The following is a 57671-nucleotide window of genomic DNA, read 5'->3' as shown; positions in this document are numbered from 1 at the left end:
GGTTTGCGAGGAAAATTGCTTGACGATTAACAAACAATTGCGATCGTCATTCGTGCGAGTATAGCTTAAATGAGAAGCAATTTTCTGTAAAATAACCAATCCCTGACCGTGTCCGGACAAGCGATCGTTCCGCAGGGCAACATTTTTCAGAAATCCGTCTAAATCGAAATAAGAACCGCGATCCCAGATGCGCATTTCTATACTTTGCTGACTCAGAACGATTTCCACCTCAATGGGAGTTTCAGGGGGAAGATTTTTGTGGGCGTGTCGAACAGCATTGGTAAACCCTTCCGCTAGTGCTAGTTGGCACTGCAACCAATCTTTTTTGGGAATCCAAGGTTGATAAAGTCGGTCAAAGTGTTGCAGAAGAAGGTCTAATGCTTGTAAGGCGCTCTCAACCTTGAAAGCACTTCTTATGGGAAGTCTCAACTGTTCAAAGCCTCTTAAATCGACTAAGGTTGAATCAATACGGCTAGGGTATAGTTTTTGTTGGCTATTCGTCCAGTCGAACTGGAGTATCATGCTACTTACTTTGATTACTGATTCACATCCGATCCAATTATCTCACTGTCTTAACGATGTCAACTTCGGATTCAAAAATTTGGTTAGAGAATTTAAAAGTTTCTCTCATCTAATCTTGCCTTCTTACGCTCTCTACACGCACGCAATCTCTTATGGTAAAAATACTGGTTATTGACGACGATAGCATCGTTCGGGTTTTGTTGGAGCGAACCCTCACTCAATGCGGCTATGAGGCAATCGTTGCTAGCAACGGCGAGGAAGGCTTAGAAAAAGCATTGCATGTTCGTCCGGCGTTAGTAATTTGCGATTGGTTAATGCCTGGCATGAATGGGTTGGAGGTTTGTCGTCAGATTAAGACAACTCCAGAACTTTCCACGACATTTTTTATCTTGCTTACTTCCTTGGGATCGATTGAAGATCGGGTTAAAGGGCTAGATGCGGGGGCAGATGATTTTCTGTGCAAACCCATTGAGATGAACGAGTTGAAGGCAAGGATCAGGGCGGGATTGAGATTGCATCAACTCAGTCGCGATCTGCAAATTCAAAAACAACTTTTAGAAGCCGAATTGGCAGAAGCAGCGGAATACGTTTGCTCTATTTTGCCCGAACCCTTGAACGATCCATCGATCGCCATTGACATGCGATTTATTCCTTCGCGACAACTGGGCGGAGATGGTTTTGATTATTATTGGTTAGATAGCGATCGCTTGGCTATCTATTTGCTCGATGTTTCCGGGCACGGTTTGCGAGCGGCTTTACCCTCGCTTTCGGTGATTAATTTATTGCGCTCTAGGGGGTTAAGTAAAGTTAATTACTATCGTCCTAGCGAAGTGTTGCGAGGGTTAAATAAAGTTTTTCAAATGACTCATCGCAACGATAAATATTTCACGATTTGGTATGGGGTTTACGATCGCAAAAAACTTCAGTTAACTTATTCGAGTGCCGGACATCCGCCTGCTATTTTGCTCTCTCCCAATGCCCAAGGAAAGACCATTGAGCAACCTCTAAAAACTCCCGGTTTTCCCGTCGGCATGTTTGCCGATGCTGAATATACCGATGCCGATTGTCAGATTATCCAGCCTTCTAGCCTCTACCTTTTCAGCGATGGCATCTACGAAATTGAAAGACCCGATGGCAAAATTTGGGGTTTAAAAGAATTTATTAAATTCCTAAGAATTTATCATTCAATGCCTCGTCATAACCTAGATTTACTTTTAGATTATATTCAAACTTGGAATACTAAAAAGCAATTTGATGACGATCTTTCCATTATGCAAATTAATTTTTATTAGCTGCTTTCATCGTTTGGAAGTTGTAGAGAACCGTTAAGGATTTTTTCTTCTAATTCTTCTCGACTTGGAAAAATATCAAAAACGCGATCGACATTTGTTAATTCAAACAACATTTTAATTTGCTCGTTGATCGCACAAAGAAAAAGTTTAGCTCCAGCCGAGAGGACGAGTTCGCGAGAGAGAACCAAAGCGCCCAATCCAGAACTGTCCATAAAAGTTACATCTTTAAAATCAATGACAACAACATCAGTCTTGTCTTCTACCAGTTTGCTAATCTCTTGTCGAAAGTGACTCGCTTTTGTGCTATCTAAAATACCGGAGGGTTGAAGAATTTTAATAACAGGATTCATAGACTGAAAGCTTGACTAGAAACTGTTGCTTAGCAAGTAGGAACTAGAAATTGGAAATCTGGAAATCATTTCCCGATTGTCTATACTTGATGCTCGTACAAAACTGAGCCGTTTGGATAAAAAGCGCCGGACTTTGCTAGTATAACTCTCATACTTCTCACAATCAAAGCATTAACATTCACCAATCCTTAAGTTACTACAATCGACTCTCTCAAGCCTAGATGGCCTCGCTCTGTATTATTTCTTTGCAACGGTTGGAAGCAAATTGAATGGAATCCTATGATGTTATTATTATTGGCGCTGGTCATAACGGGCTAGTTTGTGCTGCTTACTTGCTCAAAGCAGGCTACAGCGTCTTATTGCTCGAAAAGCGTCCAGTCCCAGGGGGAGCCGCAACAACAGAAGAAGCCATGCCAGAGGATGCCCCTGGATTTAAGTTTAATCTCTGCGCGATCGATCACGAATTTATTTTTCTCGGGCCCGTCATCGAGGAACTGGAACTCGATCGATACGGCTTAGAATATCTCTGGTGCGATCCGACAGTCTTTTGTCCCCATCCCGATGGCAAATATTTCCTGGCATATCAATCCCTGGAAAAAACCTGTGCTGAGATTGCTCGTTACAGCCAGCGGGATGCCCAAAAATATGCCGAGTTTATCCAATATTGGTCGCGCTTAATCGGCGCGATCGCGCCTTTATTTAACGTACCCCCCCAAGCGATCGTCGATATTGTCAGAAGCTACGATCTCGACAGCCTCAAAAACGTTTTAGCGATCGCTGGTTCCCGCAAAAAGGCGCTTGACTTCATCCGCACGATGATTAGCTCCCCTCAAGATTTGCTCGATGAATGGTTCGACACCGAAATCGTCAAAGCTCCTTTGGCGCGACTAGCGGCGGAAATTGGCGCACCTCCTTCCCAAAAAGGCATTGCCGTAGGCACGATGATGATGGCGATGCGCCACAATCCTGGAATGGCAAGACCGCGCGGCGGTACGGGAGCGCTGACTCAGGCATTGGTAAAGCTAGTTCAAAGCAAAGGCGGAGTCATTTTAACCGAACGAGCAGTCAAGCAAGTTCTTGTCGAAGATGGTCGTGCCGTTGGCGTGCGAGTTGCTGGCGGCAAAGACTATCTTGCCAACAAAGGAGTCATTTCTAATATCGACGCTCAACGCTTATTCCTGCAATTGATAGACAAAGCCGACACAGACGATGCCGATCCCGAATTGCGAGAGAGGCTAGAACGTAGAATTGTCAATAACAACGAAACAATTCTTAAAATTGATTGCGCCCTCTCAGAACCACCTCGCTTTGAAGCTTACGGTCACAAAGATGAATATTTAACTGGCACGATCTTGATTGCCGATTCGGTCAGACAGGTAGAAAAAGCACACGCTTTGACAATTATGGGAGAAATTCCCGACGAAAATCCTTCAATTTATTTGGATGTTCCAACGCTGTTAGATCCTTCAATGGCACCGGAAGGCAAGCATACTTTGTGGATCGAATTTTTTGCCCCCTATCAGATTGCTGGTGCTCAAGGAACGGGATTAAATGGTACCGGGTGGACGGACGAACTGAAAAATAAAGTAGCCGATCGCGTCATTGATAAACTAGCAGAATACGCGCCCAATATTAAAAAAGCAATTATTGCGCGTCGGGTAGAAAGTCCGGCAGAATTAGGCGAAAGATTGGGTTCCTATAAAGGCAACTACTATCACATCGACATGACCCTCGACCAAATGATTTTTCTGCGCCCCCTACCCGAAATTGCCAACTACAAAACCCCGATTAAAGGATTATATTTAACTGGTGCGGGAACCCATCCAGGCGGATCGATTTCAGGCATGCCAGGACGAAATTGCGCTCGTGTTTTTCTGCGATCGCAAGAACCAATTAAGACTTTTTTGCGATCGATTTTTAGGATTGGTTAATAGTTAGTTGTTAATCGTTGGTTAGAGATACTTTTTTGCGCCTTTGCGTGAGGTCAAACCAATACTTCTGCTCTTGTGTGCTTAATCTATTCCCCGATTAGCGCCCCATACTGCGCTTGATCCGTTCGAGTTCTTCATCGGTTTCCAAACGCTGAAATTGCGCTTCTAAAGGATCGGTTGCTCTACTATAACTGCTTCCCCGATCCCAACCGATCGTATCCCAGTTAGAAGTGCTTGTAGCTTTAGCTTGAGCCGCTTTAGCTTGGACTTCTTGCTTTCTCTGCTGAATTTGACGCAACAGTTCCTGAGACTGGAGAATGCGTTTTCTGGCTCCTTCCATTTGTCCCCAAAGCTGGTTGCCCTGACGCAACAATGCCGCTTCTCTTTCTTGCGCCGCTTGCGCTAGATCCAATCTTCCAGCCGCTTTTGCCTTATCGATTCTGAGATGCCAAGTTTTGATATCTTGAGCGACAGAGAGAATTTCAGTTTCCAAGCGCTGTTTTTCTCGCTCTAGATCGGTAATTAAGCGTATCGTGCCTTGCTCTTGTTCTCGCAGTTGCTCTAGAAGCGCTTGCAACTCCAGATGCGGATTATTGCGTAAAAATTCTTCGAGCCGAGTTTCGAGGAACCGACTGACTTCATCAAATAAACCCATTGTCGATCGCTGGTTGCTATTAGTTCTTCGTTAGTTATATCCCATCCTTGTGACTTTCGACTTCTAACTTCCGAGTGCTTTAAAACCCCTGTCCTACCTCAAGAGAGCGAGTCGCGCCGTTGGAGTGGACGATCGCCTGTTGATTCTGTATGCCTACCAGCGTCCAGCCGCTAGCCCCAAGAACTTCGCCCGGCTCGAACCGCCGCGTCGTCCCTTTGACATTGAATAACGCATAGGAGCGATCGCCAGATTCCAGCACGCCTACCAGGGCTATATCTGCCTTATCGGTTTTGGCGACGGGGGCGGCTTTTGGCGAAGGCGCTGCTGTAGAAGCCGGTTTGGGAGCTTCTTCTACTGAGGTTGGCGGGGCTTGCGGATAAACAGGAACGTAGATCTTTTCAATAATAGTCGGTGCGTTCTCAGGAGGCGGAGGCGGTTCGCTGGAGGTCATAGCTGGAGGAATGGCAACCGTTGGCGGAGCGGGTGCCGCAGCGGTGGCTTTTTCGGGTTCTGCTTTGATTCGTTCGAGCGATCGCTCTAGGTAAGCGATGAACCGAGCATCTGCGAGGGAAACTTGCTGGGTTTGAGTGACGGGTTGAGGTTGAGGCTTAGTCGCCCAAGGAAGCGCGAGTCGATCGTTGCTAACCAGCCAAAATAAGACCGTACCGAGATAGGTGCTGGCTGCCGCAAAAAGGAGCTTGTCGATATGCTTCATGTCAAGATACTAGAACGCAATCTTAATATTAAGCCTCTAACCGCCTAATATGCTAATTTTATCAGCAAGTATTCAAAGACAAACTCAAAAGTTTATGACGAGCAAGAAAACTGAGAAGACAAGGTTTTTAACTTCTTTCAAAAATCAACCAATTCAATAAACAATCGCTTATAATTGCTCAATTAATTTCTCAATCGCATTGGATAAGAGGGGTGAGGAGCGGAGCATGTACAATATTATTTCTCGAAAAACCATTCCTTGGCTGTTGCTAGGCAGCGATATTGTTGGTCTAATTGTATGTTTTAACGTTGCCTTTTTGTTGCGGATCGATCGTTTAATGAGCTGGGATTCCCTACTTTCTTATGGGATTATTTCACTGTGTTTGTTAGGACTATACATAGCAGATACCTATAGGCTGGATCGATACGCCATTCACATTGCGGGTCGCTTGACCCCAGCTCGCATCCTACTCAGTTTAGCAGTTACGTTTGGGATCGCCAGCTCTTTTATTTATGTGACTGGCTTGTGGGGAAGCCAACCGATTACAGGTCGGGGAATTTTGCTACTGGGCATAGTTTTTTTTGCGATCTGGGCAGTTATCTCGCGTTTCGCTGTGGTTAGATGGTTGCAGCAAAAGATAGAACAGAGCCGTTGGTTAGTGATTGGCACTAGAGAAGAGGCGGCACAACTAGAATGCGAATATCGAGCTTTCAGTCCTAAAACCGAGTTTGTTTTTTGGAGCGATCGCTCCGAAAAACCCGTTGCTAAGGGCAATCTTGCTTTATCTGTTAGAAGTACGGACAAACTTGCTATTTTGTGCCAACAGCAGTGGTCGGGGGTACTAATCGCTCAGGATAAGGAACCTTTATCCGATGCGACGGTAAGACAATTAATGGCAATGCGCTTGCGAGGCATATATGTTTATGAGCTATCGGCTTTTTACGAGCAATTTTGGGGAAGAATTCCTCCCGTATTAATTAAAGAAGATTGGTTTGCTTTTGCGGCTGGATTCAGCCTGCTACACAGTCGCATCAACGTCAAGCTCAAACGACTTTTAGATGTTGTCATTGCTGGAGTGTTGCTAATTGTAATGCTTCCAGCGATGTTGCTAGTTGCCCTAGCGATCGCCATCGACAGTCCCGGACCGATATTTTACAGTCAAGTACGGACGGGACTAAACAGACAAAAATTTAAAGTGCATAAGTTTCGCTCGATGTATCGCGACGCAGAAAAGATGGGAGTACAATGGGCTAGCACGAAAGATTCTCGAATTACCAGGGTGGGAGGTTGGTTGCGAGTCATGCGAATTGATGAATTACCCCAATTGTGGAATGTCCTCAAAGGAGAAATGAGTTTAATTGGTCCTCGCCCAGAACGTCCCGAATTCGATCGGCAATTAAGGCAAGAAATTCCTTATTACGATTTGCGCTACCTAGTCAAACCAGGAATTACAGGTTGGGCGCAAGTCAACTACCCCTATGGGGCTTCCGTAGAAGATGCTTACCAAAAAGTTGCCTATGACCTCTACTATCTCAAAAACTATTCTTTGTTGCTCGATGTCATGATTATCCTCAAAACCCTACGGGTTGTTTTTCTGGGGAAAGGTCGATGAGTACTCAGAAAATTTTGGTGACAGGAGGGGCTGGTTATATTGGTTCCCACGTAGTACGCCAACTAGGGGAAGCTGGCTATGAAGTCGTCGTTTATGATAACTGCTCTACTGGAGTGCCTTCGGCAGTGCTGTATGGGGAATTGGCAATTGGAGATCTAGCCGATATCGAGAGCTTATATCGAACCTTTGCCCAAAATCAGTTCGATACGGTTTTGCACTTTGCTGCTAGTACTTTAGTACCAGATTCGGTGGTTCGACCGCTAGATTACTACACCAATAACAGTCGCAATACGTTGAACTTGCTGCGTTGCTGTCAAGCTTTTGGCGTGAATCAGCTCGTTTTTTCCAGTACGGCAGCAGTGTATGGCAATCCGCAAGAAAATCCAGTGTCAGAATCAACAACTCCCTTACCGATCAATCCTTACGGACGCTCAAAACTGATGAGCGAGTGGATGATTCGAGACTATGGACTAGCATCGGGTTTTCGCTATGTCATTTTGCGATATTTTAATGTCGCTGGAGCCGATCCACAAATGCGAATCGGTCAGTACAATTCTAAGGCGACGCATTTAATTAAGGTGAGTTGCGAGGCAGCTTTGGGGCTGCGATCGTCGGTGAGTATTTTTGGGAGCGATTTCCCTACGCCCGACGGGACGGGAATTCGAGATTACATTCACGTGGAAGATTTAGCTGCCGCACATATAGATGCGCTGCGGTATTTACAAGCTGGCGGTAAGAGTGAGGTACTCAACTGCGGCTATGGACGGGGTTATAGCGTGCGGGAAGCGATCGCGATGGTAAAAGAGGTATCTGGAGTGGATTTTCCGGTTTTTGAAGGAGAAAGGCGAGTAGGAGATCCAGCTTGGGTTGTCGCAGCATCGGAACGAATTAGGAAAGTATTGGGATGGCACCCTCGGTACGATAATTTAAAAGCCATTGTGGAGACAGCTTTTGAGTGGGAAAAAAAGTTGTGTAAGCTGTAGCTTAATAGTCTGCCAGCGATGTTCTATCGCTGTCTCATAGGTGAAATCGTCTAAAGACGACTAAATAATCAATATTTTAGTCCATTTTAATGAACTGGAGATATAAGACGCTTAATTTATTTCCCGGCACCTGTTGCGACTTCGCTCACTTGGGAATCGCTATAATCTTTTCTCTTGACAGGATTTTAACTGGCTTATTAACACGATAATTTCGTCAATCGCAGCGCGTAAATCCGATGCAGGGCGATCCGATTGATTGACCATAATACTAAATACTAAACGTCGATATCCGGGGACGGTTAAATATCCAGAAAGGGCGGAATTTCCCGATAAAGTTCCCGTTTTTCCTTGCAAATTTTCTGCAACTAAAGTATTCTTGAATCGCTCTTGTAAAGTGCCACTAACTCCGGCAACGGCTAGGGAGTCTTGGTAAGTCTTTGCTTCTGGGGTTTGTGCCATGAATCTTAACGTTTGCGCGATCGCTTCTGGACTGACTAGATTGTGGCGAGATAATCCAGACCCGTCTACTAAAACATAGCTTTCGGGATTAACTCCTAGTTCGGTTAATTTTTCTTTGACGACTTCTAAACTCGTTTTATTTTGCGATTCGCTGCCTAAGATTTGCAGCAAGGCTTCAGCAAATAAATTATTACTTTCTCGATTAGTTTTTTGTAATAAAATTGATAGAGGATCCGATTCGACGAAGGCTAATTCTTTTCCCAAAGAATTCTTCTCAGATTCTTTTGCGATCGCTCCTTGCTTGACTTTAATTCCTTGGGCAATTAACGCCTCAAGAAAAGATTCTAAAAAATATTGACTTGGATCGACAATAGCTAACTCCCAAGGAGTTGGTTCGGAATCGATAGACATTTCTCCTTGAATTTCTAGAAACGATCTCCCGAAATTTCTTTGGATTTCTATACTTGAAGAGGTTTCTTCGGAAGCAGTTATCGTTTGATTTTCTATTTGCCATTGTCTAGCTGCAATTGGGTCAGACCAATCTACTTTTAAGGAGAAATCTGGTTGTCGGGGGGAAAGGGTTAATGTCACTGAATTTTCGTTTAAAATTAGACTATTAACAGAAGTCCCATAAGAGAAAAAAATATCTCCCCATTCCCAACTAGAATTAATTCCAGTTTGCTCGAAATAATTATCCTCAACAATAACGTTGGATATTCGACGAACACCTTGGCGTTTGAGTTGTTGGGCTAAATCTTTTAAGCGATCGCTACTAAAACTGGGATCGCCTCTGCCAACTAATCTTAATGTAGTAAGATTGGCAACATCTCCCGTTCCATAAACGGAGGTGCGAATGCGAAATTGCGATCCGAATTGCAGTAGTGCAGCAGCAGTCGTTAATAATTTGACGCTGGAAGCAGGAATAAAATATTTTTCAGCATCTAAGGAATAAAGCATCTCTCCAGAGTCGAGAGTTTGAATCAGAATTCCCCAACGCGATCGCTTAAACTCAGGACGATTAATAACTGTTTCAATTGCTGTTTTTAAATCGCTCGGACACAGAGATTCAGAAAACCCTCTAAATTCCTTACTAACTAACGATTCTTCAACTGTATTTGCTAAAATTCCTTGTCCGGGAACTTGAATGCCTAATAATGAAACGAAGAAGCAGACAGAGTATCCCCAGCTTACAATACGATTCTGCATTTTATAATAACAAGTTTTTCGCCCTGAAATCTTTAATCACTCTACAACTCAAGTCGAAGATCGAACAATAGGATGACGACGATCGCATAGGTCCAGAAGCGATCGCCGCACCCGCCAAAGTCGGTAAAAAGGTTTATTTGCGATCGAACGGGCGAAGGCGAGAAGAGAAATTCGGATAGATCCAGACAGCAATTCAATTAGAATTGCTAATGATGTATTATACTCAATTAAAATTTACTTAATAAATTAGCTCTTAAACTTTTTTCCTTTTACCTTTTTAGCTACTTAATATGTCTTTCGTCGGATTGCATACTCATAGCGACTATAGCCTCCTCGATGGTGCTTCTCAGATTCCCGATCTCGTCGATCGCGCAGTAGAATTAGGGATGCCTGCGATCGCGATTACCGATCACGGTGTTATGTACGGCGCGATCGAATTGCTTAAAGTTTGCCGAAACAAAGGTATTAAGCCGATTATCGGCAATGAAATGTATGTCATTAACGGCGACATTGAAGTTAACAAGCGCTGTAGGAAATATCATCAAGTTGTCCTTGCCAAAAATAACCAAGGCTATAAAAATTTAGTTAAATTAACGACAATATCTCACCTTAAAGGAATACAAGGAAAAGGCATTTTTGCTCGCCCTTGCGTCAACAAAGAATTGCTAGAAAAATATCGCGAAGGATTGATTGTCACTAGCGCGTGTTTGGGTGGCGAAGTTCCTCAATCAATTCTCGCAGGCGATTTCCAACGTGCCAGAGAAGTTGCTCAATGGTATAAAAAAGTTTTTGGAGACGATTATTATCTGGAAATTCAGGATCACGGCTATCCAGAAGATCGAGTAGTTAACGTTGAAATTGTCAAAATTGCTCGCGAACTAGGCATTAAAATTGTTGCTACTAACGATTCCCATTTCACTTCTTGCTACGATGTGGAAGCGCACGATGCACTACTGTGCATTCAGACAGGCAAGTTAATTCAGGAAGAAAAACGCTTACGCTATAGCGGAACAGAATATGTCAAATCACCCGAACAAATGCGACAATTGTTCCGCGATCACTTACCTGATGAGATTATTGAAGAAGCAATTAATAATACCTTAGAAGTTGCCAATAAAATCGAACCTTATAAAATTTTAGGCGAACCTCGAATTCCAGATTATCCCGTTCCTGCGGGTTATACGCCAGATAGTTATTTAGAAGAAATTGCTTGGCAGGGATTGATAGAACGCCTCAAATGTCGATCGCGTACCGAAATCGATCTAACTTATAAAGAACGACTGGAATATGAACTAAAAATGCTTCAAAAAATGGGTTTTTCAACCTATTTTCTCGTCGTTTGGGATTATATTAAATTTGCCAGAGATAATGGAATTCCAGTTGGACCAGGAAGAGGAAGTGCCGCAGGTTCTTTAGTTGCATATTCTCTCAAAATTACCAATATCGATCCCGTTCACCACGGATTATTATTTGAAAGATTTCTCAATCCAGAACGGAAATCAATGCCAGATATCGATACAGATTTCTGCATCGATCGCCGGGATGAAATGATTGATTACGTTACTGCAAAATATGGAGAGAGTAACGTCGCGCAAATTATTACCTTTAATCGCATGACATCAAAAGCGGTATTAAAAGATGTTGCCAGAACTTTAGGCGTTAGCTATGCAGATTCGGATCGCATGGCAAAATTCATCCCAGTAGCAAGAGGCAAACCTACCAAACTCAAAGTAATGATCTCCGATGAAACGCCAGAACCACAGTTCAAACAAGCTTACGAAAATGAAACTGTAAAAATCTACAACGATCGCAAAGAAGAAATCGGAGAAATTTCCGTTCGGCGTTGGGTAGATATGGCAATACGCATCGAAGGAACTAATAAAACCTTCGGCGTTCATGCAGCAGGAGTTGTTATTTCCTCGCAACCGTTAGATGAAATTGTTCCCCTCCAAAAAAATAATGATGGTGCAACGATTACCCAGTATTTCATGGAAGATTTAGAATCGCTGGGACTGCTAAAAATGGATTTTCTTGGATTAAAAAACCTAACTACCATCCAGAAAACCGCCGAGTTAATCAAACAAAATCGAGGTCATGAATTAGATGTAGACCAATTGCCCATTGATGAAAGAAAAGCACTACAAATTCTAGCAAAAGGAGAAATTAAAAAATTACCCCCTGATGTAGAAAAAACACATAAACTTTTAGAATCTGGAGATTTAGAAGGAATTTTTCAATTAGAATCTGATGGGATGCGCCAGATAGTAAAAGATTTAAAACCATCTGGAATCGAAGATGTTTCTTCTATTTTGGCACTCTATAGACCCGGACCTTTAGATGCAGGTTTAATTCCTAAATTTATTAACCGCAAACACGGTCGAGAACCGATTAAATACGAACATCCTCTACTCGAACCAATTCTAAAAGAAACTTATGCAGTTCTCGTTTATCAAGAGCAAATCATGAAAATGGCGCAAGATTTAGCCGGATATTCTCTAGGAGAAGCCGATTTATTGCGTCGTGCCATGGGTAAAAAGAAACCCGAAGAAATGAAGAAGCATCGCGAGATTTTTATTGATGGTGCAACTAGAAATGGAGTCGTTCGCGAAATTGCTGAAGAATTGTTCGATCAGATGATGCTTTTTGCTGAATATTGTCTCAGTTATGACACAAAAATTTTAACGGTTGAATATGGGGCAATGTCCATTGGTAAAATTGTCGAAGAACAAATAGATTGCACTGTTTACACAGTCAATCAAAATGGGTTTGTTTATACTCAACCTATCGCGCAGTGGCACGATCGCGGCAAACAAGAAATTTTTGAATATTGCTTAGAAGATGGTTCAATTATTCGCGCTACTAAAGACCATAAGTTTATGACAACTGATGGTCGAATGCTGCCGATTGATGAAATCTTTGAAAAAGGACTTGATTTAAAAACTATTAATTGCGATTGAACGATTAACTTATCCCCGTTCATTTATGACAGGAATAAGAGTATTATTTGGTAGGGATAGGGCTAACCAGCATCATCGACATTCGAGCCGCCAATGCCCAGAAGACGATTTTTTAAATCCTTCTGGAATTGGGCAGCAACCCTTTCCGGCACCGGGAACCAACAATCTAGAAGAAACACGAGTATCTAGCTTGCGGCTTTTCGAGGATCACTCTTGCGGCATAGCACTCATCTGTTCTAAATCGAGAACTTTTGCCAAGGCTTCTTCGCTCATCAGTCCTTTCTCAAGGACGATTTGTCGGAGAGACTTGCCCGTTTCCAGAGATTCTTTAGCAACCGCAGCAGCATTGAGATAGCCAATGTGAGGATTGAGAGCAGTAACTAAAGCGAGACTGCCTTCGGCATAAGCCAGACAGCGATCGCGTTTTGCCGTAATTCCCTCGATACACTTTTTACTCAAAGCATCGATAGCATTGCCGAGAATTTCGATACTGTGAATCAGATTGTAGGCGATCAGCGGCATCATCACATTCAATTCCAATTGTCCTGCTTGAGCTGCAAGCGCGATCGCCGTATCGTATCCCATCACCTGAAAACACACCATCGAAGTCATTTCTGCCATAACTGGATTGTATTTCCCCGGCATAATCGAAGAACCGGGTTGAACGGGCGGAAGTTGGATTTCTTTCAATCCCGTTTTTGGTCCCGAATCCATCAGTCGCAAATCGTGAGAAATTTTGATGCAATCTTGGGCTAGATTTCGCAATGCCCCAGAAACGCTGACAAAGGGAGCCATACTTTGCATAGCTGCCATGAGGTGAGGGGCAGGTTTTAGCGGTTTGTTAATTAATTGAGAGAGAATTTCGGCGGCACGATGGCGATATTGAGGATGGGTATTCAATCCCGTTCCTGCCGCACTTCCTCCCAAACCGAGCGAGTATAGATCTTCTTCCGCTCGTTCTATCCTGACTCTATGATCGCTTAAAATCCGTGCCCAAGCCCTAAATCCTTCTCCCAGTCGCACGGGAACGGCATCTTGCAAGTGGGTTCTGCCGGATTTGACGATATCTCGAAATTCTATCGCTTTGTTTTCTAAGGTAGCGATCGCGTCGAGTAAAGCTGGGTAGAGGGAATGTTCGAGGGCAAGTAAAGCACCGACGCGAATGGCAGTGGGAATGACATCATTAGTAGACTGACCGTAATTTACATGGTCGTTAGGGCTAACTCGTTTGTAATTTCCCTTCTCATCTCCTAAAATTTCTAAAGCACGATTTGCCAAGACTTCATTAACATTCATGTGATGGGACGTTCCCGCACCCGCTTGGTAAACATCTACTACAAATTGATCTCGATACTTGCCATTGAGAACTTCATCGGCAGCAACTGCGATCGCGTTGCTAATTTCTTGGGAAATGCAACCGAGTTCGCCATTGGCGATCGCAGTTGCTTTTTTAATCAGTATGCAAGCATCGACATAGGTTGCTAAGGGTTTAATGCCGCTGATGGGGAAATTTTCGATCGCTCGTAGCGTTTGAATCCCGTAATATACATTTTCTGGGATTTGTCTTTCTCCCATCGAATCTTTTTCGATGCGATAGTTGGAGCTTGTCAGTTCAGTCATAAGATTTAGGATGGTAAATTTTTTTTCTAATCTGAGGCGAAGGCAAAAGAATACAGGACTTACGCACCATAACGAAATTGTGTTATCGGTCGCGATCGCGAAGGGTCTCTCAGAGGACTGAGAGGCTTTACTATCGCTATTGCATGACAGTTGACTGTGTAAGTCTTAGAATGTATGGCGCTGCCTTAACTAATATAGAAGGGGAATGGATCGCCAAGCCCGATCTCTTAAGCAATTGTTATGGTTTCTCAACACCCGATCGATCTGGGAAACTTGGTAGCCTCGCCTATGTGCGAGCGGTTTATTTCAACTGAAAGCATCAACGCCTATAACTAAAGTTCTAGGCGTTAATGCCAACTCGATTAAAATCGACTGAAATTCCTATCGGGTCTTCTTTAGAAGACTTTTTCGCTCGCCCAGGAAATTAATTGAGAATGGTACAAGATCTTAGTTTCAACAAAGATATGTACGCGATCTGAAGCAATTTCTAAAGCTCGAATATTCTATTTTTTCTCTACAGACAATACTTAATTTCACCTTATGTTTCAAACCACTCGCCGCCGCTTAGCCCTTTGGTATACTGCCGTCACTGCTATACTGCTGTTGCTGTTTGCGACTGGCGTTTATTTCTACGTTCGCAGCACCTTAATCGAACGGGTAGACGACACGCTCAAACACGTCGTAGAAGTGGTCAGTCGCTCTGTGGTCATTCAATCGCTCCCCGCTGCCGAAGGGCGCTATCGTATTAACCTCGAAGCCAGCTTTCGCCACAATGCGGACGAGATGGAAGACGATCGCATCGATCTAGAATGGTTCGATCCCCAGGGAAAATTGCTCTGGTCTACGTTTTCCGAACCTTTAGATATTCCCTTACACCCGAATCGTAGCGGAGAAACCGTTCATTTCGATCGCGATCGCCTGCTGCGACAAGTAACCGAGAGAATTGAAATCAACCATCACGTCCTCGGTTATTTGCGGGTTAGCCATCCCTGGTTTGAAGTTACCAAGCCGATTCGTCAGTTAGCGGTAGATTTGACGATCGGTATCGGTACGACGATTCTTTGCGTTGCCGCGATCGGCTGGTTGCTCTCCGGCATTGCCATCAAACCCGTGCGAGATTCTTACCAAAGTCTGAAACAATTTACGGCTGATGCGTCCCACGAACTGAGAAATCCGATCGCAACCATCCAAACCAACGTGCAAATGGCACTGGCGTATCCCGATGCCGAACCGCAACTCCAGCAACGGCAATTGAGGGTTATAGAAAGACTCACGCAACGGTTGGGAAATTTGGTTAGCGATTTGTTGTTTTTGGCTCGTTCTGATAGCGGTATGGTAAAACTAGATTACCAAGCCGTACCGCTCGATGCTTTATTAATAGAAGTCATCGAAGAACAGAGAGTAATTGCCCAACAAAAAGGAATTTTTTTATCGCTGCATATTGTCGAACCCCCTTCTGAATTCGATCGCGCCGATGAAGAAATTTTTACGCTCAAAGGGGATTGGGATCAGTTAGCTCGATTGTTTACTAATTTAATCGGTAATTCATTAGAACATGGATTTGAGAAGCCAGGAGTCGTAGGGGCGAGTCTATCTCGAAATTCTCAGGACTTCCCGACGGTTAACAATTCTAAAGAAATTTCAGTTGAAGTAGAATTGCAGCGAATTAAGCGAGATCGCCATGCTTATTTGCAAGTCAAGGTAAAAGATACGGGAAAAGGCATTCCTGAAGCAGACTTACCTCATATCTTCGATCGCTTTTATCGAGTCGATCCGTCTCGCAGCCATCCGCAGCAAACATCAGCCTCAACGGGTTTGGGATTGGCGATCGCTCGTGCTATTGTCGAAAATCATCACGGACATATTACAGTAGAAAGCACTTGCGATCGCGGAACGACCTTTACAGTTACTTTACCCATCAATCCCCAACCTTGATATTGTTAGTCGCTATTTTTAAATATGGTTGAATAAACATAATAACCATAACCAGTAGTGCGAGCTTCTAGCTCGCGTTCGAGCAAGCATGAAAAGCGAGCAAGACGTATGCGCTTACGCGCACGCTACGATGAGCGCACTACCTGACGGGGTGACAAATCTTTGTCCCCTCATCCCTAAATCCCTTTTCCCACAGGGGCGAAGGGACTTCAGACCAAAGTCTTAAGTTGAAAGCCTCTCTCCCGTTCTGGGAGAGGGGTTGGGTTGAGGGCGATTTGAGTTTGGTCGGTCAACTAGGCGCACTGCACTACATATTACGATCGATTAAACGGATTTAATATAAAAAACTTAATCAAAGAATTTAGTTCAGAAGTCATTCTAGCTTCTTACTCGAAGCTTATACCAATTTTCATATTTTCACGATATACATTCTTCTCCCCTCTCCCTATTTGGGAGAGGGGTTGGGGGTGAGGGCAATCGACCATCTCCGTCATTAATGAATGAAAAATGATATTATGTCTCCTTTTCAAGAAAATTAATAATTTTTTTATGAATACCCTCTTTAGATTCTGTGCCATCAACTTTTAATAACAAGCTATGATAATTCTCAAAAACATATTGATAATTTTGTCTGACTTTTAATAATTTTTCTCTATGTTCATAAACTTCTTTAAAAGAGCGATCGCGAATTCTTTCCAAAGCTACTTCAATCGGAAGATCGAGATAAATCACTAGATCGGGATTAGGGAATCTTTGATTTAAACTCCTAACAAATTCAAAGTCTTGTTTGTTATTGCAATTATAGGCGAGAGAAGAAAAATAATATCTAGGCGTAATGACATGAGTATTCTCATTCCCAATTAATTTAAAAACACCGTCGATATCATTATACAGATGGTAATGGCGATCGGCAGCGAACAAATAAGCCATTTGCTCGTCGAACTTTTGGCTATTTTGAATCAAAATCATTTTATTTTGTAAAGCTTCTCTGATTAATTTTCCAATCGGACCATTAGAAGGTTCGGGACTAACTATTGCCCGATCTCCTCGATCGAGAAAATAATCTTTTAAAAGGGATGCTTGCGTAGATGTACCAGAGCCGTCAATTCCTTCAAAAACGATAAATAATGGCTTCATTTAGACTTCTTTAAATTTTTAAATTCTCAAGTTTATTTTAAGACGAGAAATTGCGCAGGCAAGTAAACAAGTTTTCAAGAAAATTCTGTAGAGTTTTATTAGTCTTGAAGCGCTGATTTTGCCACTCAAGGGCGAGTTTTTGCAGAATCTCGGAAAAAGTCAGCCAAGGAAAAGAAGTACTAGCAATCGAGCTGAGTTTAATTTTATTCTTCATCGCCAACGCGATCGCGCCGATTAATTCTCCTGCTTGAGTACCGACAACGTGCGCTCCCAAAATCTCTGCATTTCCTCGAATAACTAACTTACAAAACCCGGTTGTTTCTCCTAACAATTGAGCGCGATCGCTTGCCTTAAAATCTTGTTTGACTACCCAAACATCTTTACCATAGCGTCTTTTTGCCTGTGCTTCGGTCATCCCGACTCGTGCTAGCGGTGGATTGGTAAACATGACATAGGGAATTGCCCGATAATCTACTTTCAGTAGCGGTAGAAACAGGGCATTCTTGAGGGCAATACTGGCTTCGTAGCGAGCAACATGAGACAGTGAATAGCCGCCAGCAACGCTTCCACAAGCATAAATGCGAGGATTAGTCGTCTGTAACTTTTCGTTAAGCTGTATGCCCCTATCGTCAAATCGAACCCCAACTCCTTCTAAATTTAATCCATCAATATTGGCTTTACGCTTTCCGACTAAAATAATTTCATCGGCTTCGATGGCGCGATCGCCTGCCTGCAACCATTTTTTCCCATCTATGCGCAACACCTGCGTTACGGGACTCTCAAGTAAAATTTCTACTCCAAAAGCTTCTAACTGTGCCTGAATTAGCCTGGCTGCTTCGAGATCTTCTGTGCACAGAAGATCTCGATCGGCGACAATGAGAGTGACACTTCTCCCAGTTTGGCTAAAATTTTGCGCTAACTGGATGGCAACGGGACTCTCGCCAACGATCGCTAAGTTACCAGGAAGCGATTCTAACCTATCCCCTTGCCAAAGGTCATTAGGAGTGAGATAGCCAACTGCTTCTATTCCTTTAATGTCGGGGATAACAAAACGGGAATCCGTCGCAATCAAATATTTTCGCGATCGCAGCTTTTTATTCCCGACGACGAATGCTTGATGGGGAAGTCGGCAAAATTCTCCCGAACCTCGGATGAGATCGATTCCCAAGGATGCCAAAACAGCTGGAGCATGTCGTTCCGATAGAATGGCATTAACTTCTCGCGCCCAAGACGCGACTTGGGTTAATTGAATGTCTAAGTTGGGAGTTGGCTGGTATACGCCGATTTGCACAGCCATATCCAACCGTCTGGATAAATGGGCTATATGGCTGAAGGTTGAGTGATAAATCGTCTCACAGTCCCCCCGGTAGCCCTTGAAAGACTGTTCGACTAGGGCGACGCGAGCATTGAGAGAGGCAGCCGCGATAGCAGCAAAAACCCCTTCTGGACTGCCTCCGATTACAACGAGGTCATATTCTACTGACATGACAGTTGATTTTGGATTTTAGAGTTTGGATTGATTTTTTCCTTATTCTCCTTCTGAGCGAGCGCCTATTTTAGCTAAAGCTTCTAGGAGCTTTTGATTATCTTCTTGGGAACGAACGGCAATGCGAAAGTAGCGATCGCCCAATTCGGGAAAGCTAAGACAGTCGCGAATGAGTAAACGAGCTTTTTTTAAGAGTGCTTCTTGCAATTGCGAACTGGATTGTTCGGTACGAACTAATAGAAAATTGGCGGCTCCCTCTAGAGGATACAATCCTGGCAAAGAGGACAGTCCTCGATACAGTTTTTCTCTAGTAGGGAGTAACCAATCCCAGGTTTGCGCCTGAAAAGTTCGATCTCGAACGACTGCTGCTGCTGCCGCAGCAGCAAGCGTATTGACGGGCCAGGGATCGCGCCACCTTTGCCAGCGTCGGAGACGGTCGGGACGAGCAATTGCGTAACCCAAGCGCAGTCCGGGCAAGCTGTAAAATTTAGTCAGCGATCGCACGATCGCCAAATTGGGATAATCCTGCACCGCTGAGATTAGACTTTGTTGCTCCTGGGGAGGAAGAAAGTCCATAAATGCCTCATCCACAACCGTTAGAGCAAATCTGTCTAGGTAAGGCAGGAGTTTGTCCCGTAAAAACAACCTGCCCGTTGGATTGTGGGGATTGTTTAGCAGTAGACCTGCCGATTTAGTGTCGATAGAGGTAAGTTTTGCAGGAATTTCCTGCGCCTCACTCTCCAAATCTAGTAGGCAAGCTTGAATCCTCGCTCCAAAAGTTTTTAACGCCCGCCAGTAGTCGCCAAAAGCAGGCGTGACAATGTAAGTCACCTCTTGTTGGGACAATTCCCAGCTTGCCCAAGTGAGTAATTCTGCCGAGCCATTACCGGGCAAAATCCAGTCTGGCGGTAGCTGATGGTATTGTGCCAAAGCGGATCGAAGCTGGGTGTAGTCTGGGTCTGGATAGGCAGTAAGTGCTGCCAACCCTTCCTCAATTGCCGCGATCGCGCTAGGTGGCGGTCCCAACGGATTGATACTGGCAGAGAAATCAATAATGAGGGATGCCGGACAGCCTGCGATTTGAGCTGCCCAAGCTAAGTTGCCTCCATGAATGGGTCGGTTCAAGCTTGCTACTGTCGCTCGGAGTGGGAATTATTTTGTCGCTACTTTCTCTTTGAAAAGCTTACCTGCCGAAAAAGCCGGAACGATGGTTTCTGGAATCACCATCTTTTCGTTAGTTTTCGGGTTGCGACCTTCTCTGGCTTTGCGATGGCGTGCCTCGAAGGAACCAAACCCGACTAGGGTGACTTTATCCCCGGCAGAAACCGCTTCCATGATCGCCTCAATTGCAGCCGTCAGCACTGCATCAGCTTGTTTTTTGGTAACAGTTGCTTTCTGAGCGACTTTATCGACTAATTCGCCTTTATTCATTGACAAATCTCCTTTTTTGCTTGTTTTTTTGTTTTTAGGTTCGATTGCTTGAGATGAACCCAAGGGATTTTGTGAGATTCTTTGAATCTATCTGATTAAAATTGCGCGATCGATCTCTGAAATCCCGATAGATTCAAAGTTTCACTGCATTATTCTAAGCTCTATTTGCTCGATCTGGATCGTTAAAACCTTGTTTTTATGTAGATTTCAATAATTTTTTGTTTTTTCTTATCTCTAATTCGTAAATTTCCGATGTCCAACCCACCTCGCAAAGTAGCTCAAAGTTAGTCTGGGTAAAGGTTTGACCTTCTAAAGCACAACAGAAGCATTTCAAGCACAACAAAAGCGATTGTGAAGAAAGACAAACAAGAAACCTTAGCGAGATAGGGCGATCGCCTCTCATAATTTCCGTAAAATAGTAATAATAGGTAAATCTACTAGAGAAAAAATACTTATGAATAGCGAACGTTCTCAAACTCCTGCCTCCCTTTCGGATAGGGAATTGGAAATTCTCGATTTAGTGGCAAATGGCTTAACCAACGAGCAAATTGCTAAAGCACTGGAGATTAGCAAGCGAACGGTTGATAACCATGTTAGCAATATCCTGAAAAAGACTAGCACTGAGAACCGCGTGGAACTGGTGCGTTGGGCATTACACTGGGGGAAAGTCTGTCTAAATGACGTTAATTGTTGTGCCTTACCTCTTTCCAGTCCGCAAACCAGTTCTCAACAAGCACTTTCCTAAGCTTGAAAATTTTTGTCAAACGCTTTTGGCAATCGGTTTGATTGCTGGAATGAGTGGTTGCAGTGATGCTAGTCTTGTCACCCCACCTCCACAAAATTTTAGTTCTAGTCTCAATACGACCGCAGCAGAACAACATCCTCGTTTTTCCTACGATGGTCGTTATTTAGTTTTGGCTTCCGACCGTCAAGCTCAGAGAAATATTTTACTTTACGATCTGCCAAATCAGCGCCTTATCCCACTGCCGGGACTGAATCAACCCGGTATCATGCACGACTTGCCTGATATTAGTGCAGACGGTCGCTATATTGTTTATGTTTCCGAGAACTCAGGCAAACCAGATATTTTTGTTTACGACCGCCAAACACAACAAACGGAAAAAATATCTAAAGATTGGTTGGGCGAAGTACGCAATCCAACGATTAGTGGGAACGGGCGATTTGTTGCTTTTGAAACCAACCGTAGCGGACAATGGGATATCGTGATTTACGACCGAGGCGCAAACGCAGAACTATCTCTGCCGCAGGAGAATTAGGAGAAGTCGGAAGTCGGAGGTTAGAAGCAAGGGGAGACAATTAACTACTAACTACTAACTATTAACTCTCACCAATCCAAAATCCTTTCATCAAAGGACTAATGACTAATGACAACTGACCAGTCCCCAATCGTTAATAATTCCTTTGATACTGAGGAGGTACGACATTAGTGCTGTAGTTGGGTTGTCTGAGCTGATTTTGAGTAACAGGGGGAGTTTGTTGGACGGGACTATTGAGGTAAGGAGATGGATAGTTTGGCGCAGCAGACGAGTTTGGCGTAGAAGATTGAGCTGGATTGGTTTGAACGGGATTGTTGAGATAGGGGGATTGATAAGGCTGGCTAGGCTGTTGAGCTTGCTGAGTTAAATTGGGCGTTTGCACGGGTGTGTTGCGGTAAGGATTAAAAGAAGGATCGTAATATTGAGATGACTGCATTGAAGAGGAAGACAGTCCCGGCAGTCCCATATTTCCTTGCGTTGGGGTATTATTATAGTAAGGCTGGTAGGGCTGAGTGGGAGGTTGACTGACGGTGGGTTGGTTAGAAAAATTATTGCTGGTTGGCTGCGGTTGACTGAGTGGGTTGACTCGGTTTCGCTCAGTAAAATCCTGTTGTGCGGCGGAAGTTGTAGCAGCCGAAGTAGAGCCAGCGCCAGTCGAAGACCTTTGATTCATTGCATCTTGTAATGCATTATTTGGAAGAGTCGTTGATTTAGGCTTGGTTAATACATCGAGAGAAGATGGCTGTATCTGACTGATTGAAGGATTTTGATTATTTTGCTTCTGAGAATTGGTGTTAGGCGCAGTAGGCGCTGAAGAGTTGTTGAGATTGGGAACCAGAGGCATAAAAATTTGAGGCGATTCTGGCTCTTTTTTCGCTTGCTCTGCTGGCTTTCCAGTCAATCGACTTAAGACATCGGTGTTAGCAGTGGCGGTCGTCTTATCCATTCCTTTTTGCGTTTCCAACCCAGGCATGCGATCGCCATTGGAATTAATATTGGCATTATTGAGGGGATTTGTTAGCCTTAACTGCTCCTCCTGCCTCTGAGCTTCCTGGGATAGCGATTGTAAAGGCATCTCTAACCCGATGTCTGGGTTGCTTGCATTGTTTGGATTATTGCCAAGCATGTTGGCTACCCCGTCTGGCTGCTCGAAATCGGTATTGAGCCATTCTGGGTGCTTGCTATATTGCCAAAAGCACAACGCGAGAACGGCAAAAATACTCGGCGGTCCCCAAAAGCTAAAGCGTCCAAAAGGTTTTAAACCAGCTTTGAAATAGCGCCAGACTGAAAGAGGGTTTTTAGGAGATCTCATAAGCAATCCGAGGATAATTTAGATCGAGCCAGACTTTTGCGTCTAAATCTATATTAAATCGTTACTAAATGTCGTCAACTCCTGACGCGCGATCGCTCTAGCCCAAGATTAAGACAATCGATGTCCAATTTCAACCGAACTCTTCATTAATTTTTTTTTAAGCATTAATCCAAAATTTTACTAATTAGTTTTTAATTAGTTTTTAAGGAAGTTCGGTGGCGGTGGTGCAAAGCTTTTCGATAGATAAAAAAACAGCTCGCGAACAATTTATATCAATTTTCAGGTTTTCGCGATCGACATTCTTCTCCCCTCTTCCAAATTGGGAGAGGGGTAGGGGGTGAGGGCGATCGACTATCTCTGTCATTAATGAATGAAAAATGGTATTACTGTAAAAAAACGGTAGGATTATCGGAAATAAAAAATAGGCAATAAACTATTAATTATTCGGTTACATTGAGATGTTTCACTTCGTTCAACATGACAGTTGATACTTTTGAGACAACCACTCAGGCGAGTTGATGGTTGGTAAGAGATTTCCCCGCTTGATGCCAAAACTGGAGAATTTGCCTACCGACTAACTGAGGATGGTAGTAATGGAAAAAGTGATGTCCTTCTGGACATTCCCAGATGAGATCGCCTTCTTTCATCCAAGCTTTCCATCCTTGCAAAGCCATGGGATCGACGATGAGATCGTCTTGACTTCCGCATACCATCAAGGGAACCGATACGCCGCCAGAAGGCATGCTAGCTTTTCGGTAAAGAGAATGGGGTGAAGGAGAAGAATTTAAATCTTGCTCTAGAAGTTGGATTAAAGCACGGGTACTATTTTTTTCTTGAGAGCCAAACAAGTTCTGAACCATTTTGGCAAGAATCATTCGACGACTGCACGGCAAAAGCTGATACATGGCATAGTAATGAGCTTGCCAGTCAATGGCTGGGTGCACTCCTACGGCTAGTAGAGTTAGCGATTTCACCCTTTCTGGATGTTGCCGTGCATATAGCAATCCTAACAATCCCCCCGTGCTGTGACCGATGAGATGTATTGGCTGTCGGCAGGATTTAAGATAATCGTGAAGCAGCACGAGAGCGATATCTAAAGAACTGGGTTCGTCGGGGTTTTGGAGATATTCCCATTGTGCGATAGAAACTTGATGCGATAGGTAACGAATCAAAAAGCGATCGAAGCGTTGAAAACTAGGACTTACATTTATCCAAAGGACATCGGGTTGTACGGACATATAACTTCTCCTCAAAAAAGCAGAGATAGATTTTTGGTAATAGTCTCCTGTGAAAAAAAACACGGCGACTGCAAAGAATTTGATTAGCGAGCCAACTAAGAGTCATACATACATAAGTTCCGAGAAATAATTGCAACACCATTACTTTCTACTTCTTAGTTTAATATCAGTTTTGCGATCGGTTAATAACTTATAACTATTAGCCGATCGCTATTTAGATTCCAACTCAGCTGTTAATTTAAAAAAACATTTTTTTAAATGCGATCTTTATCCAAATAACCAGGACATTGTTTAATAATTAGATTAGTTATTGCTCCTAGAAGAAAAAGTCTGCGATCGCAATGAGTTACAAGAATTTTTTCTTAGCAATGGCTAATTATTCTATGGTTGTTTCGTCGTTGCGTAATCTGCCTGGAAATTGATTCTCAGGCTAGCATCTAAAGCAGGGTTATACCAATTTTCAGGTTTTCGCGATCGACATCTTTTTCCCCTCTCCCAGTTTGGGAGAGGGGTTGGGAGTGAGGGCGATCGACTATCTCTGTTATTAATGAATGAAAAATGGTATTATTTCATTCTGATTGAAGTTAATCAAGAAATGAATTTGACGAGCAACCCCGCGCCGCCGTTAGGCGCATCTGGTAGCGCGAGTTGACTCAAAATTTAAGTCCGTCTTATAAAACTTAAGGTATTAGACAGAGAATTCATTCTCTGGCTTTCTTTTCTGTTATTGATTCCAAGGAATTATAGTCCTGTTATTCTATAGCTGTAAAAAAATGCTATGGAATCTCCCTTCCTTGTACCTTAAACCGAAAAGGCTTTAACAATCTTGATTTACACCGCTAAAAATCTTTGAATTACTTCTTGACTGAGTTCGCTAGTAGAACCAGAAGCGACGATTCCTCCCTTTTGCATGGCATAATATTTATCGGCTTGGCGCACGAAATGTAAATGCTGTTCTACTAATAAAACCGATATACCAGTTGCTTCAATAATGCGACGGACAGCCGCTTCGATTTCAAGAATAATAGAGGGTTGAATTCCTTCAGTCGGTTCGTCCAAAAGTAATAACTGCGGTTTGCCCATGAGGGCACGTGCTATTGATAGCTGTTGCTGTTGTCCGCCACTAAGATCGCCTCCCATACGAGATAACATCGTTTTTAGCACGGGAAATAGTTGAAAGATTTCTTCAGGAATTTCTTCCTTTCCTTTTCTTCCTCCCGGACGTGCTTCCAAACCTAATAACAAATTTTCTTTTACAGTAATTCGAGGAATAATTTTTCGTCCTTGGGGAACGTAGCCAATTCCCATCTTGGCACGTCGATCTGTCGATATTCCTGTAATTAATTGCCCTCCATAATTAATATTTCCCGTGCGAGGTTTTAGCAATCCCATAATCGTTTTTAGCAACGTAGTTTTTCCAACGCCATTGCGTCCGATTAGGCAAACCATTTGTCCTTTTGGTACGCTTAAATCTACATTGCGCAGGATATGGCTCTCGCCGTAATAAACATTCAGATTTGAGATTTGTAACATTAAATTGGTTATTTGTTCTTTGTCATTAATCATTTGTTCTCTGCGTCTCCGCGTTCCCGCGTCCCCTATGCCTCTTCTTGCCTTCCTAAATAAACTTCAATGACCCGAGGGTCATTTTGCACTTCATCCATGCTTCCTTCACATAAAACGGAACCCTGATGTAAAACCGTTACTTGACGAGCAATTTGTCGCACAAATTCCATATCGTGTTCGATGACGATAATCGAATGATCTTTTGATAAGGCTAGTAGTAAATTACCTACATTTTCGGTTTCTTCATCGGTTAAACCAGCGACGGGTTCGTCAACTAATAATAAATTGGGCGACTGAGCAACTAGCATGCCGATTTCTAATCGTTGTTTTTCGCCATGAGAAAGTAAAGCAGCTTTTAAATTTGCTTTAGCTTCTAATCCAATGGTTTCTAATAACCCTGCTACATTTCGATTTTCAGTAGAGGAAGAACGATTAAATAGGGTAGAAAAAACATTCTTATTGCGATTGCCAGCTAAATCTAAATTTTCCCGAACGGTTAAATTTAAAAAAACTCTCGGCGTTTGAAATTTTCGACCGATTCCCAAGCGAGCAATTTTGTGTTCTGGCATTCGTTGTAAATTGCGTCCTTCAAAGAGAACTCTTCCTTCAGTTGGCTGAACTTTTCCCGTAATTACATCGAGAAAGGTGGTTTTACCCGCACCATTAGGACCGATAATCACTCGCAATTCTCCAGCATTCATGCTGAAGTTTAATTGATTGAGTGCTTTAAATCCATCAAAACTAACGGTTAAATTTTCTATTTCTAATATTTTTTCATTCATGTTTGATTAGCGTTTAGATTTCAACTGTCCTTAATACTAAAGCCCCAAAAAACACAGATAAGTATCAAACCAAGTGCATACAGGGTTCGGGTAGTACGTTGAGCCATAACCCAAATTTCCCGATAGGAAAGTCGGTGATTCTGAATGAGAAAGAAAGCCGGAGGACTAAATCCAAAAGGCAGTAGACGACTGAGTGCGAGTCGGAGGAAAAAGTTGATTCCCCACAACCACTTGCCAAGGGCATCTTGATTGTATTGCCAGGGAAAAGCGGTTTGGGCGAGACGAATTAAGGCTTTAACATCGCGAAATCGCAAGGATTCGTATAGAGGCAGGGCACGCGAAAGGTCGTCATTACTCTGAGAAAGTGCTTCATTGAGAACGCACACATCTTCTAATGCCGAGTTTACCCCTTGTCCGATGTCTGGAGGAAAGCAATGGATGGCATCTCCTAAGAGTACTACGCCAGCAGTAGACCGATCTTTGTCTGCTTGGGCGTGTTTCAGTAAGAAATACAATCCTGAACAGTATTGGGGTTCGGGGAAGTAACCGCCTTCACTTTTGGCAAAGCGATCGCATTCTTCGGGAGATAGGATTTGACGCACGGGCAATTGTGGGAAGGCTTTCTCTAAAAAGTCGCACACTTCCTTGCCGCTTTTCAATTTCCAGATCTCGTGGTTGGGTCGCGTAATAATATTGGCAGTACGGGGTTCATTTGGGTTTTTGAGGGGCAATAAACCGAGGGATACCGATCGCATGCGATCGCGAAAAGATCCGCGAACGGCATATGTCATGTCGGATACGGCGCGTTCCTCGCCGCTAGTATCGAGAGGAAACCTCGGCGGCAAGTTTAATACTTTATACCTCAAACCCGAACTAGGCGAGGGGAAATGTTTCATCTCAAATCTGTCCGATTTGTCCCACTCTTGCAAGGCGTTTCGGACAATAGAGTTAACTCCATCGCAACCAACCAAAAAATAAGGCTCAAATTCAATAACTCTGCCGTTCTCGGCGTTGGCAACAATTTTAAGTTTGTCTGCTTCTGTTTTGTCGATGCGATCGCACTTGGTATTAAATAACACGGCGATTTGGTTTTGCCAATTGCATTGGATTTCTTGGTATAGCAACCGGACAAATGCTCTGCGTGGCAGCCAGTAGGCGGTTTTTCGGTTAGGATCGACCATAGGTAATTTAGACGTTTTTCGGCTGCCATCCGGTCTAATCTGCGTTAAGTAAAATTCTGTACTGGGAACGCTAATTTCTGCTAGCTGCTGGGTAAGTCCAAGGAGGTCGGTCAATTTTTGACCTCGACCGTCAATTTGATAGTTGAATGATTTATCGGGTTCGTAGTAATCGGCGGCAGGACGTTTTTCTAGTACTGTGATATCCGTCCAGCCTCGTTTGGCTAGTATCAATGCAGTCGCCAGTCCTGCTGGACCTCCGCCAACAATTAATACGTTTTTTCGAGAGGAATCGGTTTCCTTTACTGTCGAGAATTGGTTAGCAAGCATGATATCAGACAAGAAATTTTTGCCAGCAATTTCTAGATTAACTCTAACCAATTTCCTCTCTTTCCTTTTGCACCTCTGGCGCTTCTTCTATACTCGGATAGGTAACTAGACGCGGACGGAAACCCAATAGCGATCGCAATTGATTCAATCCCCCTAAAATTCCATCGGGAAGCACCGTTACGACGATTAAGAATAATGCCCCTTGGAAAAATAGCCAAACTTCGGGAAATCTCTCGCTCAAAAGTGTCTGCGCCCATCTTACTAAAAGGGTTCCAATAATCGCCCCAACCAGGGTCGCCCGCCCGCCGACAGCGACCCAAATGACCATTTCAATCGAAAAAGCCACATCCATTGCTTTGGGGGTAATAATGCCAGTTTGTACGGTATAAAGTGCTCCAGAAATGCCTGCGATCGCACCAGAAATCGCGAAAACTAATACTTTAAATCCAGTCGGATCGTAGCCCGAAAAACGAGTCCGCACTTCGTCATCGCGAATGGAAACTAATAATCGTCCAAAACGCCCGCTAGTCAGCCAACGGCAAAGTAAATAAGTCAGTACTACAAATAAAATGGTAAATTCATAAAATGCTATTTGTGCGCTCGCAGAACTGGCAAGAACGCCAAAAATCGCTTGCGTATCCGTCTTGAGTCCGTTAGTTCCATTAATTAATTTCTGTTGCCCGTTAAAGAAATTGAAAAAAACTAACAGTGCTGCCTGGGTGAGGATGGAGAAATAAACGCCTCTAATGCGATTGCGAAAGATTAAATATCCCAGCAAACCAGCGACGATTCCTGGAATTAAAATAATCGCAACCATCGTAAACGGAAACGAATAAAAAGGCTGCCAAAACCAAGGCAGTTCGCTGACTCCATAAAGGCTAAAAAATTCGGGTAACTGTCCTTGCGGCAGTTGCAAGTTGAGATACATGGCAAAAGCATAGCCGCCGAGAGCAAAAAAGATGCCGTGCCCTAAGCTAAGTAATCCGGTATAACCCCAAATTAAATCGATTCCTAGCGCTACGATCGCAAGCGATAGAATCCTTCCCAGAATTTTTAGGCGAAAAGCTGGCAGCAATAATGGCATTGCGATCGCTAAAATCAGGACAACTGCTAAAAGTATTTGCACTTCAAGAAGTAGTCTTTTTTGCTTTTTAATACTCTCAAGTTTCATCAATCTTTCCAGAGTAATTTTTTTGAATTTATACTTCAGAAGTTAATTGTTTTGGGTTAATCCAAAATCGTCAATCCAAAATCCAAAATGGTATGAGATGTTTCGCTTTGCTCAACATGACACTCGATCCTTTTAAGACAACCCTTAGATCTCAGCCGTGCGTCCTTTCTGCGGGAACAGACCAGCGGGTTTAACTTGCAAAAAGGCAATAATCAAGACAAAAATCATCACCTTTGCCATGCTGCTATCGGCGAAGAAGAGAAAGAAGTCCGTCACTGGTTTGAGCGATGCCACAGGTGATAGTATCAATGCCAGAGTTCCGCTACCGATGAGGTAACTGAGAATACCAATTCCCATAGCAGCAACAATGCTGCCAACTAAATTGCCAACTCCTCCGACGACGACTACCATAAAAGTATCGACAATGTAAGCTTGTCCGGTATTGGGCCCGACAGAACCCAAGTAACTAATCCCACACCCAGCAATACCTGCCAGTCCAGAACCCAAGGCAAATGTCAAGGCATCTACCTTGTTAGTCGCAATCCCCAAACAAGCGCTCATGGAACGATTCTGCATTACGGCACGAATGCGCAATCCCCAGCTAGAACGGTTTAAAAACCAATAGGTGCCGACGAGACAGAGAATCGTTAAGACAATGATAAACAGTCGCGTGTAAGGGACTTGGAACCCTAAGAGGGTAAACCCACCTCTCAACCAACTCGGTGCGGTTACGTTAACATTTCTGGCACTAAACAGAGGTCTGATTAAGACCGATTGCTTGCTTTGTGCTATTAACATTCCCATTACCGTTGCGATCGCGCCGGATAAAACCAGTAAAATTGCGATCGCCCAACCTCGAATCCTCTCCCAATCCAGACGGCGGCGCACAATCCACATACCGCCAAAAAACAGCAGGCAGAAGGTAACGATGCTAATGACCAAAAGCCAATTCACGCTGCGGACGAATTGTTGCAAAATCAGACTCACGCCCCACGTCGCCAGTAACGTCTCTAACGGTCGTCCGTAGAGAAAGCGAATCACTCCCCTTTCTAAAGCTAACCCTGCCAACCCCGCTACCAAAAAAGCCATGGGTAAAGCGAAGAAAATATATAAACTAAACCAGGGTTCGCCTAGCGATTTGAAGACATTTTGTACGACAAAGGTCGTATAAGCCCCCAGCATCATCAATTCTCCGTGGGCGAGGTTAATTACGCCCATCAGTCCGAAGACGATGGCTAACCCCAGCGCTGCAATTAGCAGCACCGAACCAATACTAATGCCGTTAAATAAAGCTTCTAGTAATGCAGACACTTTTGTTTAGCTATCCGTTTTCTAGTTATTAGTTACCGACGTTCTCGCACCATCTGAGAGGTAGAGAACATCAGCTCATACACTAGCCGTTCGCTTATAGGAATACAGCGATCGCCGCTCGCTTTCTGTTCGCTACAAACTTTCTCGCGATCGCTGGTTGCCGATGGCTGAATCAAGTTTTTTCGACTTTGTACTTACCGCCTTTGTTAGGATCTGTCCAGTCGCAGGCGTAACCCTTGGTATCGGGAACGTATTGATTCCACGGCACCGGATCGACGGGACCGTCACTCGACCAAACGATGTCAAACATCCCATCATCTCTAACTTGACCGATGCGTACCGTTTTGGAAATATGATGGTTGGCGTTCATCTTGACTTTCCCCTCCGGCGCAGCAAATTCCTGTCCGATAGCAGCAGCGCGAACTTTTTCCAAGTCCGTCGATCCCGCTTTTTCGACTGCTTGCTTCCAGAGATAAACCATGATATAGGCGGCTTCCATCGGGTCATTGGTGACTCTATCGTCGCCGTACTCTTTCTTAAATGCCTCAACCCACTTTTTATTTTCAGGCGTGTCTACGGTTTGGAAATAATTCCAAGCAGCATAGTGACCGACAAGATACTCTGCCCCGATTTGTCGGACTTCTTCTTCGGCGATACTGACGGACATGGTGGGATATTTTTCTGGAGTTAATCCCGCTGCCTGAATTTGCTTGAAGAATGCAACGTTGCTGTCGCCGTTGAGGGTGTTGAAAATCACGCCGCCATCGGGTAAGGCCTGTTTGATTTTGGTGATGATGGCAGTAACTTCGGTGTTGCCCAGAGGAAGGTAATCTTCGCCTACCATTTTGCCGCCTTGGGCTTTGAGTTGTTCTTTAATAATCGTATTGGCAGTGCGCGGGAAAACATAGTCAGAACCGACTAGGAAGAAGTTCTTTCCCTTGTTCTTCAATAGCCAATCAACGGCTGGTTCGATCTGCTGGTTGGGGGCTGCCCCCGTGTAGAAAATATTTTGAGAACATTCCTGTCCCTCGTACTGGACGGGATACCACAACATGTGTTTCTTTGATTCAAATACAGGCAATACGGCTTTGCGACTTGCCGAAGTCCAACAACCAAAGACGGTGACGACTTTATCTTCATCGATCAGTTTGGTGGCTTTTTCTGCAAAGGTGGGCCAGTCGGAGGCACCATCTTCTTCGATTGCCTCGATTTGCTTACCGAGAACGCCACCAGCTTTGTTAATTTCTTTAATCGCAAGTTTTTCTGCTTCGACAACGGTAGTTTCGCTAATCGCCATCGTACCGCTTAGAGAATGAAGGATGCCCACTTTAATCGTGTCGCCGCTACTAGCAGTAGTAGAAGCAGGGCTTGCACCCGTGGTTGGCGTTGTTGGGGCTGTTGTAGTGGTGTCTCCGCCACCGCCCCCGCAAGCTTTCAGCAATAAGCTAGTTCCTAAAGTAGCAGAACCATAGACTATAAATTTTCGTCGTCCCAATCGCTTTTTCATAAGTTTATAAATTGATTATCCTTTGTGAAATTATGTTTAAGCTAAAGTTGCGGCGCCTAAAAACGCAAATTTAGACCGATTGAGTATCGTAGAGCTAGGCGCTCCAGTGCATTGTATTTTTAGATACAATTTTTCTTAAGTTTAAGATTGAGTTAATATCTGCGCTCCCATGTGAAGTTTGATGAAGTCTTTAACCGTCTCCAATCCTTCTTTGGTTTTTAAATTCGTGAAGACAAAAGGCTTATCGCCTCGCATTTTTTTGGCATCTCTTTCCATTACGTTTAAATCGGCACCGACAAAGGGAGCTAGATCGATTTTATTGATAACTAAAAGATCCGACTTAGTAATGCCGGGTCCACCTTTGCGCGGAATTTTATCGCCTGCTGCGACATCAATAACATAGATAGTCAGATCGACTAATTCGGGACTAAAAGTAGCCGCTAAATTGTCACCGCCACTCTCTAGGAAAACTAGATCTAGATTCGCAAAGCTATCTTCAAGCTGTTCGATCGCGGCTAGGTTCATAGAAGCGTCTTCTCGAATGGCGGTATGAGGACAGCCTCCCGTCTCTACGCCAAGAATCCGATTTGCATCTAGCGCTTGGGAACGAACTAAAAATTGGGCATCTTCTTGCGTGTAAATATCATTGGTTACGACAGCGATTTGATAAGTATCCCGCAGCGATTTACACAGAGAATCTAGCAGGGCAGTTTTTCCCGAACCTACTGGTCCTGCAATCCCCACTCGAAAAGCAGTCATCGGCGATCGCCTCCTAAACAAAAAGATAATTTAATATTATTTCGTTCTCGAAACTATGCAATTCAAATTCTAAAATAGACCGATATAGTCAATCTATAATCTATCAAGTTTTGTTTTAAAAAGTTTGGATATTGTGTCATTAATGAATGAAAAATGATATTACTTATTACGAACGAACGATTGGCTGTACAATAGACGAGACAATTTCACCGGATAAAGGGGCGATCGCGTGAGTCAAAAAATTGTTGGCATGCTCAGCAGCTATCGGGGACTGAGCGATCGCGCAGATTGGTTATGGAAGCAAACCCCCCATCCTTTTGGACTGTGGCGAAATATTCAAATGCTGGCAAAGGCAGATAAGCCAGATTTTTTGCTTCTGTATCAATTTGACTTTTTTACCTCGTCTAAACCTCAGTCTCTTCCTTGGTGGAAACGCTGGCGAACTCAGAAAAAAAAACCTACCCAACCGGACTTTTCCTCTTTAATGAGAGGCGTTTCTAAAGAACGAATTATTTACTTATTAAGAGAACCCCCCTTAGAAGAAGTCATCGCCAAAAACAAGGCGAATTATCAAGCAGCCAGCCAGTATTGCGGCTATGTGTCCGGGCCCGACAATTTTGCGCCCAATCCCGACTACATGCCAGCCATCTGGTACGTAGACAATTCTTTCCGCGAGTTGAACGAGATGGGATCGCCAGAGAAAACGCGATCGTGCAGTTGGATTACCTCTGGCATCGATCGCACGGCAAATCATCGCAAGCGTTTAGACTTCCTCAAGCTTCTGAGGGAAAATGAGATCGACTTCGATTTGTACGGACGGGGTTTGCCAGATTGGACAAATGGTTGCGGCAGCGTTGATAACAAATGGAGTGCCATGGCTCCCTATTATTACAATCTCGCGATCGAAAACTATGCAGACAATGAATGGTATGCTAGCGAAAAGCTTTGGGATGCTCTGCTATCTTGGTGCCTGCCGCTCTATTATGGGGGGGCGGCTGCGGATAAATTACTGCCGCCGGGAAGTTTTTTAAGATTGCCGAGTTTGGATGAAAAAGGAATGACTTACATTAAAGATGTGACGGCGACTCTGGATGCATGGCACGAGGCAAAAGACGCGATCGCCGAAGCGAGACAAATTATTCTTCACAAGCTCAATTTGCTAGCATGGCTGTCCGATTTTGTCGGAAAATTCTCTTGAGATCGGGTAAATCTTAGCAACGGAGACTTCCGTAGGGGGAAGGTATTGTCTTGAACCCTTATTTTTCCAACTGCGATCGATTTATGGCACGTAGGAAACGCATTTTAAAAAGGTTTGCGCTCATCGTCAGCACCGTGGTTGCGATCGCTGTGTTTATATCGCCAGCGCGATCGCAGTTTTCCCTACCCAATTTCGGACATACGCCAAATTGGTTTATCCAAAACGCCGATAATTTGGTGGTTTCCGATTGTATTCGCCTCGACGGACGCTGTTTGTTTAAAATTGCCTCACCAAAATCCGATCTCTCCCAACGAGTCGATCAGATCGAACAGCGATTGGAAGATATCAGCGATGATTATTTCAATCGCAATGCCGAATCCTTGAAAGTTGAGAGCAGAATCGAGAATAACGTACCAAATATTTATGTTTCTGTCGGCGATCGCGAAGTTCGACTTTTGAGCGTTACCAATTTGGATACCGGACGCGAAGGGATCGATCTTAAAACGAAAGCCAGCGAGATTGTCGAACAATTAGAAACCGGACTACAAAGAGCCAAACAAGAACGACAATCGGAATTTCTTATCCGTCAAGGAATCATTGCTGGCGGTTTATTGGGAGTCATGCTTTTATTGACTTGGATAATTGCTCGCCGGGAAAAGCGACTCCGGCACTCAAAAAAGCTAATTTCTCCTGAAATTCATCTCTCCAATCATCAGCCGATTTCAACTCAGTTGATGCAGCGGCAACAATGGAATCTCAAAGAAGTTCAACATCGACTCCTACAGCTAATTCAAGTAGGCATCTGGATAGGAGGCTTACTACTAGTTTTGGGACTATTTCCCTACACCCGCATCATACAAATCAAGATTCTCAATTTTCTGGAAATTCCTTGGCGAATAGTTATCATCGCCGCGTTAGTTTATGTTTTTATTCGCCTCAGTTACGCTTTCATCGCCAAACTGAATTCCTTTCTGGCTAGTGACTATTTGCTCCCGCTAGAAGCCGATCGCAGGGTGCAATTGCGCATCAAAACTATCTCTGTCGTAGCCAGAAGCATCGTCACGATTCTTTGGATTGGCGTTGGCATTTTAGTCGCTCTTGCAGCGATCGGCGTTGATATTACTCCCGTACTCGCTGGCGTGGGACTTCTCGGCGTTGCCGTCTCCCTGGCTTCGCAAAACTTAATCAAAGATGCCATCAATGGGTTTTTGATTATCCTCGAAGATCAATATGCCGTAGGCGATGTGATTAGCGTTGGGGACGCAAGCGGTTTGGTTGAAAATATCAATCTACGAATTACCCAGCTTCGAGACGCAGAAGGGCGATTGATTACCATCCCTAATAGTAAGATTGAGATAGTTGCCAATCTATCGAGCTATTGGTCGAGAGCAGATATTACGATCCCTGTCGCCTATCAAGCAGATTTAGATAAGGCGTTAGAACACATTAACCTCGTCGCCCAGGAAATGAGCCAAGATGACAGTTGGCGGCGGCAGATCCTAGAGACTCCCCAAGTCCTAGGCGTAGATAGCTTTGACGAGCGCGGGGCGATCGTGCGAGTCTGGATCAAAACCCAACCGCTCAAACAATGGGACGTCTCGCGCGAATTTCGCCGTCGCATTAAGATAAAGTTCGAGCAAGCTGGAATCCCTCTGCCTCTGCCGCAGCAGCAAGTCTGGTTTAGTAGGCAGTATACAAATAAGGACGGAGGACGCAAGGTAGAAAACGGAGGAGTGGGAGAGCAGGAGACGGGGAGACGGGGGGATTAATTCGTAATTCGTAATTCGTAATTCGTAATTGGGAGCAGGGGAGAGGAGGAGACTGGGAGACAATTAACTACTAACCACTAACCACTAACTACTAACTACTAACCATCTCCAATCCTTTCATCGAATCATTGAATCACTGGTAACTGCCTTCTGCCTTCCGACTTCCGACTTCTAATAACTGTTCACCAATCCCCACTCAGCGATCGCCAATGACTATTCTGGAAGAAAAATTCTTTGCCAAGCTTACAGAAGCAGGAATACCAGAAGTTCCCGATCGCTTTTCTGTGGTTGCGCATCATCAAGAAATTCCCCAGTCGATTCTGACAGAAATAGGCACCTTTATTCGCATCTTCGATCGCGTGACACAAAGATCTACCTGGCAAGAAGCAGTAACGACCGATGCCCCAGAAATCGCCCGTTCTCCCCGTCGAGAAGTTTGTTTTTTTAGCGCCTGGGACTTTCATCTGCCGCCCGAACGTCCGTTTGACTGGCAAGCGATCGAATTCAATGACAACGGTTCTGGGCTTTTCTTGGCTGGATTAATTAACGCGACTTTTTATGAAATAGCCGACTTACAAAAATGCGCCGATATCCAACCTCCGCTACAATTTTCTGCCCTAAGCGAGTTAGTAGCCAGCTTCGTCGAAGAAGAAGCCAGAAGATTTTATGGAGAATTTCCTCAAGGGATATTTCTCATTCTCGACGATGCCGAATCACTAGAGCGAGGCAAGTTTCAGTCAGAACTGAGACTGATGCGAGACCTCTGGCAGGATCGAGGATGGCAGGTAGAAATTGCTTCCCCAACAGAAACTCAGTGGGACGGTCGGCGGCTACTAGCCAAAGGAAAGGAAGTTTCCTTTATTGTCAACCGATCGACTGATTTTTTCTGGCAAGCCGATGTATTCTCGTCCCTGCGGGCTGCCTACGCGGCTGGCGAAGTGTATGTAGCTCCCAATCCCTTTACCTACATTACTCGCAGCGATAAGCGATTGCTAGAGTTTTTCTCTGTGCCTTACTGGGATGAAGAATTAGGCATTCAACCGGAGGAGCGAATTTGTCTGAGTACCCATGTCCCAGAAACTCACCTACTGCGGGAGGACAATATTGAGGAGATTGCCTCTCGCAAGGAGGAGTTTTTCTTTAAGCCTCTCTATAGCTTTGCTAGTCGCGGCGTTTTGACCAGTTCGCAGGTGGGGCGATCGCGGCTGCACCGACTGATCGAGAAGGGAAAGCCTTATGTAGCCCAGAAAAAGGTTCCCAAGTCTACCCTGCGACTGCCAGGAACGAGAGAAAATACTTGTCTGTGGACGGATTTGCGAGTCTGGACTTATCGGGGCCAGATTTTTCTCTTATCTGGACGAGCTTCCCGCCATCCCGAATTGCTCGATCTGACTTCTCCAGGAGGCTGGATTCCTACTTATGCAAGATAGTATCTCTATTTCGCGAAGCAGCTTTATTGATTTGTATGCAAAAACGCTGCTGTCATTCTCTTATAACTTGAGGGCGCGATCGCCATAAATTATTTAAATTATTTGAATTACCATAACATGTGGTTGAGAAAGTAACGGCAAAGTTTCAGTCCTTCTGGTTCCTGGTAGTCTGTTGGCAAGAGTGCGACTAATGCAGCTTGCAATGCCTCCAAAGCAGCATCTACTTCTTGGCGTTTCGGTCGCTTCGATTGGGGAAAACGTAATGGTTCTCCGAACCGAATGGTTAATTCTTTCCACAAATAAAGATCGTGCGTTCCAATTACTACAACGGGTACGATTGGAACTCCAGTCTGCAACGCATAAATTGACGTCCCTCGTTTTAGTGGCAAGTATAATTTTCCTTCAGCAGTTCCTAAGCGTCCTTCAGGAAAGAGAATAATCCCTTCCCCACGCATCAAAATTGTTTGAGCGATGCGATTGAGTTGTCGTAGGGTTAGCATGTCACTTCCTGTTGGGACATCTCGTTCGATGCTTTTAGCTAACTCGACGAGATCGGCGCGATCGCATTTTGCTCCTTCGATGACCGCCTTCTCCTCTTTCCACCAACGATCTAGAGGAACGATCCCACCGGCAAAAGAGAGAATTTGGCGCTTCCACCATTTATTGTAGAGCGCGCGACCATCACCAAAAACGTAGTAGTAGGGTTGCGCGGGGAGTTCGGCAAGCAGGAGCAGGGGATCGATAGAATTGAGGTGATTGGCTGCCAGAATTGCCGATTCGTTAGGTAGTCGTTCGAGGTGTTCGACCCGTATCCGAAAAAGCCCGTGGAGCAGCGATCGCAGCACAAAGCGTCGCAGTCTACTGCTGGCTCTAGATTCAGGATATTCTTGGGAAAGCGGATCGAGCCGAGCGAGCGTTTTCTCCATTGCATGGCGAACTTCGCGATCGCGTGCGGCAGTGAGTCCCTCTTGCGCCCGTTTGATGGTTGCAGCTGTCAAGGGCGGCAAACTATCCGATTGCGTTTCATCCATTTTCCTCGTTTTTTCCCACCAACAGACTCTTAGCTAGCAAAAACAGAGCCGATTAGTCTAAATTTTATAGGTGTAGTTGTTAACTGCGATCGCCCGTCGCCGAGCTAATCGTTTTTGCTTGTGCTTATATGACTTTTATCCGCATACCAAAATCCTGGGAAGTTTCAGAGAACGAAATTACGTCAGAAACCATCTATTTCAATCGCCGTCGCTTTCTAAAAACTTTAGTCGGTGCTGGGATTGGCGCAAGTTTAATTCCGCTGGCAGGATGTCAAAAATCTTCTTCCGAAGCTGCACTGGAAGCCAGCCTCGATTTGCCGAAAATTAGCTCTTTCCACACCAATCCTGCTTTTGCTAAGGTCGATCGCCCCATTTGCGATCGCAAGTTGGCAGGACGTTACAACAATTTTTACGAATATGGTAGCACCAAAAATATTTGGTTGAAAGCTCAAAAATTACCAACTGAAAATTGGCAAGTAGAAGTTACGGGATTGGTCAAAAATCCTCGTACTTACGATCTCGACGATCTCAAAAAAACTTTTCCTCTCGAACAGAGAATTTATCGCTTCCGTTGCGTTGAAGCTTGGTCGATGGTTCTCCCTTGGATTGGCTTTCCGATGAAGTCATTAATTGAAGCCGTCGAACCGACTTCAGCGGCTAAATTCGCGCGTTTTACCTCTTTTTACGACTCGGATGTGACTAAAGGGCCCGGTTTTCATTTAGGATCTCTTCCTTGGCCCTATACGGAAGGATTGCGCATCGAAGAGATGGCAAATGAATTAGCTTTTTTTGCCGTGGGAATTTACGGACGCGAGTTGCCCAAACAACACGGCGCGCCCATCCGCATGGTACTTCCTTGGAAGTATGGATTTAAAGGGGCAAAATCGATTGTCAAGATTGAGTTTATCGATACTCAACCAGCGACTTTTTGGAATACGGTCGTACCGAACGAGTACGATTTTGAGGCCAACGTCAATCCTACTAAACCCCATCCCCGTTGGTCGCAAGCGACTGAAAAATCGATCGGCAAAGGACCGGGTTTATCGTGGGAGCTTAAGGAAACTTTACCATATAACGGTTATGGAGAGTACGTCGCGAGTTTATATCGAGTTTAATTTTATGCAGAGGTAATGCTGTTGGTTTCTAAAAATAGCTCTAAATCTTTATAGGTGATGCCATAGGTCACGGTCGGCTTTTCGTATCCTTTGAGCGTTACTTCAGACTGATGAAATAGCGCTTGAGCCTCCTTAAATTCTGATAGATAATTGTAAGTCGTCTCTCCGATCGCGATATCCAACCCGATTTCTTTTGTCGTCGATTCCAAACGAAAGGCTGCATTAACGGTATCGCCGATCGCCGTGTAATCTGGATGCTCGTCGCTGCCCGTATTGCCCACCATCGCATAGCCTGTATTGATTCCCGTGCCAATTCTCAACGGGAAAGGCAGCGGGTATTGAGCGCTCAATTCTTCTGTCATTTTATAGAGATCGCTAGCTGCCTGAAAAATTTGCAGCAGTTCCTCTTTTTTCGCTTCTTCGTGTCCGTGAAACCAGATTGCCATAATGGCATCGCCGATGTATTTGTCTACCCAACTGCCTGCGTCGCGAATGATATCTCCGGCTTGACGAAACCAGTTGCCGATCAGCGATGAGAGCATCTCTTCGTTTAACTGTCTGGTGAGGACGGTAAAGTCCCTCATATCCACTACCATGACAGACATCAGTCTTCGCTCGTGCAACACAGAAGTCATTGTTTCTCGATCTGAGTTGTTGCGAGAGCTTTGCGTTTGGTAACTAGCAGAGGGACAATGAAACTCTACATCAGTTTTACCAAAGGTGACGCGATCCCTATCCCGTAACGTTACCGGAATACTGACTCTGCGTCCGTTGACAAAAGTGCCGTTGCGACTGCCCAAGTCGATCAGAAAAAATTCCCCCGTCCCCATGGACTGTAAAATGGCGTGATTGCGAGAAATACAGTTATCGGAAATAATAAAGTCATTATCTTTACCGCGACCGATCGTCCAATAAGTTTTGCCAACTAATAGTAGGTAGCGGTTACCTTTAGTTGTTTGAAGTAGCAAATATGGATTTTGTCCTGGGTTCTCCACGGGTAGGCGAGCGATGTGAGTATAGATTTCTTTTTTAACTCATAGACGCTGCTAGCAAAAACAGACTATCCACTAAGATTGTACTCAATACTGCCCCAGCAAATGCCCACCAGTGTAATTCTGGTTTTTGTAGCGATCGCCACCCCACAACGATTAACAAATCGACTAAAACGACTGCCCAACTAATCCCCCAAGGCGTTTGGATCTGCGCGATCGCGCTTTGAAAAATCGGTCTTGCTAACGTGGGATCGACTTGCATCAATTGTCGCCAGTAGGGAATTAACCCAGTTAAATAGAAAAATAAGTCTGTGATAGCAGTCCCCAACAGAGAACCGAGATAAAACCAGTTGCCTATTTTTCCCCAACCCCGCCACAAGCACCAGCAAGCAAACGGTACGCCAATCGACTCTACAGGCAGATGAATGAGAGGTTCCCAACGCAGCCATCCCCAATAAATCGAGCCAGCCAGCCAACTCCAACTAAATCCTATCAGCAAATCTCCCCAGATTTGCGTCTTCGGACGCTTAAGCAACGCGATTCCCAGGATCGCCCATCCACCTGTCAGCAATAAACTTATCCAGGGAAATAGTCTCACCAGAGGAGTCTGAATAAAGACGGGAACGGAAACTAAAAAAGCTGCTGCTAAGAAAAAAAATCCAGCTTGACGTTCCTTCGTTCGAGCTAAAGATAGAACCTGCGAAGTTTTGCCTGATGGCAATGCGCCAGCAGAAGTGACAGAAGACGTGGAAGAGACCAAAGTTTGATTTATCAAAATGTTTTTAATATTCTTTACTTATCTTTACCTATCTCAATATACCATAGGTCAAGATTTCTTATATTTAAGGATATAAGATGGGGGCATAAATTGGAAAGACTTTCTGTAAGCTAATTAAGAGAGACAGGATGACTGGGGGATACGTTTTTAAGGATAGGGAGACTGGGGGAGAGGGAGACAATTAACGAATAACCAATTTCCAATGCGATCGGCAAACGCCCCGATTCGATGAATTCGATTTATAATATTATTTAAGGATTTCTAAAAATTTTTCAAAAACTTCATTTTTTCAATTTTTTGATCGAATAACAATTGACGACTTAAGTCTACTTTTCTAAGTCTTTTTAACAATGGTGCGTCTGCCCTAAAACACCACTGGTAGCTTTAGGGAGGTAAAATATGTCTAGAACGACCGATCGCAATTCTTGGTTATCGCTAAAAACCGGCGCGATTTCCTTCGAAAGCGCTGTGCGCATAGCAGCAAGTACGCTAATATTGGGGACGTTAATCTCTATCCCCCCGTTGAATTTACCTGCTAGCGCATACGAGCTAAGTACCGGACAGACTGTCTTTTTTAAATCTCCCCGCTTAATTCGGGCTGCTGCCAGCCAAAACGCGCCAGGAGCCGCATCAACCTATCAGTTTACTATTGAAGTTCCCAAAAATGCGGGAGAAGCGCTAGCCGCCGTTACGATTACGCACAAACCCAGTCCAGAACGAATTAAATTTGATGTCAGCCAAAGCAAAGCGTTTATCGGCGACAGTTTTGCTGGGGGACCGCAACTGGCTCTCTCTAGTATTGGCGGGAGCGATCCATCGGAAGAAAACTCGGTGACTATCGCGTTTGACGAACCTGTAGAACCCGGAACGACGGTAACGGTTTCTTTAAGAGCTTTACGCAATCCCGACCGAGGCGGCAACTATCAGTTTGGCGTTACGGCTTATCCAGTAGGAGAAAATAGCCTCGGTTTATATTTAGGTACGGCACGGTTGCAGTTTATGCCCCGTTAGCTCGCTTTTGGCTGAGAACTAAATCCTATCGGCTAAAGCCCTGAAACATCAGTAGTTTGAGTAGTACGAAGCCCTTCTAGCTTGGAGACAATCTTGGGTTTGAGCTTTTCTAGTTCTTGTTTGAGTAGCTTTTTGGTAATTTGCGGCTTTCCTGGCTGAACGATCTGACTGGTATTTGCCCATTCAATCAACATTTTGCATTGATTGGGTGCAATAGTAGACTTCATCACATGCTGGCATCGCTGGGGATTTTCTAAAGCAAAGAACAAAATCCAGTAGCAGCCCGTCTCTGCTAAAAGCCTAGCTAATTTCTGTCCGGTAGGCGTTTTGAGATCCAAATAACAGGGCAACCACCGAGGACCGTAGTCGCGGTGATAGAGAACCGTTATCCAAAGGATCGTAGGATGGGGATTGGGCATAAAGAGAAATTGATTGTAACGGATGCTGGCGATGCGATTGTGAATGTCTTGGCGATCCAGCATGACCCACAAGCTAGTAAATATGCCCTCAGAAGTGCGAATCAAATTAGGAAAAACAATTTTTTGCTGGGGTTTATCTTCGGGCCAGGATTTTTGCAGGCAAATCTCTTTCGTTGAACCCAGAGAACTGCGAGAACTGCGACTGATAGTTTTATCCTGCTCTAAAGTCGGCGGCAACTCGCGAGCAACCGGACGATTATTTTGGTAGATGGGATCGATCGCGTCTAAGGCTTGGATCAGCTCGCTGACGCTTTGTGGGCGATCCTGAGGCGATTTGGCAAGGCACTTCACGATCAGTGCTTCTAATGCCGGAGGGATTTTTAAGCTAGGGTTGAATGGTTGAGGCTTGGCATAGTGATGGGCTTCATACCACCCACCAAAGGAAGAGTTTTCTGGAAAGATCGGCATCTCGCCCGTCAGCATCTCATACATCATAATCCCCAGACTGTAAATGTCAGAGCGATTGTCGAGTTCTTTGCCCTCCATTTGCTCTGGAGAACAGTAGGCGAGAGTTCCCATAAACGACTGGGTTTGCGATTCGCCAGACTGAATCAGCTTGGCAATCCCAAAATCGAGGATTTTAACTAATTCTCCTAAAGCAGAATCTTGCGTGACTAAAATATTGCTCGGTTTGATATCTCGGTGAATAATAGGACAAAGTTCGCCCCCAAATATGATTCCCTTATGGGCGCATTCCAAACCAAAACAAATTTGGCGAGTTAGCTTTAAGAACCGCGGCAGAGGGAGAGGTTGATATTTAATAACTTCACTGAGACTTTCTCCTTGAAGGTATTCCATGACATAGAAAGGAATATCCCTCTCATCGACTCCATAGTCTCTGACGCGGACGATGTGAATGCTTTTTTCGCCTAATTGGGCAGAAATGGTAGCTTCTCGCTCGAAGCGATCGCGCATTTTGCTGTTGAGTAATGCCTGAGAGAGGAATTTAACGGCAACGGTGACCCCTCCGAGAACTTTATCCTCTGCGCGATAAACGTGACCCATAGCACCGCTACCAACTAAGTCAACGAGTTGATAACGGTTAGCGAGTAAGCGGCGATGTCTGGAATCTGTCGTCATGATCGGGCGACTATCTTAATGGTAAGTAATATTTCTAACAGTAATAGCTAATTATTAATCTGTTTTAGGGCTGACGATCTAAAACGGCTTCTATGGTACATTCAAGTGAATGCCCTGCTAGAATGCCACCGGAAAGGTGATAGGTGTTATCGTTAACTCGATAATAGGTTTCAAACCCGCTCCGTCTTTGGCGATCGCTTAAAACCAAGTATCGCTGAACGATTGATTGCGGTCCAAGCCATCCTTCTCCTTCAACTCGCCCCAAAAGACTTTGCTGTAGGACATAGGTATACTGGCGTTCCTCCTCGTCGAGACGACCCCGATACTCAAAGGAAATTTCTTGGCGATCGCTATTCGGAAAGATAAGCTTTGTAATCATCGTGAACCAGTTTTCCTGATTCCAGGCAACAATGGTTCGACCTTTAACGGGAAAGACGATTCCGTTGCGTTCTAGCCAATGTCCTTCGATTGTCCAGCGTCCCGCTTCCATCAAAAAGCTGTGCGTCAAGGCAGTACTCCTTATCCCATTTTGGGCTTTAAGGTTTAGATCGAGAAGGTCTGTTCTGGTAGACATTGCCAAAAATCCTCACTCGAATTGGATTATGGATCGATGGCGCGATCGGGTTTGAGGGGCGAATTTAGAAATCTACAATCATAGAATTCCCAAAAATCCTTAAAAGATCGCCATGACAATCAACAAAAATAAAAAAATTTTGAGTTTTATCTAAGTCGTGACGGGAAGATGAATTTCTCCTAGTAATACGGATTGTTTTGCTCCAGTTACCTGCACTAAATTACCGGGAAAAGAACAACAAAAGCGCCAGTAAGCTAAAACGGCAAACGCGATCGCTTCTTTAGCATTTGCGCTGATTCCGACTTCATCGGTCGTTAAAACCTTCGCTTCGCCCGCCAATTTCTCTTCTAAACGTCGTTTTAAATAGTGATTGCGACTGCCGCCACCACATAGAAGTACTTCATCGGGCATTCGCGGTAAAAAGGTACGATAGCTGTGGACAATTGAAGCTACGGTGAATTCTGTCAGAGTTGCTAGCCAGTCTGCCTCGCTGAGTTGATGGGTTTGAGCCTCCTGCCAACAAGCGTCTAGATACGTTTGGCTAAATAATTCTCGTCCGGTAGACTTGGGCGGCGATTGTTGAAAGAAATCATGGGCTAACCATCGCTCCACCAGTTCCCGATCTGGCATTCCTTGCGCTGCCCAATTGCCGTCTTTGTCGAATGTTTGCCGCCCGCCAGTCAGTTTAGATACCGCTAAATCCAGCAAGGCGTTTCCCGGTCCCGTATCCCAACCGCAAACCGACTCCTCCCAGTCGTTTTGCTGGCGGGCTGGCAGATAGGTGACGTTGCCGATGCCACCAATATTTTGCACGCAGCGATACAAAGTCGGATGGCTCAGCAAACAAGCATCGACCTTGGAAACCATCGGTGCACCCTGTCCCCCCGCTGCAATATCCGCCGCCCGAAAGTTACAGACGGTGGGAATCCCCGTCAGATTAGCAATGACCTCTCCCCGTCCCAGTTGTAGGCTGTAACCGATTTTGGATTGATTCTCTGTCTCTTCCAGAAAAGGTGGTCGATGAAAAACCGTTTGACCGTGAGAACCAATTAATTGTGCGGGGGGATTGCTCGTTTGAATTTTCTGTGCCGCTAGGGCAAATTGAGTTGCGATCGCGTCGTCTAATTCGGCAAATTCTGCCATCGATAGAGATTGTCCGCCACAAACCGCTAGAATCTGCTCTCTAAGCCGGGCAGGATAGGGAAAGGTTTCTTCAGCTATTAGCTTGACTTGTAGCTCGATCCCCGTACCAGTAATTTCTACTAAAGCAGCATCAATTCCATCGACAGAGGTGCCGCTTATTAAACCAATGCAGTACACTTAATTCCTCATTCGCTTGACCGATAACAACACTATAGGAAAAAGAGCGCGAAAAGTTGAGAAGTCAGGATGAATTTTTGCAAAAAAACATTTATAACTCTGTACTCTATCTCGCGAAAATACCCCACGAAAGTGGGGTACTTACTCCTAGTTATTTTTAACTCGGTACTAGATAATAAATGCAGTCTAGATTAGGCTTCGCTTTCGATGTAAATAAATAACAGACCCATGACAACGGCTGGCAAGAGCCAACAAACAATTGGAATCAGAATCCAAGGTAAATACGAAGCTGCATATGTACCTGTCATTTCAAATTCTCCTATCTAAAGTTTGAGGATTACAAGAAGAGTATTGCTATGCAAAAAAAAGACTTAATTATTGACAAGCCCGCGCATGATGGCATCAATAACACCTAAATTTTCTAGGAGGAAATAGGCAGTAAAAGCGCCGCCCATGCCGCCGACAAAGAAACCAGCCGTAAACTGGCTCCAGCCTTCAGAAGATTTCAGCGATGCATCGCCGGTTCCGATCGCTCGTCCGCCTTGGAAAGAGACAAGACCGTAGCTAGCTAAACAAGCCGTTGCAATGAGAATTATTGCTAAACCTGAAATTAAACCGCCCAGACTAGCAAACTCCGAATCCCGTAACGGTCCGAGTAAAACCCAAGGACCGATAATAAAATAGCCGTGAGCCATGCCAATCTCTAGACCTCTTAGGAGGGGAGATAGCCCCGGACGATAGGCGGGAAGATTGCCGATAAAAGCTTTAGTAAAATCGGAAGCAGAAATGGGGGTTGCTAGATGACCAGTAAAGGGATCGCCATTGTAAGGTTGAACTACTTGTTTGTAATCAGCCATCTTTTTAGAGTTCTCCTCTCTATTAAGAAAGTGAAAGTTTTGAAAAACTCAAGAATCCATTTTAAGCATGGACAGGTAGTCGCACGGTCAAAATTAGTCTAAGCGTTAGAAAAGTTCATGAATTTCTCTATCGTTCGGTTAAGGAAGAGGGCAGAAAGATACATGATAATGACCAATGACCAATGATAATCTGGGATCGATTAATATTGGGATGAAGGACAATGGAACAGAATCTTACTCCACACAATAGCAAACAACGGGTTTTAGTGGGTTTATTTGCTGGCTTGCTATCTTTTATTTTTTCATTAGGCTTAATGGCAGCTCCTGCCAAGGCCACGGGAGTGTACGATCTGCCGTCTTTGGGGGTCGGGTCGTCAACTTGGGTGGTCGATTCGGCGGAGGTTATCAGCCTTGCTAATGAAGGCAAGCTGAGCAGTGCTTTGAAGCAATTAGCCCAAAAAACTGGCAATGAAGTGAGGATGGTAGTTATTCGCCGCCTCGACTTTGACGAGACGATTGACAGTTTTGCAGACAAGCTGTTTGCGAACTGGTATCCTACTCCAGAGGAGCGGGCTAATGAGACGCTACTGGTCATGGATACTTTGACAAATAGTACTGCCATTCGTACTGGGGAAGCTGTCAAAGCAATCATGTCCGATGAAATCGCCAAGAGCGTGGCTTCGGAAACAGTAGCCATTCCTCTGCGAGAAGGCAACAAGTACAATCAGGCATTGTTAGAGGCAAGCGATCGCTTGGTCGCCGTTCTCTCCGGTCAACCCGATCCCGGTCCTCCCAGCCAACAAGAACTTAATATTGAGAGTACTTTTGCCAGTGCAGAAGAAACCGACGATCGTAGTGCAACTGTCTGGGTTGTCGTGCTGTTAGTGTTAGCAACAGCAATTCCGATGGCAACCTACTTTTGGTACGTCGGCTTACCCGGACGCTAATCCTGAACGTATTCTGTCCCGTTGATAAGAGCATACTCAGCCCGCATGAATTCCCGTCCTAAATACGCTGCATGGTCGAGCATCGAGATCGGACAAGGCTGGGTTTGCTCGAAAATTTTCACGCAAAGTTCTTTCGCAGTCCTTCCCGTATATAGCGTTTGGGCAGTTCGTTCGATTTTGCCCTTGGCGGGAATCACTTTACCCGTTTCTGGATCGACGGCTAAGCCTTTTTCGTTGATGAGATTGGTGAAGTGCTTGGCGCAGATCAGTCCGGCTTCGCGATCGAGATAAATGATAAAATATCCGCCCGGATCGAGGTCGATATGGCGTTTGGAAAGTTCGTTATCGATAGAAGTAATGGTATCGGCTAATCGATTCATCTTGTCATTAAATTTCCGATCGACTAATTACTATAGTAGAAAATTATGCGACTTCCAAACGATTTCCAAACTGTCGCTGGTACAGCTTAAACGCCTATAACTAAAGTTCTAGGCTTAAAGCTCAACTCTATTAAAATAGACTGAAATTCCCAATTTTAGGTGTAAGGCTTTTTCCTCGATCATCTGTAGCGTTCTTTTTTAGAAACGATATAATACCAATTTTCAGGTTTTCGCAATCGACATTCTTCTCCCCTCTCCCAAATTGGGAGAGGGGTTGAGGGTGAGGGCGATCGACTATCTCTGTCATTAATGAATGAATGAAAAACGATATAAGTCTTGATAGCGATCGCTTTTTTCCATCAAAAAAAGCAGCACGCTTTGGTGCTGCCCAATTTGAATAGAAACAATTACTTACTAGGTTAGAGCTGCCATTTTCACGTCATTGTTTGCCAAGAGAGCTTGCAACTCTTCTGCATCTACTGTTTCTTTCTCGACGAGGATTTGTGCTAATTGGTCAAGGACGTGACGATTGTTGACGAGAACGTCTTTGGCGCGGCGATAAGCTTGCTCGACGAGAAGGCGGACTTCTTCGTCGATGGTTGCTGCCGTCTCGTCGGAGAAGTCGCGATCTGATGCAATGTCGCGACCGAGAAAAATTCCGCCATTCTGCCGTCCTAAAGCCACGGGACCAAGGCGATCGCTCATACCGAAGCGCGTAATCATCTGACGCGCGACTCGCGCTACCTGTTGTAGGTCGTTTGCCGCACCCGTGGTCACTTCTTCTTCGCCGAAGACGATCTCTTCTGCGATGCGACCGCCAAGGGCGACTGCCATTTGATTTTGCAGGTAGGCACGAGAATATAATCCTGCTTCCATGCGCTCTTCGCTAGGCGTAAACCAAGTCAAACCGCCAGCGCGACCGCGAGGAATGATGCTGATTTTCTGTACGGGGTCGTAATCGGGCATCAGAGCGCCCACTAGCGCGTGACCGGCTTCGTGATAGGCAACCAGAGTCTTGCGCTTTTCGCTCATGACCCGGTTTTTCTTCTCCGGACCCGCTAAAACGCGATCGATCGCGTCGTTGACCTCGTCCATGGAAATTTCGGTGAGGTTGCGACGGGCGGCGAGAATAGCCGCTTCGTTCAGGAGGTTTGAGAGGTCGGCACCCGTGAATCCAGGAGTCCGGCGAGCAATCTTATCTAGGTCAACATCCTTGGCGAGGGTCTTGCCGCGAGCGTGAACTTTGAGAATTTCTTGGCGACCTGCATAGTCGGGGCGATCGACGACGACCTGGCGATCGAAACGACCCGGACGCAACAAGGCAGCATCGAGAACGTCGGGACGGTTGGTGGCGGCAATGACAATAATGCCCGTATTGCCCTCAAATCCATCCATTTCGGTGAGCAACTGGTTCAAAGTTTGCTCGCGCTCGTCGTTACCGCCGCCCAAACCAGCACCCCGCTGACGACCGACGGCATCAATTTCATCGATGAAGACGATACAAGGAGCGTTGGCTTTTGCTTGCTCAAACAGATCGCGGACGCGAGAAGCGCCAACGCCGACGAACATTTCGACGAATTCCGAACCAGAGATGGAGAAGAAAGGAACGCCAGCTTCTCCGGCAACTGCACGAGCTAAGAGGGTTTTTCCGGTTCCGGGAGGTCCGACTAAGAGTACGCCTTTAGGAATTTTTGCCCCAACTGCCGTGAAGCGATCGGCATTTTTGAGGAAGTCAACGACTTCAGCTAATTCTAGCTTAGCTTGTTCGATTCCTGCTACGTCTCCGAAAGTCACCTGGGTTTGGGGTTCCATTTGCACTCTGGCTCTAGATTTGCCGAAGTTCATCGCTTGAGAACCCGGACCGCTTTGAGCGCGTCGCAGGAGTAAGAACAGTCCTACCAGCAACAAGATGGGGAAGAAAAGGCTGCTCAGAGCGCGGAACCAAACGCCATCATCCTTTTGGGGAAGCACCGAGATGTCTACCCCGTTTTTGGTTAGAAAGTCGATCAACTGAGGATCGTTGGGCAGAAGGTTGACCAAGACTTGCGTTCCATCTTGAGCGGGAACGATCGCTTTGGTGCGATCGGCGGTCAGTTTGACGCTCTCTACTCTGCCGCTAGTAACTTCTGAGATGAATTTATCGTATCTCCAAGTTGCCTGACTTTGGGGTTGTCTGTCTAAAAAGGCGGTCGCTAGGGCAATGACTACTATAGCTAGCAAGGCATACAGTCCTGCATTCCGCCACTTCTTATTATTGTTATTTTTGTTCACGCTTTAAGCCTCCTGGGATGTGAGGATGAGGATAGATTCATCGTTATGAGGATTGATTTTGAGCTTAGAGATCGACGCTCCTGGAATGTTAGGGATTCGCTTTGAATTCACTCGTTGTTAAATTATGTTAACGTTTCTCAGGAACTATTGACAGCATCGATTTTCATTTCGGTTTTTCTAGTGAGTCTAGCTGGGAGATCCAGTCTGGATCGGTAGTGTCTATCGTAGTAACGTAGGCTCGTTCGAGTTCGCTAAAGGGTTCGGCTGTTGCTCGCTGCTGCGCGAGCAAGTCAACAGTCGCATCTGAGATGTCTTTGGTTCGCTGCAAAATGCGATCGCGCAACACTTCCATCGGAGCGCTACAATGAATAATCCATAAGGGGATATTATTGGAGCAAGCATAGTCAATAGCAGGATCTCGCCATCTGTGCCGATCGTATTTGGCATCCAAGATGACTGAATATCCTTCGCTCACAAGCATTTTACCCAATTCCAACAAACGTTCGTAGGTTTTTTGGCTCATCTGCGGGGTATAGAGTTGGTCTCCTCCTCGTTCGGAGATCTCAATTCCTGCTAGATGCTTACGTACCGCATCGGAACGAATGTGAATTGCACCAATACGCTTGGCTAGCTGTTTTGCCACAGTGGTTTTTCCCGAACCCGACAATCCCGACATTAAAATCAGTTGTCCCCTCGTAGTTCTAGTATATTCCCAAGCTAATCGATAATAGTTGGCTGCCGTTTGTCTGGCGATTTGTTTATCTTCCTCAGAAATAGCGGGATCGTCTAATAATAATGAGGTAACTTTGGCTCTAACATAAGCTTGGCGGCTCAAATAAAGTGGCAAGACTTGCAATCCTTGCCAGTCGCCAGTTTCTTCTAAATACGTATTGAGAAAAATATTACTAAAGTCCTTTCTTCCCCGCGCGTCTAAATCCATTACCGTAAAGGCAACGTCGTACATGACATCGACAAACCGAAACGGTTCGTTAAATTCAATGCGATCGAACAGTTGGATTTTATCGTGCCACAGACAAATATTTTTTAGATGTAAATCACCATGACATTCTCTAATGCGATCGCTGTCTTGGCGGTGTTTAAATAATGCTTTCTTTTGGGAGAAAAAATTATCGCTAAATTGTTTGGTTTCATCATATTGCTTTTGCGTTTGAGCGATTCCTATATATTTCTCAGTTTGGTCGTAATTTTCATCGACTGCTTCTTTAATTTTTTCTACTTCGCCAAAACTCCGTATGTAATCGTTAGTCGCAGTTTGACGGTGAAAGCGAGCCACAACTTTCCCTAAATCCTCAAGATGGGTTTCTGTCAGCTTTCCTTGCTCGATCATATTAATAAATAGATTTTCTTGGGGAAATCGATGCATTTTGAGAACGTATTCTACTGGTTCTCCCGTGCCGTCTAAGATAAACCTGTCTCTGACTTGAGTAATTGGCAAAACTTCTAGATAAATATCCGGTGCGATCGCTTTATTCAGTCGTAGTTCTTCATTTAAAAAATGTTGTCGTTTGCCTAAAGTAGAAAAGTCTAAAAAGCCAAAATTGACAGATTTTTTGAGTTTATAGACATAATCTCCAGCCAACAAAACAGAAGAACAGTGAGTTTGAATTAATTGAATGGGTTCTCGAACCGGATGGGGATAAAATTCCGGTTTTTGCATTTGTTCGATGAGAGGAGTAAATGTGGCAGACATAGTTTGATAAGCTAGCGACTTAAACCGGATACCTAGGGCATAAAGCTGACTTTTTCCCCAAAAAAATTGGCGGGCATATTGCCCGCATTATCTAATTTTAAGAAGCCGCTAGCAAGCCACTGTGTCTCAGTAATGGTTCGGTTTTGGGTTCTCGTCCTCGGAAAGCTTTGAAGACTTCCATCGGATGGAAACTTCCTCCTAACCCCAACACCGTATCTCGGAAACGTTTTCCAGTTGTAGTTACAGCATCTTCATTCTCTAACCCCGCCTCCTCAAAGGCAGCAAAAGCATCAGCACTGAGAACTTCTGCCCATTTGTAGCTATAATAACCAGCCGCATAACCGCCAGCAAAGATATGTCCGAACGAACACAAGAAAGCATCTTCCGGTAAAGGTGGGATAACGGTAGTGATTTTAGCAATGCGATCGCGCACTTGGTAGGGCGTTTCTTCGCCGCCTGGTTGATAGCGATGGTGCAGTTCGAGATCGAGCAAACTAAAGTGCAACTGCCGCAACATGGCAAAACCGCTCATGTAATTCTTGGCAGCTAGTAATTTCTGATAATAATGTTCTGGCAAAGGTTCCCCAGTTTCGTAATGCCTTGCCATGCTAAATAGGGTAGCGCGATCGTAACACCAGTTTTCCATAAACTGACTGGGCAACTCGACCGCATCCCATTCCACATTATTAATTCCTGCCGCCCCAGAATAATCTACTTTGGTCAGCATGTGTTGCAATCCGTGACCGAATTCGTGGAAAAGGGTAGTCACTTCATCAAAAGTCATTAAACTGGGTTGGCCATCGACGGGAGGGGTTTGATTGCAGATCAGATAAGCGACGGGTAAACGAATGCTGCCATCTACCATTTTCGCCCGACCGATGCAATCATCCATCCAAGCACCGCCGCGTTTTTCGGCAGGACGGCTATAGGGATCGAGATAGAAATAGGCGATCGCTTCTCCAGCTTCATTGTTAATCTGGAAATAGCGTACATCTTCCTGCCAAACTGGGGCTTGTCCGTCCGCAGGAATAATCGTGACTGCAAAGATACGCTTAACCAAGCTAAATAATCCTTCTAACACTTGTGGTAAAGGAAAATATGGGCGTAACTCCTCGGCATTAAAATCAAACTTGGCTTCTCGTTGTCTTTCCGACCAAAAAGCAATATCCCAGGGGGTCAAATCGTCGGTTTGGGCAAACGCTTTTAACTCTTCTAATTCCTTTACAGCCGCATCATAACTCGCACCGCGCAGTTCTTCGAGTAAGTTTTCTACAGCTTCTACGCCGGGAGCCATTTTTCTAGCGAGACTGACTTCCGCATAACTGTTATATCCTAGTAATGCGGCTTTTTCTTGGCGCAGTTGTAGAATTATGTCGATTAAAGGATTGTTGTCTAATTCGCCGCTAGAGGCGCGACTAATGAAAGCTTTGTAGAGTTTTTCCCGCAATTCCCGATTGGTACTGTATTTCATAAAGGGAAGATAGCTGGGGTAGTCTAGCGTAATCACCCAAGGTCCTTCCTCTGGCGTAGCGTTCTCTTCTCCTTCTGCGCGGGCAGTTTGGGCAGCTAAACTGAGAAGGCTAGCGGGTAAACCATCTACGTCTTGCTTATCCGTTAGTTTGAGTTTAAAGGCTTTGGTTGCATCCAAGACATTATTAGAAAACTTAGTAGCAAGTTCCGCCAACTCCAGTTGAATTTGGTTAAAGCGTTCCTGTTTTTCTGCTTCGAGTCCCACTCCCGATAGTTCTGCATCGCGGATAGCTGACTCGACAATGCGTTTTTGGGCGCTTTCGAGCGCATTCCACTCCTGTCCGTCGCGCAACGCTTTAAACGCCTCGTAGAGGGGTTTGCTTTGGCTGAGTTTATTGATAAATTGAACGACTTGGGGCTGGACGGTTTCGTAAGCTTGCCGCAATTCGGGACTATTTTTTACGCCCATCAAATGTCCTACGATTCCCCAACTCCAGGTTAAGCGTTCTTCAATTTTAGTCAGGGGTTCGACTAAACCCGACCAAGTGGGAGTAACATTGGCTTCTAGGTTAGCGAGTTCGGTTTCTAACTCGGCTAATAGTTGGGTCATCGCGGGAACGATGTGTTCCGGCTGGATTTTGTCAAAGGGAGGAAGTCCTTTTCCGATGAGCAAGGGATTGTCGATCGCAGTCGCGTTAGTCATGCTTGGGTAATTTATATCTCTATGTAGTTCGCTATTTCTTACCCTAGCGCGATTGAAGGATATGTTGCCGCGATCGCTGGTTTGGAAATTTCTCTATTTGACTTCGATACATTTGCTCGACGTTAGCGGATTGAAGGTCAATCCCATGAAGGTACTTGTGCCATCTCTTCAGATATATCTAACTCTGGCGTTTGAGTTAAAAAGGGCAAACCCGCACCTGCCAATCCTCGCTTAATCCTAAAAGGCGTTGTTTCAAAAACGATAAATAGAGGGTAGGTTTTGGCGACTCCTTCGCTCAACATGTGTTGCTCGCTGAGGGGCATCAACCATTCATAATCCCTATCCAAATAAACCTGCATCTTGCGCCAACGACCGAGCAACTGAGAAAAATCTTCTTGGGGACGATGGATAAAAACCAGGATTTCCGTCTCCATTTTAATTTTCCACTCCGGATCGCAGGTAAGAATTGCGAGATCGCAGGGCAAATGAATCGTTTCTCTTAAATTTGCCGCACTCGCGCCCTCTTGACCGACAGATTGAGATCTGCGAATTCTCGCAACTGGTAAAGGAATGGTAATCAAGCTTTCCTCTGGGCGACGCATGCTAGGAATCATCTCCAGATAAGAGCGATACTGTTTGAGGAGCGCGATCGCACCTTCGCGGCTACTGTACTCCGACAGCAGGGTTTCGTAATCAGATTGTTTGACAGACATAACGTTATAAGAAGGAGGAAAACTTGTGAATGATGAACGATGAAAAATAAGTTTTTAGAAGCGATTCTTTTCATAATTCACAATTCATCATTCAGAATTCGGCATTCATTATCCGAGTTGATCGAAGATAGAGAACATCGGTAGATACATAGACAGCAGAATGGTTCCTACCATCCCAGCGATCGCGACCATCATCAAAGGTTCTAGAATGCTAGTTAAAGCTTTGAGGGCTTGTTCTACTTCATCTTCATAGAAATCAGCAACTTTCATCATCATCGAATCCAGCTCCCCCGTCTCTTCCCCAATGCTGATCATTTGAATCGCCAGAGGAGGAAACACGTTAGCTTTTTGCAACGCCAGACTCATCATGCCACCTTGCTGAATTTCCGCCTTGGCTGCCGAGATCGCGTTAGCAATCACTTGATTGCCCACGGTATTGCAGACTATCTCTAGGGACTGAATGATAGGTACGCCCGAACGAGTCAAAGTTCCAAATACCCGACAGAAACGAGCCACGGCTGATTTTTCATTCAAATCCCCAAAAAGTGGCAGCTTCAGCATCAAAGCATCTATCTGCAAGCGTCCGGCGGGCGTTTTATAGTATCGTCTAATCAAGAAAACAGTCACCATGATGGCAACGATAGGAATGAGAATTTTTGGACTTCTCATGATGTCGCTCAAAAAGAGCATAAACTTGGTCAACGCAGGTAATTCTGCCCCCAAGCTTTTGAAGATGTTGGCAAAAATAGGGATAAGAAAGACGGTCATCGCGAAAAATACGACCACTGCCAAGATCCCAACTGCAACTGGATAAGCCATAGACGATTTGATTTGGTTTTGCAGCCGCGCCATATCCTCCAACAGCTTAGCCAATCGGTTCAGCACCTCGTCGAGAACGCCACCTGCTTCGCCTGCTTCTACCATATAGACATAAAGCTCATCGAAGCATTCAGGGTGTTTGCTCATGGCATCAGAAAGATTGCCTCCCTGCTGAACGTCAGCACTAATCGCCAAAAGGGCTTTCTTGAGCTTGGGATTGGGAGACTGGTCGGCTAAAACCGCCAAGGAGCGGACAATTGCTACCCCCGCGTCGATCATTACCGAAAATTGACGGGAAAAAACAGCTTTGTCTTTGACGGAGACTTTACTAAGAGCTAGCTCTAAACCGGATAGATCGATATCCATATTCAGTCCCGCTTTTTTGATTTTTCCAATCGTGGCATATTTCCCTTTGAGTAGGGTGCGGACTTGTTCTGGAGACATCGCCTCCACTTTTTCTTGGTGGGTTTTCCCTGAAGAATCAATAACTTGAGCAATAAAAGTAGGCATAGGTCAATTCACAATTTACAATTGGACAACTCATCAAGCGCGGACTTTCGCTTTGGGATTTGTTAGCGCGCCACCGCTAACAAGGCGCTGTAATTCATCGGGTTTGCTGCTCTTGGAAATCGCTTCCTCAAATGAAACAGTGCCACTGAGAATCAGATTGGCAAGCGCTTGTTCCATGGTTTGCATTCCCAGTTTTCCTCCAGTTTGAATCGCTGAGTAAACTTGAGGTGCTTTTCCTTCTCGGATCAAGTTAGCGATCGCTGGGGTGACTACCATAATCTCCTGTGCCAAACACCGACCGTATTCGCCCGGTTTGGGGTTTTTCTTCTTCACCAAACATTGGCTGAAAACGGCGAGTAAGGAGTTAGACAGCATTGCTCTGATTTGAGCTTGCTGGTTGGCTGGAAACACGTCAATGATTCGGTCTACCGTACCCGCAGCCGAGCTGGTGTGTAGCGTTCCAAATACCAAGTGACCCGTTTCTGCTGCCGAAATCGCTAGCGAAATCGTCTCTAAATCCCGCATTTCTCCTACCAGGATAATATCGGGATCTTCGCGCAGCGCCGCTTTGAGAGCATTGGCAAAACTCTTAGTATCCTCTCCCTTTTGTCGTTGGTGGAATAGGCTTTTAACATTGGGGAAGACATATTCAATCGGGTCTTCCACTGTCAAAATATGTTCGGCTCTCGTGCGGTTGATTAGGTCTAGAATTGCTGCCAAAGTGGTTGTTTTCCCCGATCCCGTTTGTCCCGTCACCAAAATCAGCCCTCTCGGTCTTTCTGCCATTTCGCGGACGACATCGGGCAATCCAAGCTGGTCGAAGTTAGGAATTTTGGAAGACAAAGCTCTCAAACACGCTGCATAGCAACCCCGCTCTTTATAAACGTTGACCCGGAAGCGGGCTAATCCTTTAACGCCATAGGAACAATCCAGCTCCCAATTCTGCTCTAATTCCTTGCGTTGGGTGTTGTTGAGCATGCTGAAGATTAATTTTTGGCATTCTTGAGGATTGAGAGGCTGGTCGTCGATAGGAGCTAGCTTGCCGCTCACCCGAAAGTAAATAGGCGCGCCTGCTTGGATGTGCATGTCCGAGCCGCCCATCTCTACCAAACGCTCCATTAAGTCTTCAATCATTAAATCCATAGCCATAGTCTCCAAATTAGTTATTGGTTATTGGTTATTAGTTATTGAGCAACTAACAAAAAATCAATCGCTGAAGCGAGGGGTCATGCAATAAGGACAATCCAACCACTCTGGCACCAGTTCGGCATGACAAGTCCGACAAGTCAGAGCGGTTTTGCGTTTGGCTTTGAGTTCTGCCTCTAAACCGGAATCGGTAAACGTTACTCGCTCTACTTCTTCTAGGGTTGTATAGCCTTCTCGCACCAGATTTAAGCTGTAAGCCAGCAGCGTCGTCATGCCCTCTTCGACGGCTGCTTCTTTGATTCGGTCGGTGGTTGCACCTTGGTTGATTAAGCTTTGCAAGCGCTCGCTGTTTTGCATTACCTCATAAACGCCAACCCGTCCTTTGTAACCGCCACCGCCGCACTTAGCGCAGAGAGTGCCTTTCGTTTTGGCTTCTTGAATTTCTTCGGGGGTTAAGGTGTTAGCTTTGTAGAAGGTAACTTCTCCTTCGTTAGAAGCCGAGAAGCCGAATCGAGCGAGTTCTTCTTTGGTTGGATGATAAGGAATGCGACATTCGGTACAGACGCGGCGCATGAGACGCTGAGCCAGAACGCCGATTAACGAGCCAGAAATCATAAATGGTTCGACTCCCATTTCGTCGAGACG

General features: G+C 44.9%; 53 protein-coding genes (2 of these 53 cut by a window edge). 14 read left to right on the top strand and 39 right to left on the bottom strand.

Going from position 1 to position 57671, the window contains the following annotated elements; translation table 11 throughout:
• On the bottom strand, positions 1-417 hold the 5' portion of the coding sequence (locus NIES593_RS13125) for an ATP-binding protein (protein WP_073600022.1). 24 nt of this gene lie to the left of the window's left edge; 417 of the gene's 441 nt are visible here — the first part of the coding sequence; its start codon is at positions 415-417; its stop codon lies beyond the left edge, outside the window.
• Positions 418-674: 257 nt separating this feature from the next.
• On the opposite strand from NIES593_RS13125, the gene NIES593_RS13120 reads away from it, so the two are divergent.
• Positions 675-1814 (top strand): PP2C family protein-serine/threonine phosphatase, encoded by a 1140-nt coding sequence (locus tag NIES593_RS13120; protein WP_073600007.1) that lies wholly within the window; start codon positions 675-677, stop codon positions 1812-1814.
• Here NIES593_RS13120 and NIES593_RS13115 read toward each other — a convergent pair.
• Positions 1811-2164, bottom strand: a complete 354-nt coding sequence (locus NIES593_RS13115) for an STAS domain-containing protein (protein ID WP_073600006.1) — start codon at positions 2162-2164, stop codon at positions 1811-1813. The genes NIES593_RS13120 and NIES593_RS13115 overlap by 4 nt on opposite strands.
• 269 nt (positions 2165-2433) lie before the next feature.
• On the opposite strand from NIES593_RS13115, the gene crtO reads away from it, so the two are divergent.
• On the top strand, positions 2434-4095 hold the full coding sequence (crtO, locus tag NIES593_RS13110) for a beta-carotene ketolase CrtO (protein WP_073600005.1): 1662 nt from the start codon (positions 2434-2436) through the stop codon (positions 4093-4095).
• Positions 4096-4192: 97 nt separating this feature from the next.
• Here the strand turns inward: crtO and NIES593_RS13105 are convergent, their stop codons facing one another.
• Both NIES593_RS13105 and NIES593_RS13100 read right to left on the bottom strand, forming a co-directional pair.
• The gene (locus NIES593_RS13105; protein WP_073600004.1) at positions 4193-4750 is read right to left on the bottom strand and encodes a TIGR04376 family protein; all 558 of its coding nucleotides are present in this window, start codon (positions 4748-4750) and stop codon (positions 4193-4195) included.
• A gap of 79 nt (positions 4751-4829) precedes the next feature.
• Positions 4830-5465 carry a hypothetical protein gene (locus tag NIES593_RS13100; protein ID WP_073600003.1) on the bottom strand — a complete coding sequence of 212 codons (636 nt, stop codon included), beginning with the start codon at positions 5463-5465 and terminating at the stop codon, positions 4830-4832.
• 226 nt (positions 5466-5691) lie between these two features.
• On the opposite strand from NIES593_RS13100, the gene NIES593_RS13095 reads away from it, so the two are divergent.
• Positions 5692-7077: a sugar transferase gene (locus NIES593_RS13095; protein WP_073600002.1), complete on the top strand. Its 1386-nt coding sequence runs from the start codon at positions 5692-5694 to the stop codon at positions 7075-7077.
• Positions 7074-8060: a UDP-glucose 4-epimerase GalE gene (gene galE, locus NIES593_RS13090; protein WP_073600001.1), complete on the top strand. Its 987-nt coding sequence runs from the start codon at positions 7074-7076 to the stop codon at positions 8058-8060. The genes NIES593_RS13095 and galE overlap by 4 nt, the downstream gene beginning before the upstream one ends.
• Before the next feature lie 159 nt (positions 8061-8219).
• Here galE and dacB read toward each other — a convergent pair whose 3' ends face one another.
• Positions 8220-9725 carry a D-alanyl-D-alanine carboxypeptidase/D-alanyl-D-alanine endopeptidase gene (dacB, locus tag NIES593_RS13085; protein WP_073600000.1) on the bottom strand — a complete coding sequence of 502 codons (1506 nt, stop codon included), beginning with the start codon at positions 9723-9725 and terminating at the stop codon, positions 8220-8222.
• A 41-nt stretch (positions 9726-9766) separates the two neighbouring features.
• On the bottom strand, positions 9767-9922 hold the full coding sequence (locus NIES593_RS24200; RefSeq protein WP_175561127.1) for a hypothetical protein: 156 nt from the start codon (positions 9920-9922) through the stop codon (positions 9767-9769).
• 93 nt (positions 9923-10015) lie between these two features.
• Between NIES593_RS24200 and NIES593_RS13080 the strand changes: the two genes are divergently transcribed.
• Positions 10016-12682, top strand: coding sequence for a DNA polymerase III subunit alpha (locus NIES593_RS13080; RefSeq protein ID WP_073599999.1), 2667 nt, complete (start codon positions 10016-10018; stop codon positions 12680-12682).
• 207 nt (positions 12683-12889) lie between these two features.
• On the opposite strand, the gene NIES593_RS13075 is transcribed toward NIES593_RS13080, so the two are convergent.
• On the bottom strand, positions 12890-14302 hold the full coding sequence (locus NIES593_RS13075; RefSeq protein WP_073599998.1) for an aspartate ammonia-lyase: 1413 nt from the start codon (positions 14300-14302) through the stop codon (positions 12890-12892).
• A 540-nt stretch (positions 14303-14842) separates the two neighbouring features.
• Between NIES593_RS13075 and NIES593_RS13070 the strand changes: the two genes are divergently transcribed.
• Positions 14843-16237, top strand: coding sequence for a sensor histidine kinase (locus tag NIES593_RS13070; RefSeq protein WP_073599997.1), 1395 nt, complete (start codon positions 14843-14845; stop codon positions 16235-16237).
• 513 nt (positions 16238-16750) lie between these two features.
• On the opposite strand, the gene tmk is transcribed toward NIES593_RS13070, so the two are convergent.
• The 4 genes from tmk to NIES593_RS13050 are packed head-to-tail and all read right to left on the bottom strand — an operon-like array spanning position 16751 to position 20291.
• Positions 16751-17374: a dTMP kinase gene (gene tmk, locus NIES593_RS13065; protein ID WP_073599996.1), complete on the bottom strand. Its 624-nt coding sequence runs from the start codon at positions 17372-17374 to the stop codon at positions 16751-16753.
• A gap of 37 nt (positions 17375-17411) precedes the next feature.
• On the bottom strand, positions 17412-18860 hold the full coding sequence (locus NIES593_RS13060) for a dihydrolipoyl dehydrogenase family protein (protein ID WP_073599995.1): 1449 nt from the start codon (positions 18858-18860) through the stop codon (positions 17412-17414).
• 42 nt (positions 18861-18902) lie between these two features.
• Positions 18903-19985 (bottom strand): threonine-phosphate decarboxylase CobD, encoded by a 1083-nt coding sequence (cobD, locus tag NIES593_RS13055; RefSeq protein WP_073599994.1) that lies wholly within the window; start codon positions 19983-19985, stop codon positions 18903-18905.
• Positions 19986-20012: 27 nt separating this feature from the next.
• A complete protein-coding gene (locus tag NIES593_RS13050; RefSeq protein ID WP_015143897.1) occupies positions 20013-20291 on the bottom strand; it encodes an HU family DNA-binding protein in 279 nt (92 codons plus the stop codon).
• Between the two features lie 454 nt (positions 20292-20745).
• On the opposite strand from NIES593_RS13050, the gene pedR reads away from it, so the two are divergent.
• Both pedR and NIES593_RS13040 read left to right on the top strand, forming a co-directional pair.
• Positions 20746-21036 (top strand): photosynthetic electron transport-dependent transcriptional regulator PedR, encoded by a 291-nt coding sequence (pedR, locus tag NIES593_RS13045; RefSeq protein WP_073599993.1) that lies wholly within the window; start codon positions 20746-20748, stop codon positions 21034-21036.
• Positions 20969-21568 carry a TolB family protein gene (locus NIES593_RS13040; RefSeq protein WP_245817482.1) on the top strand — a complete coding sequence of 200 codons (600 nt, stop codon included), beginning with the start codon at positions 20969-20971 and terminating at the stop codon, positions 21566-21568. Before pedR ends, NIES593_RS13040 begins: the two co-directional genes overlap by 68 nt.
• Positions 21569-21701: 133 nt before the next feature.
• On the opposite strand, the gene NIES593_RS13035 is transcribed toward NIES593_RS13040, so the two are convergent.
• The 11 genes from NIES593_RS13035 to ureG all read right to left on the bottom strand — a co-directional run bounded on the left by NIES593_RS13035 (position 21702) and on the right by ureG (position 32722).
• The gene (locus NIES593_RS13035) at positions 21702-22880 is read right to left on the bottom strand and encodes a polyadenylate binding domain-containing protein (RefSeq protein WP_073599991.1); all 1179 of its coding nucleotides are present in this window, start codon (positions 22878-22880) and stop codon (positions 21702-21704) included.
• A 202-nt stretch (positions 22881-23082) separates the two neighbouring features.
• Complete coding sequence (locus NIES593_RS24195; RefSeq protein WP_175561126.1) at positions 23083-23244, bottom strand: hypothetical protein; 162 nt, start codon at positions 23242-23244, stop codon at positions 23083-23085.
• Positions 23245-23386: 142 nt separating this feature from the next.
• Positions 23387-24118 (bottom strand): alpha/beta fold hydrolase, encoded by a 732-nt coding sequence (locus NIES593_RS13030; protein ID WP_073599990.1) that lies wholly within the window; start codon positions 24116-24118, stop codon positions 23387-23389.
• Positions 24119-24949: 831 nt separating this feature from the next.
• A complete protein-coding gene (gene urtE, locus NIES593_RS13025) occupies positions 24950-25651 on the bottom strand; it encodes an urea ABC transporter ATP-binding subunit UrtE (protein ID WP_073600021.1) in 702 nt (233 codons plus the stop codon).
• Between the two features lie 65 nt (positions 25652-25716).
• Positions 25717-26466 (bottom strand): urea ABC transporter ATP-binding protein UrtD, encoded by a 750-nt coding sequence (gene urtD / locus NIES593_RS13020; protein WP_073599989.1) that lies wholly within the window; start codon positions 26464-26466, stop codon positions 25717-25719.
• A 20-nt stretch (positions 26467-26486) separates the two neighbouring features.
• Complete coding sequence (locus NIES593_RS13015; RefSeq protein WP_073600020.1) at positions 26487-27974, bottom strand: FAD-dependent oxidoreductase; 1488 nt, start codon at positions 27972-27974, stop codon at positions 26487-26489.
• A gap of 43 nt (positions 27975-28017) precedes the next feature.
• Positions 28018-29145: an urea ABC transporter permease subunit UrtC gene (gene urtC / locus NIES593_RS13010; protein WP_073599988.1), complete on the bottom strand. Its 1128-nt coding sequence runs from the start codon at positions 29143-29145 to the stop codon at positions 28018-28020.
• 144 nt (positions 29146-29289) lie between these two features.
• Complete coding sequence (locus NIES593_RS13005) at positions 29290-30456, bottom strand: ABC transporter permease subunit (protein ID WP_073599987.1); 1167 nt, start codon at positions 30454-30456, stop codon at positions 29290-29292.
• 32 nt (positions 30457-30488) lie between these two features.
• The gene (locus NIES593_RS24190; protein ID WP_175561125.1) at positions 30489-30632 is read right to left on the bottom strand and encodes a hypothetical protein; all 144 of its coding nucleotides are present in this window, start codon (positions 30630-30632) and stop codon (positions 30489-30491) included.
• Positions 30629-31963, bottom strand: coding sequence for an urea ABC transporter substrate-binding protein (gene urtA / locus NIES593_RS13000; protein WP_073599986.1), 1335 nt, complete (start codon positions 31961-31963; stop codon positions 30629-30631). The genes NIES593_RS24190 and urtA overlap by 4 nt, the downstream gene beginning before the upstream one ends.
• A gap of 141 nt (positions 31964-32104) precedes the next feature.
• Positions 32105-32722 (bottom strand): urease accessory protein UreG, encoded by a 618-nt coding sequence (gene ureG / locus NIES593_RS12995; protein ID WP_073599985.1) that lies wholly within the window; start codon positions 32720-32722, stop codon positions 32105-32107.
• A gap of 229 nt (positions 32723-32951) precedes the next feature.
• Here ureG and NIES593_RS12990 point away from each other — a divergent pair, with 229 nt between their 5' ends.
• The 3 genes from NIES593_RS12990 to NIES593_RS12980 all read left to right on the top strand — a co-directional run bounded on the left by NIES593_RS12990 (position 32952) and on the right by NIES593_RS12980 (position 37119).
• A complete protein-coding gene (locus NIES593_RS12990) occupies positions 32952-33920 on the top strand; it encodes a glycosyltransferase family 10 domain-containing protein (protein WP_073599984.1) in 969 nt (322 codons plus the stop codon).
• Between the two features lie 83 nt (positions 33921-34003).
• The gene (locus NIES593_RS12985) at positions 34004-35689 is read left to right on the top strand and encodes a mechanosensitive ion channel family protein (RefSeq protein WP_073599983.1); all 1686 of its coding nucleotides are present in this window, start codon (positions 34004-34006) and stop codon (positions 35687-35689) included.
• Positions 35690-35898: 209 nt separating this feature from the next.
• Complete coding sequence (locus tag NIES593_RS12980) at positions 35899-37119, top strand: ATP-grasp domain-containing protein (protein ID WP_139253698.1); 1221 nt, start codon at positions 35899-35901, stop codon at positions 37117-37119.
• A gap of 107 nt (positions 37120-37226) precedes the next feature.
• Here the strand turns inward: NIES593_RS12980 and NIES593_RS12975 are convergent, their stop codons facing one another.
• On the bottom strand, positions 37227-38150 hold the full coding sequence (locus tag NIES593_RS12975) for a lysophospholipid acyltransferase family protein (RefSeq protein WP_073599981.1): 924 nt from the start codon (positions 38148-38150) through the stop codon (positions 37227-37229).
• Positions 38151-38278: 128 nt separating this feature from the next.
• Here NIES593_RS12975 and msrP point away from each other — a divergent pair, with 128 nt between their 5' ends.
• Positions 38279-39265 (top strand): protein-methionine-sulfoxide reductase catalytic subunit MsrP, encoded by a 987-nt coding sequence (gene msrP / locus NIES593_RS12970; protein ID WP_073599980.1) that lies wholly within the window; start codon positions 38279-38281, stop codon positions 39263-39265.
• 2 nt (positions 39266-39267) lie between these two features.
• Here the strand turns inward: msrP and NIES593_RS12965 are convergent, their stop codons facing one another.
• Both NIES593_RS12965 and NIES593_RS12960 read right to left on the bottom strand, forming a co-directional pair.
• Positions 39268-40260 (bottom strand): adenylate/guanylate cyclase domain-containing protein, encoded by a 993-nt coding sequence (locus tag NIES593_RS12965; protein ID WP_073599979.1) that lies wholly within the window; start codon positions 40258-40260, stop codon positions 39268-39270.
• A 34-nt stretch (positions 40261-40294) separates the two neighbouring features.
• Positions 40295-41017 carry a DUF3120 domain-containing protein gene (locus NIES593_RS12960; protein WP_073600019.1) on the bottom strand — a complete coding sequence of 241 codons (723 nt, stop codon included), beginning with the start codon at positions 41015-41017 and terminating at the stop codon, positions 40295-40297.
• A gap of 417 nt (positions 41018-41434) precedes the next feature.
• Here NIES593_RS12960 and NIES593_RS12955 point away from each other — a divergent pair, with 417 nt between their 5' ends.
• The gene (locus NIES593_RS12955; protein WP_073599978.1) at positions 41435-42046 is read left to right on the top strand and encodes a DUF2808 domain-containing protein; all 612 of its coding nucleotides are present in this window, start codon (positions 41435-41437) and stop codon (positions 42044-42046) included.
• A gap of 32 nt (positions 42047-42078) precedes the next feature.
• Here NIES593_RS12955 and NIES593_RS12950 read toward each other — a convergent pair whose 3' ends face one another.
• The 5 genes from NIES593_RS12950 to NIES593_RS12930 all read right to left on the bottom strand — a co-directional run bounded on the left by NIES593_RS12950 (position 42079) and on the right by NIES593_RS12930 (position 46356).
• On the bottom strand, positions 42079-43605 hold the full coding sequence (locus tag NIES593_RS12950; protein ID WP_073599977.1) for a serine/threonine protein kinase: 1527 nt from the start codon (positions 43603-43605) through the stop codon (positions 42079-42081).
• A gap of 64 nt (positions 43606-43669) precedes the next feature.
• Complete coding sequence (locus NIES593_RS12945) at positions 43670-44113, bottom strand: hypothetical protein (protein WP_073600018.1); 444 nt, start codon at positions 44111-44113, stop codon at positions 43670-43672.
• A 216-nt stretch (positions 44114-44329) separates the two neighbouring features.
• On the bottom strand, positions 44330-45499 hold the full coding sequence (locus NIES593_RS12940; protein WP_073599976.1) for an anhydro-N-acetylmuramic acid kinase: 1170 nt from the start codon (positions 45497-45499) through the stop codon (positions 44330-44332).
• 191 nt (positions 45500-45690) lie between these two features.
• Entirely contained in the window at positions 45691-45807 is a 117-nt protein-coding gene (locus NIES593_RS12935) for a photosystem I reaction center subunit VIII (protein WP_015143920.1), read from the bottom strand.
• A 63-nt stretch (positions 45808-45870) separates the two neighbouring features.
• Positions 45871-46356, bottom strand: a complete 486-nt coding sequence (locus NIES593_RS12930; RefSeq protein WP_015143921.1) for a photosystem I reaction center protein subunit XI — start codon at positions 46354-46356, stop codon at positions 45871-45873.
• 221 nt (positions 46357-46577) lie between these two features.
• Here NIES593_RS12930 and psb32 point away from each other — a divergent pair, with 221 nt between their 5' ends.
• Positions 46578-47303, top strand: coding sequence for a photosystem II repair protein Psb32 (psb32, locus tag NIES593_RS12925; RefSeq protein WP_073599975.1), 726 nt, complete (start codon positions 46578-46580; stop codon positions 47301-47303).
• Here psb32 and NIES593_RS12920 read toward each other — a convergent pair.
• From NIES593_RS12920 to NIES593_RS12885, 9 genes are all read right to left on the bottom strand, one after another.
• Positions 47300-47683, bottom strand: a complete 384-nt coding sequence (locus NIES593_RS12920) for a DUF4346 domain-containing protein (RefSeq protein ID WP_073599974.1) — start codon at positions 47681-47683, stop codon at positions 47300-47302. The two genes, psb32 and NIES593_RS12920, sit on opposite strands and share 4 nt — an antisense overlap.
• Positions 47684-47813: 130 nt before the next feature.
• On the bottom strand, positions 47814-47990 hold the full coding sequence (locus NIES593_RS24185) for a hypothetical protein (protein WP_175561124.1): 177 nt from the start codon (positions 47988-47990) through the stop codon (positions 47814-47816).
• Positions 47991-48097: 107 nt separating this feature from the next.
• A complete protein-coding gene (gene ftsH3, locus NIES593_RS12915; RefSeq protein WP_073599973.1) occupies positions 48098-49954 on the bottom strand; it encodes an ATP-dependent zinc metalloprotease FtsH3 in 1857 nt (618 codons plus the stop codon).
• A gap of 163 nt (positions 49955-50117) precedes the next feature.
• Complete coding sequence (locus NIES593_RS12910) at positions 50118-51665, bottom strand: bifunctional aminoglycoside phosphotransferase/ATP-binding protein (RefSeq protein WP_073599972.1); 1548 nt, start codon at positions 51663-51665, stop codon at positions 50118-50120.
• 97 nt (positions 51666-51762) lie between these two features.
• Positions 51763-53838: a M3 family metallopeptidase gene (locus tag NIES593_RS12905; RefSeq protein ID WP_073599971.1), complete on the bottom strand. Its 2076-nt coding sequence runs from the start codon at positions 53836-53838 to the stop codon at positions 51763-51765.
• 137 nt (positions 53839-53975) lie between these two features.
• On the bottom strand, positions 53976-54551 hold the full coding sequence (locus NIES593_RS12900; RefSeq protein WP_073599970.1) for a hypothetical protein: 576 nt from the start codon (positions 54549-54551) through the stop codon (positions 53976-53978).
• A 108-nt stretch (positions 54552-54659) separates the two neighbouring features.
• On the bottom strand, positions 54660-55880 hold the full coding sequence (locus NIES593_RS12895) for a type II secretion system F family protein (RefSeq protein WP_073599969.1): 1221 nt from the start codon (positions 55878-55880) through the stop codon (positions 54660-54662).
• A gap of 33 nt (positions 55881-55913) precedes the next feature.
• On the bottom strand, positions 55914-57023 hold the full coding sequence (locus NIES593_RS12890) for a type IV pilus twitching motility protein PilT (protein ID WP_073599968.1): 1110 nt from the start codon (positions 57021-57023) through the stop codon (positions 55914-55916).
• Between the two features lie 63 nt (positions 57024-57086).
• On the bottom strand, positions 57087-57671 hold the end of the coding sequence (locus tag NIES593_RS12885; protein WP_073599967.1) for a GspE/PulE family protein. The gene runs 1437 nt beyond the window's last position; the window shows 585 of its 2022 coding nt (coding positions 1438-2022); its start codon lies beyond the right edge, outside the window; the stop codon is at positions 57087-57089.

This window comes from Hydrococcus rivularis NIES-593, assembly GCF_001904635.1.
GTDB lineage: Bacteria > Cyanobacteriota > Cyanobacteriia > Cyanobacteriales > Microcystaceae > Hydrococcus > Hydrococcus rivularis.
Note: the sequence above shows the minus strand (reverse complement) of the source record. Positions and strands in the feature narration are given on the sequence as shown.

What these genes read in the sequence shown, in the direction of transcription:
- NIES593_RS13120 (WP_073600007.1), top strand. Translation starts at nt 675, where the DNA reads ATGGTAAAAATACTGGTTATTGACGACGATAGCATCGTTCGGGTTTTG.
- NIES593_RS13115 (WP_073600006.1), bottom strand. Translation starts at nt 2,164, where the DNA reads ATGAATCCTGTTATTAAAATTCTTCAACCCTCCGGTATTTTAGATAGC.
- crtO (WP_073600005.1), top strand. Translation starts at nt 2,434, where the DNA reads ATGGAATCCTATGATGTTATTATTATTGGCGCTGGTCATAACGGGCTA.
- NIES593_RS13105 (WP_073600004.1), bottom strand. Translation starts at nt 4,750, where the DNA reads ATGGGTTTATTTGATGAAGTCAGTCGGTTCCTCGAAACTCGGCTCGAA.
- NIES593_RS13100 (WP_073600003.1), bottom strand. Translation starts at nt 5,465, where the DNA reads ATGAAGCATATCGACAAGCTCCTTTTTGCGGCAGCCAGCACCTATCTC.
- NIES593_RS13095 (WP_073600002.1), top strand. Translation starts at nt 5,692, where the DNA reads ATGTACAATATTATTTCTCGAAAAACCATTCCTTGGCTGTTGCTAGGC.
- galE (WP_073600001.1), top strand. Translation starts at nt 7,074, where the DNA reads ATGAGTACTCAGAAAATTTTGGTGACAGGAGGGGCTGGTTATATTGGT.
- dacB (WP_073600000.1), bottom strand. Translation starts at nt 9,725, where the DNA reads ATGCAGAATCGTATTGTAAGCTGGGGATACTCTGTCTGCTTCTTCGTT.
- NIES593_RS13080 (WP_073599999.1), top strand. Translation starts at nt 10,016, where the DNA reads ATGTCTTTCGTCGGATTGCATACTCATAGCGACTATAGCCTCCTCGAT.
- NIES593_RS13075 (WP_073599998.1), bottom strand. Translation starts at nt 14,302, where the DNA reads ATGACTGAACTGACAAGCTCCAACTATCGCATCGAAAAAGATTCGATG.
- NIES593_RS13070 (WP_073599997.1), top strand. Translation starts at nt 14,843, where the DNA reads ATGTTTCAAACCACTCGCCGCCGCTTAGCCCTTTGGTATACTGCCGTC.
- tmk (WP_073599996.1), bottom strand. Translation starts at nt 17,374, where the DNA reads ATGAAGCCATTATTTATCGTTTTTGAAGGAATTGACGGCTCTGGTACA.
- NIES593_RS13060 (WP_073599995.1), bottom strand. Translation starts at nt 18,860, where the DNA reads ATGTCAGTAGAATATGACCTCGTTGTAATCGGAGGCAGTCCAGAAGGG.
- NIES593_RS13050 (WP_015143897.1), bottom strand. Translation starts at nt 20,291, where the DNA reads ATGAATAAAGGCGAATTAGTCGATAAAGTCGCTCAGAAAGCAACTGTT.
- pedR (WP_073599993.1), top strand. Translation starts at nt 20,746, where the DNA reads ATGAATAGCGAACGTTCTCAAACTCCTGCCTCCCTTTCGGATAGGGAA.
- NIES593_RS13040 (WP_245817482.1), top strand. Translation starts at nt 20,969, where the DNA reads ATGACGTTAATTGTTGTGCCTTACCTCTTTCCAGTCCGCAAACCAGTT.
- NIES593_RS13035 (WP_073599991.1), bottom strand. Translation starts at nt 22,880, where the DNA reads ATGAGATCTCCTAAAAACCCTCTTTCAGTCTGGCGCTATTTCAAAGCT.
- NIES593_RS24195 (WP_175561126.1), bottom strand. Translation starts at nt 23,244, where the DNA reads ATGACAGAGATAGTCGATCGCCCTCACCCCCTACCCCTCTCCCAATTT.
- NIES593_RS13030 (WP_073599990.1), bottom strand. Translation starts at nt 24,118, where the DNA reads ATGTCCGTACAACCCGATGTCCTTTGGATAAATGTAAGTCCTAGTTTT.
- urtE (WP_073600021.1), bottom strand. Translation starts at nt 25,651, where the DNA reads ATGTTACAAATCTCAAATCTGAATGTTTATTACGGCGAGAGCCATATC.
- urtD (WP_073599989.1), bottom strand. Translation starts at nt 26,466, where the DNA reads ATGAATGAAAAAATATTAGAAATAGAAAATTTAACCGTTAGTTTTGAT.
- NIES593_RS13015 (WP_073600020.1), bottom strand. Translation starts at nt 27,974, where the DNA reads ATGCTTGCTAACCAATTCTCGACAGTAAAGGAAACCGATTCCTCTCGA.
- urtC (WP_073599988.1), bottom strand. Translation starts at nt 29,145, where the DNA reads ATGAAACTTGAGAGTATTAAAAAGCAAAAAAGACTACTTCTTGAAGTG.
- urtA (WP_073599986.1), bottom strand. Translation starts at nt 31,963, where the DNA reads ATGAAAAAGCGATTGGGACGACGAAAATTTATAGTCTATGGTTCTGCT.
- ureG (WP_073599985.1), bottom strand. Translation starts at nt 32,722, where the DNA reads ATGACTGCTTTTCGAGTGGGGATTGCAGGACCAGTAGGTTCGGGAAAA.
- NIES593_RS12985 (WP_073599983.1), top strand. Translation starts at nt 34,004, where the DNA reads ATGGCACGTAGGAAACGCATTTTAAAAAGGTTTGCGCTCATCGTCAGC.
- NIES593_RS12980 (WP_139253698.1), top strand. Translation starts at nt 35,899, where the DNA reads ATGACTATTCTGGAAGAAAAATTCTTTGCCAAGCTTACAGAAGCAGGA.
- NIES593_RS12975 (WP_073599981.1), bottom strand. Translation starts at nt 38,150, where the DNA reads ATGGATGAAACGCAATCGGATAGTTTGCCGCCCTTGACAGCTGCAACC.
- msrP (WP_073599980.1), top strand. Translation starts at nt 38,279, where the DNA reads ATGACTTTTATCCGCATACCAAAATCCTGGGAAGTTTCAGAGAACGAA.
- NIES593_RS12955 (WP_073599978.1), top strand. Translation starts at nt 41,435, where the DNA reads ATGTCTAGAACGACCGATCGCAATTCTTGGTTATCGCTAAAAACCGGC.
- NIES593_RS12950 (WP_073599977.1), bottom strand. Translation starts at nt 43,605, where the DNA reads ATGACGACAGATTCCAGACATCGCCGCTTACTCGCTAACCGTTATCAA.
- NIES593_RS12935 (WP_015143920.1), bottom strand. Translation starts at nt 45,807, where the DNA reads ATGACAGGTACATATGCAGCTTCGTATTTACCTTGGATTCTGATTCCA.
- NIES593_RS12930 (WP_015143921.1), bottom strand. Translation starts at nt 46,356, where the DNA reads ATGGCTGATTACAAACAAGTAGTTCAACCTTACAATGGCGATCCCTTT.
- psb32 (WP_073599975.1), top strand. Translation starts at nt 46,578, where the DNA reads ATGGAACAGAATCTTACTCCACACAATAGCAAACAACGGGTTTTAGTG.
- NIES593_RS12920 (WP_073599974.1), bottom strand. Translation starts at nt 47,683, where the DNA reads ATGAATCGATTAGCCGATACCATTACTTCTATCGATAACGAACTTTCC.
- NIES593_RS24185 (WP_175561124.1), bottom strand. Translation starts at nt 47,990, where the DNA reads ATGACAGAGATAGTCGATCGCCCTCACCCTCAACCCCTCTCCCAATTT.
- NIES593_RS12910 (WP_073599972.1), bottom strand. Translation starts at nt 51,665, where the DNA reads ATGTCTGCCACATTTACTCCTCTCATCGAACAAATGCAAAAACCGGAA.
- NIES593_RS12905 (WP_073599971.1), bottom strand. Translation starts at nt 53,838, where the DNA reads ATGACTAACGCGACTGCGATCGACAATCCCTTGCTCATCGGAAAAGGA.
- NIES593_RS12900 (WP_073599970.1), bottom strand. Translation starts at nt 54,551, where the DNA reads ATGTCTGTCAAACAATCTGATTACGAAACCCTGCTGTCGGAGTACAGT.
- NIES593_RS12895 (WP_073599969.1), bottom strand. Translation starts at nt 55,880, where the DNA reads ATGCCTACTTTTATTGCTCAAGTTATTGATTCTTCAGGGAAAACCCAC.
- NIES593_RS12890 (WP_073599968.1), bottom strand. Translation starts at nt 57,023, where the DNA reads ATGGATTTAATGATTGAAGACTTAATGGAGCGTTTGGTAGAGATGGGC.